Genomic DNA, 57,671 nt, shown 5'->3' with positions numbered 1-57,671 from the left:
GTAGTATTCAGCGTGTCTGAGTTTCCTTTTCTTCTCCATAAGACGGTAGTCGCCTCCTTAAAGAAAGCGAGCTAAACCTCTGTTAGTCATACTCGAAGCTCATGGCCGAAAAGAAACTGGGTCACTGGACGGTTAGTCTTATGTTAGACTGGTGGCTATCCCTCCAACTTGATTAGCGTCTTCATCAGTACTGTGCCACCACTTTCACTGCCATAAACCAAGTTATAACTCAGTTAATGTCACTGGGTTTTTCCTTGGACCGCTTCAATGGGTGAGAGCCCTCAGCGTTGGCAGCTTACCGCGTTCCGTATCTCTTATCTGTTCATTTCTGCCCTTAGATGCTTCCTATGAGCCTGTCAAAGACGGCTGGTGCCGATCGTTGCCTGTAACAACGAATGGATTTTCATACCCTAAACTTTTACTCATCCACTTTTGACCCTGCGAACCGCAGTGGCAAGCATTTCTACTTGCGGTACTTATAGACCCGTACAATCGGAAGTTCGTCTACACCTCATGACCGATTATGTCCAAAGGTGAATTCTCATCATAGGCAGTTTTTAGACTCCAAGCACCACTTGATACAACTTTCCCCTCGGAAAGTCTTTCCTCGGCATGATCCGTTAGGGTACCTTCAGCACCTTTTCGGCGGGCTTATAACGTTGGCCACTCCCATGGCTTATCGCTATCCGCTAAGGAGGAGGCCTTTCAAGGCGTTACCCCATCATTCGACCTCTCGGAGATACAGTTCTGCTGACTAAACAGCAGCCTGAATTTTATCCCGGTGCAAGCCTTATATTATGGCTGGCCCAGGCTGTATCAGGAACGCGTCGCACTTAAGGAGTACTCAAGATTCAAGGATTACCTACTACATCATCACTGTGGCATTAGGTAACCTCGATTCCTCCAACCCTTTACTCGGGCAATGTCTGTAACCGTCTAGATCGTCTTCGTTCACGTATCTCTTTTTGTACGGCTAGCCAGGTGCTGTCCCGGTAGCGATCCCTGTCTTCTTCTGCACAGAAGAAATCCATCGACTCGCTGCAATTAGCACTCCCAAATGCTTCGCAATCATAGCAGTAGGAGGTAATAAACCGATGTGCCTCACGAACATCAATCACCCAAAATGACTGGAGTGATGCTCTACCTACAAAAAGAAGTCCATTCCTGTCCGATGTTTGAATCTGTTCTCTCCTAATGGCCAAGACACTGATCGTGTCTTCGCGTACGGATGATTCAAAATCAGGATACAGTTGAATGGACTCCTTTGTACCGTCTACTATTCTTTTGGAAAAGATCGTATTCTTTCGTTTCCCATCCATCGGAATATAGTAGTGCTCATGCACGCTGTGAATGATCTTCTGAAACGTTCCTTTCTTCTTCCCAACACTGTTCGAATGAACAACAATGGGCTTCACTGGTCTTCACCTCCTTACTTGATTAGGTCTTCTCAACGCAAAAACCCGCAGGAAGACATGATGGAATAAACCATCTTGCCGACCTGCGGGTCTATTTCACGTTCTCCGAGGACTCTCGGAATTACATACGACATTCAAAAAAGGAAAAGATAAACAATCATCTTACCCTCTTATCATACCTGTCCTCTTCGGAAATTTAAAGAGGTAACCTACAGATTTTCTTAATCGCACGACGTTAGTGAAGTCCGGATTACTATCCTTTCCCACTTTAGCCTCTTCATTCTCTATTGTCCAAACTGTTAAGCAGCACTATCCTCATCTGATCTGTCTTCTTCGTTTTGAGCTGAGTCACTGATACCTAGCATATATTTCACTGCTTTTTGGGCCTGACTTGATGCCTGAAAGATCAGCTTAGGATCACTCTTTAATTGTCGTAACCATCCACCGATATACGCTGCACTATTTACAATAGTGGAATTGTCGATGCCACATTGGGCGCATAACATCGTTGCTCCAATTTCAGCGACGAGTTCCTCTTTTGAGTAGATCTCACTTCCAAACTTTGTATTGGTAGTGATACCTGAGCGCTTGAGACGGTTCCAATGCCCTGTACTATGGATCTGTTCATGGAAAACAGTACAATAATACTCCTCAAGGTTTTGATAATCTTCCATCGGGGGAACGTTTATCACGTCACGTGAGGGGTAATAGACCGCTCTTCCTGAAGCGAAATGAATAGGGGGACCATCGATATACCCTCGAATGATTTCTTCAGCTTCTGAAATCGGATCGTGCTCATGCAGAACCTCTTCTCTCCTGCTTTCTAGGCCGGTACACTGCGTATTGATCTCATACACATACGATAACTGTTTATACCAAACGTAGCGTTGGTCTTCTCCATCTTCTTCGCAATCACCGGCATCAGTGCCATTCTTAACGCGTGATTTTTTGTAAAATACAACGAGGGAAGCTTTCTCGTCTTTCTTTACTCTTCCGCCCGCTTCTTTCACTTGTAAAAACGTTGCATATTCACCAGGAGGCAAAAGCAGCGTATTAATTCCTTGATAGGGTTTTTGTGTAACCCAGTTAACAGCAGGTGAGTTTGTCCATGGTTTACGCCAAGGAACCACACCCTTTTGCAATTCAGCAATAATTCGATCGGTAACTTTCTTGTAAATGGTATCAGACATAGTAAATGCTCCTTTCATAATAAAAAAGAACCATGACATAATGTCTGGTTCTTTTCATGATTTGTCCGTATTCAGATGTAAGTACTTCCATTGTGTTTCGCATGAGCTTTAATAACCCAAATTCACCAAGATGACCATGTTTCGTCAGAACCTCATTCGTTCCGAAACGAGCGATTTGACGCTTCGTCTTCTTAATAACTCAATTTGTAAAAACAACTTCATCAAGCCTTGATTTCTGTCGACTCTGCAAATGCTTTCTGGCATTTTGAACAAGTCAAATCTGTTTGCTTTCCTGAGAATGTTCGAATCTGGTTATGCTTCGATCCACAAAAGGTTTTTCCGGAGTTCGAGTCTGAGACCACATGTACAACACCAGACTTTGTCTTCACTAATCTAAGAATACTCAAATTACCCACCCCTTCAAGTCCATGATTCCAACAAAAAAAGCCCGTCAACAAGGGAATGACATAGTGAAACGCCATCTCCTAGCCAACAGGCTCATACAACATACCTCCAAAAAAGAAGGAAACAAAGGATCCAATTAGGATCTCGAAATAAAACAAAAAAGAAAATACTACCAACTAATTCTATTCTATCACAAAGAATGAGATTTTGAACAAGATTCTCCCCCGCTTTCATTATTACAAGTTAGGTGAGTGAAATAAAACGCGAACTATCTGTGCGAACATTTGTTTGAAATGGTATAATATAGTGTATAAAGCGACCCATAAAGGGGGAGTTATTTTGGAAAACAAAGAGAAAGACTATCCTACCTGGGAGCTTGGCGGACTGATCAAAAAAGCTGAAGTGATCACCTACATCCTTTCTGTCATTGAAAAAGATCTGCCTGTTACAGGAATGGAAATCGTACGATTGGCTAAAGAAATAAACTGGTCGATAAGTGTAACACATGTATATAAGATCCTAAAAAAACTAGAGATACATGATCCCGATCGTGAGCGTTATCCGATTCTCAGCTCAAGGTGGCTGGATGACGGTTGTAGAGAAAGACTTTATGATATTGTCCCTTCCACCGGCCCTGCCTTTTTACGTCATGCTCATCAGACGATGGTAGATCGTTGTATACAAGTCCAACACTTGATTCGAAACGTTGAGAACCACATACGTCAGGATTCTTCCGTAGGCCCCGCTCCTCTACTTGACTCATTTGAATTGTTGTCTGTCCGCGATCTATACCGATTGAGCATCCTGTCCTACTCACAATCGGGAATGAGCATTAAAAATCAAATCAAAACACAAGTATTAGATTTACGCATTAACAAAGCACATTACCGCTTGCAAGCAGCATGGTTGTCGAGTAATGGATATCAAGATTCCGTTACTGAGAGATTGACGACGGCTGGAGAAGAGCATCTTCTACAACTAAAATCAGACATTTTAGCTCAAATACCTCATGCAAAACAACGCGTGCAAGACCTTTTGGATTACCCGAGTACGTACCAAAGAGCTCGCATGCGTAAACAGTTCCAAGAGACTTTCTCAGGATAGTAGTTGATGGAAGCGATGGAGATCGCCTATACTGAATGTATAGAACTTTTTCCATTTTTTCGCTTTTTATCTGTCCCTTGAGACAGTTTTCTTGATCAGTTGATCAAAACATGTATGGGCCAGGAGGCTCGATGTTCCTTCTTATTTATGAAGGATACGTCTGCCCTCCTGGTCTTTTTTGTTTTTTGTTGTTCTCAAAAGACACAAAAAAATCAAATCGATTGGAGGGAAAACCATGTGTGATGTATGTAAAAACAAATCTGAATCGTGGATTAAAAAACAAGAGAGATCTCTTCCAGCTGCTGAGCAGTCCTTGGAGGAGTTCCGAGAGAAATTTGAAATACGCCAGGCAACCTTATCAATTCTAACTCATGCACAAGAGAGACAAGTGTACCGTAGCTTTTCTTTAGGGCAAATACGAGAAGCAGTCATGAATGGTTATCCCATTCAGAGGAGCTTTCACACTGCTATCCGAGAATGCCGTATCGTTATTATGTTCCGGTACAAAACGGCCCCACGTACCTATCGCCCCATGCATTGCGTTGTCAGATACTTTCAGGATAACCCAAAGCATTGGGAGGTTGTTACGGTCTACGACCCGCGATCACAAGCTTGGAAGTGGGATTCAACGTTCTGTCAACGTGTTTGCTTCTGTAAGGAAGTAAAATGAATTTTTGTCGTGCAATAATTACTTGGATTTGGTATGATACGGTCATGTTACGAAGTGGAGGGAGCCTAACTATGGCAAGAGTTGGAAGGCCCGTTTCAAACAACCCACGATGCATGACCATACCAGAGACTCGTGTTACGAAGGGAGAATACTGGATGGTTCAATTGAAAGCTGCTCAATATGGAATTCCCGTTGCAGATCTCATCCGGGACGCCGTAGATCAATATACAGTAACTACACCCCGGGTTCAGGAATGTATATCTATTCATGAGGGTAACCGCTGCGATGGACAACTTATGCCCACAACCGTTACTCAGGTGGTTGACTTTGACATCGATGATCATACGCACAGCATTAAAGTGTTGGAGGTTCCTGCTCAGGAATGTACTGCTTGTCATTCTGTAAGAGAAGATGTAGAGTTGGGGGCTACAATCGAAGAATGCGTTAGTGATCTCGTTGAGGCGATCATTAACAATCCGAAAATGACTCTCCCTCATTCTGTTACCTACGGAGAGCTCCTTTCCGGAAAAATGTTCTTTCAACGCCCCTCCTAGGAAGCGGCCACATTATTATTTGACTCAAAAAGGTGCAAAACCGGGTTCTTTTAGCCCGTGCTTTGCACCTTTTTACTTGTATAACGTTGATTGCAGATTCTGGTTCTATCTATGCTTTCATTTTCCTAGTAAAAACAGTAAGATGTGAATATATCGTTTTGAAAGGATGAACCAGCTACATGAATAAAACAGATCTAGTAGCACGAGTAGCAGAGACTGCCGAGCTTACAAAAAAAGATGCAGCAAATGCAGTAGACGCGATCCTTGATACAATCGCCCAATCCCTTCAAGCCGGTGAAAAGGTATCTCTGATTGGTTTTGGTAACTTTGAAGTTCGTGAGAGGGCAGCTCGCAAAGGACGTAACCCACAAACGGGAGAAGAGATCGAGATCGCTGCTAGTAAGCTCCCTGCCTTTAAACCAGGAAAAGAATTGAAAGACATCGTAAAATAGTCTTTTAATACATAGAAAAAGCGCCCTTGTTTTTATCTAGAGATAATTGAATAAAACAATGTAAACAAAAGGGTCGGTACATATTACACATGAGTATTATGTACCTAACTTTTGAGGTGCAAAAACAAAAAGTATACACAAAAAGGCGTGTGAACTGACAACAGTTCGAACACGCCTTTTTTTTACAAGGCTCTGTTAAATTTTAATGTTGATTTTTTGGGTAAAAATGAAGGAAGCCCGTCTCTATGAGTTTCCTTAATCTGATACTTTAAAAAAGACCATATTTAGTGAGGTAATACTACCGCTATAATGCCGAAAACCATTGCTACTATAATCCAGAAGGTAAATTTTTTTGAAAATCTCCTATCCCATTTTTTAACAAAGTCATCGGATAAACTTCTATCATCATTTATTGCATCTTTAAATTCTTTCTTGAAATTAAAAGTCTGTATCAGTAATACCATTAATATGATTATCGAGGCTAAACCAAAGACGACTTTTAACCAACCCATAATTATCAATCCTTAACGTATAATTGTGTTCATTATTTTACATTTCCCATCTTAACAATTACTAATCTAATCCAAACTGTTTATTTAGCGGAACAGAACTATACATTGAATTTTGACAGCCGTAAACTGTCATATGTGTCAGTCATTTCAAATACAAATGATGTCGGTAGAAATTCCTTGATATGCTGTTTAGTGCTTTCGTTACTACGACTATCGACAAATAAAAACCAAGCAAGGTAATTGTCGAGATACTTAGAAGCCACACCTTTAAAACGGTCTATCCACTGTTTTAAACGGGAATGGAGACCATTGACATTTTGGATGTGATACAAGCCCTTAATAACGTGTTTACCACCGTCAGATTTAATACGGTAATGTTCTAAACCTTTATCTTTCGCATAGGTTTTGTAGGCCCTCCAAGCATCGGTTACAATCACGTTTTCATTGGATAGTTTAGAACTAATCAAAGCATCAACTTTCGGTTTTACAATACGCCCCATACAGGCAACTTTGGAGACAGTTGCTTTAGTTCGGTCTCTGGCAACGAGAACACAAACCTGTTCGTGGCTGATTCCTCTGTGCTTGGCTTTCCCGCCACGTTTACGAGGTTTACGGTCAGCGATGCCACGTTGTCCTTTTTGAGAGTATAGGAAATAAGTCTCGTCAATTTCAACGATACCTTCAAAATGTTCAACATCCATTTGTTTTAAGGCGTTTAACAGTTTGTGTCTCCAATAAAAAAGTGTAACCCAAGTAACCCCTACGATTTCAGCCGATTTTCGCAGGGAATATCCTTTGAACATACAATCAACGAATGTAATCCATTCGTTGCCTTTTCGAGTACGGTACAAGACAGTGTTGGTTGTATCAGTAAAAGTCTTGATACAACATTTACAGCGATAGCATTGCCGACCATTATATTTTCCGAAACGAACAACGTGTTCCGATGAACAATAAGGACACTCAAATCCTTCCTTAAAGCGAGTTTCTCTCATTTCATTGATTAAACGACCACCAGCGGAGGAAGAAGGTTCAACATAGCGTTTAACCCATTGGTAAACTTGTTCTTTTTTTGTATGTGGTAATTTGTCGATATACTTTAACAAGTTGCTAAACGCTTTGCTCACCTTGACAACCCCCACGAACACTTGTTCTTATGTTGATTATTTCAAGAATTCAGGGAGGTATCTCATTCCTAGTTCGCTGCTTTGCTTCCTATCAGTTCAGCAGCAACCTTTGCCAACTTCTTATCTTTATTGATGTTTCGGACATAATGAGGGTCGTCCCAATATCGATAAATGACTCGTGGCTCGCGCTCAAGGATTAGTGTAGCACGCTGGTAGCCGCTTTGTTGAAAAGAATGGATGATTTCAATTAGATCATTTCGATCCAGTAGTAAAACGCCATTCACCCCTGCTAACGTCTCACAGGAGTCAGTGAACGTTGCTGATGTAATCACGATAGCTTTCTTTGCCTGGTAGTAATTGCGAGCTGTGTATACTTGTTGGACGGCATCGAGGCTCACTGGCAATTCAGGATGGTATCTTTTTGCCTGAATAATATTTCGAATCCCTGTTGAATCCGTAAAGACGATATCTGCCCCGAAATCTCTGCTGTTTCCCGTTTTGTACGCATCTGGATACCCCAGCTCAATTAGAAGTAGGTTTAGGTATTGTTCAAAGTCGGTCCCTTCCATTGTATCGATATCCTCGATTTGAACACTTTTCAAATCGGTGTAATCAATTCCCTTATAGATAGGGACCGCCATTCTCTGTTTCCTCAGGAGATGAATTGAAATCAGGATGACTAGTATAAAAAGTATGCCTAAGCCGAGCGCGATGTATATCAAACTTTTCACTCCCACGTTACTCTATGTCTGTCGTCTTCAAAAATTTATGTATTACTACTAACTTAGCTTCCCTGCAAAGAAATCAACAAAGAGCTTGTTTCTTTCTTTTTCCCATTCCTTTTTGAGTTCCTTACCTGGATATACGTTTTCTACCAGCTCATCCTCAACAACAATAGGAAGATTAGTCGCGTCCACTTCCACTAAGAATGGAGGAATCGTGTAGACGGAAATCTTATCCCGGTATCTTTGTTTGTAAACAACGATTCGATCCCCTTCTTGCTTAACAGCTGTTATATGTGAGAACTCTGGTGCCTCGGTCTTAATAACGACGTATTTTTTATTCTCGTAATCCAAAACGGATTTGCCTTGATCAAATTGCTTCTGTAATTCCACGGGCATACCAGTTATCCCCTTGATGTCGTATCGGATATGTTTGACCGCAGCCTCAGTTTTTTGAAGAAAAGGGATCTCCCCTCCGGAAAACACAAATACTGCGAACGCGACAATGAGTACACCCAACAACGTATATCCAGGAGACTCAATTATTCTTCCTTTTTTCATGGCACTACCTCCTTATCGCCAGTAGCCTCTATAAGACCATTCTTCTTCCTCATCCGATTTGGTTTCTTCTTCTTTTTTTAGCTGAATCTTAAACTGAAAAAAATCATTTAGTTGCTTTGCAATTTTTCGTTCAGCAGACTTTTGATAGGTTCTGACGGTTTCCTTACCTTTAAGGCCCATTTGAGTTGCCACATGTTCTAAAGTATGTACTTCGCCATTGAGCCCCCATCTGGACTCCAACACGAATATTTCCTTCTGTCGAGGTAGTAAGGGAAGTAAGGAATTCGCGATTTGGTGAAAACGTTGATACTCCGCCGAATCTCTATCTTTGACAAGTTTGCTCAAAGGGGCTTGTTTATGTAATTTGGGAACATGATTAGGGCTATACGTTGAATCGATCATGTCGAGAAAGAATATAGCGTCCTCTTTTGAAAGATTGATCATGAAGGTCCCTCCCCTTTCTGATGAAGATTCAGAGTCTGAGTGTTTTATTTCTCTAAACTCCTTCTTCGCTTGCTTCCAACTTCCAAATACTCTTTCAATTTCCTCTAACGTTGGATTTGCTGGATTTTCATTCTGCCACTCCGAATACGACTGGGCTGTTAGCTTGCCTTTGTCTCTTTTGGCCAGGTTTAGGGCAAGACGGCAATCAGCCTCGTGTATTGGGGGTTTTTCCATACGCTGCTTACGGTGCCTTTGAACCCTCTGCACAACATTTAGACGATCGTGTTCCTCTTTACAGTCTGAACATAGCATGAGAAAACCTCGCTTTCTATTCATCCTCAATCGAGCATGGGAACACAAGAATTCAGTTCGGCATACGTCGCAATAAGTGATGCTCACCACCGGTTTATGGGGATCACAAGCTTCATTTAGAGCATCTACAAGGTGATGTAACTCAATACCATTCTGTTGTAAGTGAGATAGGATAGATTGTAGCCTGATGTTCAAGAGTCCTTTCCTCCGTCAATATAATCTGCCCGTTTCAAAGCGGTTGATTTCGTACGCATGTCAATGGCTAATACTCACTCTGAACTTTTCCCATGCTTCCTCTTCAGAATTAGCCCTAACCTCAACGCTTACATCTGGATGCAGTTTATTGGTAAACTCATACGTTTTAGATGTCATAGTTGCGAAAATTATTTTAACCGTCCATAAATCACTCAATATGCCCACACTCCTATTCAATTAAGAAAGGGTTGCCACGCTATTCACTATAGTACTCCTCGCCATGAAGGATTTACCAATTCTTCGAATTACTCTAAATATATATCATTCTATGTAACGACACAAGTTGCGTTAACAAAAAAGATCAATAAATTACACGAGAATAGACAAAAAAACAGTAGCCATGGATGTCAAATCATATCCAAGACTACCGATGAAATAGATATCGAATTCTTTTATCCCATTAATAATGTAGCCAAATTGTACTTTCCACTTAGAGCATGCACCTATGCTTTCGTATTCCTTAAGGGAGTAATTGCCGAAATGCTTACTCAATAGGCCGTCTGACACGAACTGATGAAAGGCTGCTACTTAGGTAGCTTAAATCTGTCGTGACCTATTATAAAGTGGACAACAGCTCCGAAAACTGCGTTCGGAACAGGTCCGCGCGACGCGGATGAATGAGATGGCCCGTCGTCGCTAGGCCCAGCCTAAGGCACGCCTCTTTTGCAGTATTGCCCACGGTTACGATCCGTGCACAAGGAAAGAGGTCTACGACTGCAGATAGAATAGGCTTTCCCCACTCGATCTCCGCATCCAGCGGCGTCCGATTTCTGCCGTTTTCGTCTCGGGGATGAAGTGGGAACACGTTCCACATCGCAGGCAGCTTGGGCAACGTTTCTATCGCACCCCATATGACGGTCGCCGACCGTTCCGACCGATCCCCCTCAATGGCAAATCTGGCTCCTGGGATTTTGCTGGCCAGTCGTCCGCTACGGATGATCCGCTCCGAGGTAAACGGGATGCCAGTTCTCACGCATCCATCCAGACCTGTGGCCTCGCCGATCATCAAGACGTCTGGCTTAAGCCAAAACAGTGCGCGAAAGTATTGAATCAAATTCAGTTGCTTAGCGTCGGATTCCGCATAAAAGTTGACTACGTTCAGAAAATCACGTTTGGTGAGAAGCTTATCGAGGATTGCCTGGATCTTCTGTTCAAAGAAAGCTTCCTCCTCCACTTCCGGATGCAGCCAGGAGTCTCCGTTTAGTGAGTAGCCCTCGCCTTTTGTGCGCACCTGACGTTTTTTCGGAAAATGATTCTTCTCTCCCATGACCATCTCTCCTTTCATATTGAGATTATGCGGGAGAGTATGTTGAAAGTCGAATCGGGAAAGAAGCAATCTCTCCTATCCCGTTCCTATTGGGATCTTCCGATTGCTTCAAATCTCTTCTTGTATCGCCCTTATCATTGGTAATACTTTCGAGTCGCTTATTGATGCTTTTCACCAACTCTCATTCTTCGTAGCAAGGTTGTAACGCATCAATAATTGACGTAAATTTTTGTCAGTGCGTATCGAAGCAACGTCGCTGCTACCGGACGAGTAAATGGCCGATCATGATACGTCCAAGTCGTGACTGCGCGATACATCTCGCTAGTTTTGTTAGCATTGGAGTTGTAGACGGTAATTAATTGATTTACAAAATCGACGACGTCTTGGCGACTGTCCCATATCCATTCGTCGCCGGGAAAAAGGTCGATCGTATAATCCATAAACAGGATTTGATCGGCGATCGTCAGAGGAGGGTCCCCTTTTTCGGCGTAATTGGCAAGATCGTTCCAATACTGTGCGTCCGGTTCATTTATCCATTGGCGAACCATTTTCCTTATTTTTTCATATGCGTCGGAAGGAAATTGTGAAGGCCCTACTTCCTCATCGTTCATGGCATCACGTATTACAGTATAAAGAAATGCGACGGAAGCGGGGATGAGGGTCGTTGCCGTAAACAACGCGGTCGCAAACCCGCCGATTGCCGTCCATTTTTCCCAGTTCCATGACTTTTTTTCCGGGGTTGAGTTCGCTTGTATGGCATGATGGGCTTCTTCGTTATGTTGATCCAAACGATTCAATTCGGAATTGGGCTCTTCACCGGAATAACCGATCGAGGATGAGGAACTTGATCCGCTCTGAACAGCGTCCATCGCTGAGGGGTCACCAAAATCCTGGAGCTCAATCTCTTCCAGCGATTTTCTAAGATCCTTTGCTGCTTCCTCATTTTTGCTGGCAAAGGACTTCTCATCCTCTCGAAGTTCGTCTTCTGATTGTTCTAACTCCTCTTTCCGTTGCTCTTCTTCACCCGGGACATCCGATAGCTCTTTTTCTTTATCTTTCTCCTGTGGCATGTTAGGGCGACCTCCTTCTCAACGATTATCTTTCCAGGTTGTTTCACTGACTTTTGGAATGGCAACGCATTGGGTGATGGACTCGCCGGATGGTTTTTCGATCCGCCTGTAAACGCGATAGCGATCGGCCAATTTCAGCGGGTCTTCAGGTATATCGATCAATGTGGGATGCGCTTTTCCTGCGAGGGTTACTGGATCGGTCCAAGGCCCGATTCCTGAAGGTCCCTTGTTATTGACAAACTCTATAGCGTAACTGAGTCTTGCGCCGTCAATCCATGGTTCGGCTCCTGTCGTTCCGCTCCATTTGTCATCCGCGATTTTCGGAGCTTTGGACGGGGGCTGTGGCGGTTGTTGGGATTTCCATCCATCCAATATTCCCTTCCAAGCTCTCGCGACTTTCAGCCCCTTCTCGAATTTACTGGAATACTCTTTTCGAATATCGTCAATGAGCTTTTGTCGGTTTGCATTTGCTCGGTCTTTGTGCTCGACCGTGTGAGAACCGCTGCAGCAGTCGCCACCTTCTTGGGTGTCCGGGACAAAATGGGTGAGATCGCTATCACGCTTCAAGTTATCTTTAAATGTCCAACCCCAATTATCTACCCAATGGCATTGAGCGATGGTTCCTCCATATCCACTACATTCCTGATGCCTGTTATTGTACCGGTAAACCTCCGTGATTTGGGCAAGTCTATCGGCTAACGTTTTCTCCGTGTAGGATTCGACTCTCTGGATAAATCCTAAGATAGAGCCTCCGTCGGGGAGTTTCCCCCCGGCAATCTGACTTTCCAGCAAAGCGAAGTCAAATAACCAAAGGGATTGGTATTTTATAAACTTGGTGTCATCATGCTGGTCATAATGGGAAGCAAGCTGTGCTTCAAACAGAAGAATCATTTTACGGGCTAGTAGGTAAAGTCCAATCGCGCTGACATACAGATCAAAAACTCCGTCTTTATCCAAGTGATCTTCCAAGCTATACACGGCGTCGTGTAAGTTCTCACCCGCAGGACTCACCACTTTTTGCAAATCATCAAGAAGTTTTTTCAATGGGTCCACATAACTGTCCCCGTTTTTCATAAGTTTAAGCTCGGATAGCGCAATCAAATTCGCCTGAAGCCAATCTGTAAATCGTTTCAGCATTTCAACCGACTTGTTGATTTCCTCTTGGACCATGAAGTCCTCAAGTCGTTTAACTGCGATATCAATCATTTGTTTGACCGCATCGGATTTCGAGTTCTCAGAAGGGAATAGAAAATCAAAGGCTGTGATACCGCCGTCTATGACTGGCCCCCAAGGCATCGGAAGTACCCAAGCCAATGTGGCTGTTATCTGTTCACCTACTTTGATAATGTCAGAGCCACTCGCGGAATAGATGGTCTCGTCTAGCTCAGCGGTTAAATTATTTTTCGCTTTGGGGAAAGACAATCGGGGAGTGCCGCTATTTACATGAACTATGACATGCTTCAACACGAACATAACAACAGCTTGGTTAGTTTCACGGATGTAAACGATAGTACCTGGAGAGATATTGTCATAAGCTTCGCTTATCATTGCTATTTTTGAAGATTGGAATGTTTCGGATGGAAGTAGAGGAAAAGTGGAATCCAAAAGCGATTTCAATTGTTCTTCCAACTGGAGTAGGTTTTTCTGGACATCTGGGTCATACTTTGACAATACTTGACCGGAATCTTGGAGAGAGAATGGGATATTGAGCAATGGAACATAATGGGAGCACCATTCTTCTATTTCCGGTGAGAGCTCGCTCAAGGTAGCTTCGTGCCAAAGTTTCATGAAGTCCCGAGCATACCCGACGGAATCCTTGGTCGAAATGGAAACGATAATGGGTAGCGCTTGAAGATGGATAGGAACCTTAACAAGCACGTTGAATTCCTCCCTGTTTTTGATTGGTTGCAGGTCAATCGCATTTTTGTTTCATTCTATCGCATCACCCTTCTGGCTAAGAGAGATTTCGTACACCTGTAATTTCAACTAGATACACCGTTTTCCTTCTTATGTATTTAAAGTTAATAAAATCCATAACCTGTTTTTTTCTGAAGAAACGAATCTCTGCATATCCATCAAGAAAAGAAAAAAGCCCCCTAGCTGCGATCCGCTAGAGAGCAATTCATCAAAACACCAATTCGAACTGGCCATCTGTTTCCGTTAAGGGTAAATGGAACTCCTCCACTTGAGACACCGAAAACAACTTCTTGATCTGTTGACCCACCAAGGCAGCAGAAAGTTCAACTGCAATCGCCTTTGTTGGAAGTCCGTCCATGCCTTCCCCCAATATCTTGTATCCAAGACTTAAAGGAATGTCGGAAGGTATTTCGAACCAATCTGGCAGGTTCATCATCCTCGCTACCTCCGATACGGAGAAAGGACGCCAGAGGTTTGCTTCTTTATCGTGCTGTAGATAGGAGCATGTCCGCGATATTTTAAAGTACTCTTTGGCGAAGCAAGCGACGCGTGAAGAATCAGGTGTAACCAGAGTCAGCTCCGATTTTGCAAAGCCGGTATGGGCATATTTTGCTGCATGAGCACCCTCGAAGTAAGCCATCGTGGACCCCGCTTTCTCTCTCCACGACATGACGGGCTTTTCATCAAGAAAGTCTGCCACTTTGGGACGCTTTCTCACTTTTGGCAGCTGAGGAATTCGAAATGGAACTCTTTCTCTAAATGCCACACAGTATTTCCTTGGCCGTGAAGCAATCCCACCCATATCATAAGGATTCAATTCAAAAGGTACCCAGTACTTGAACGGCGTTAAGAGTTCCTTTATCATTTCAAATCCTCTAGATTGGTAGTACTCTGGAACATTTTCGAACAAGACCGCCTGACAATTACTTTTTAAAATAATCCGGACGATGTGAACACTGAGAGCATGATCCAAACCTGCCTGCCCTTTTCCTAACTTAGAGAAACGTTGGCATGGAGGTGAAACCACAGCTACGTCTGCCTCAGGAATAAAATCCGGAGACACATGTTCTACTCCTCCCCAAAAGAGAAAGGAGTCAGGAAAATTCGCAGCGTACGTACGAATGGGCATTTCTCCCCACTCATACGCCCCGATACTCTCTGTGAGTTATATTTAATATTGTCATAAAAACTGATCGTAAAATATACATTTTATAATAATATCTCGACACATTTTATACTATAAATCAACACTCGACATTAATTTTATAATTATAATTGTCATTTTGGTTAAATACCCCAAAAGCTGACCAATTTCAGAACAAGTGATTTGGCCAAGCATATTACTAGATATTCATTTCTTCCTTAATTATGCTGTACATTTTGCGGTATTTGCTATGGTTAAAAATGTTATAACTTAATCCCATTTTCGAGTAAACTGCTTTCACTGTGACTTTTTCACCTGCCATGATTAGCTTATCGCGAGCAGTTCTTATTAAAGCCATGATAGATTCATTCTTTTTCTGATCTTGATAAATCTTACTTAATCTTATTTGCTCAGAAATCCACTGGTAAAGCAGAGGGAAATTTTTTCTTATGAATTTGCGGGAGCGACCTAAATATTTGTATATATCTTTGGAATAAATTGGTTCCCCCTTTTCATTCATCAATTTAACATATTCACTTGCCGCATCCACTAGCTTAACTTGTTCTTGCTGTAGATTACTCTCTCTTTGGTCCTGATTAATCTCTTTTGCTGTAACATTTATCCCGTGGTACCTAATGGTGCCTTCACTCAAGTCAAGTGTATGAGCAAGTTCCTTAACAGTCACTCCAACATTATTTTGCACCATTTCATCAATGGATAGCTTTGCTTCCCTGTGTCTCTTTGCCTTTTGTACAACCGATTGTTTTCTTTTTGAAGATTCCTTTATCAAAAGAGCCTTAAATTCTCTCGATGCATAATAGTAATAAAAAGTAACTTGGTCCCAATTAAATAACCTACGCGCAACATTATACATATATTGAGCGTTTCTAGCACAATTTTTTATTTCGTCAAAGTTTTCAACAATTAAATTCCTTTGGGATTTTGGCCTGTAAAATGAAACATAGTGGTCAGATAGCAATTCGTGATAAAGAAGATAGCCAAAAATTTCATTTGCCCTATGAACTCCTAATTTTAGTTCCTCTCTTATTTTTTCTCTAGTTAGACCTAATTCTAAGAAATTTAATACCTCACTTATCACTTGTATTTCATTTGCAATATTTCCCCACTGATTAGTATACCTACTAAACCCGTAACGCATAAAACAACTGGAGCATATCCAGGCTGATGAGTATCTGTGTTTATACTTTAAATGATGTCCATCCCCAGATAATTCTATTATCATTTTTCGTGTACCACCGTCAGAACACCAAGGTGTCAAACAAAAACCAGGTTCCTTCTCTTGTATCTGCGCTTGAAATGATTGAATATAACTAGATTGAACCATAATATTTACGAATCTCTCTACAGATAAATGCTCGGTCCGCAATACATGAAATAGATCAGCAATAAATACCTTTTGAAATCGAGTCCTATCACATACTAATCCAGTAAAGTTTCGTACTTTATCACGAGATAGACTTTTCACAGAACTCCATTTTAACTTTGGTTGTTGTCCTTGAGCTACAAATAACAATTTTATTGCTAATGTTTTTTCCTTTGTTAATCCGTCAATCTCCTTCTCTGTAACCAATTCCGTTGTAGGATGCAATATATATCTCCAATTTTCATACTTTTGCAACTGATCCATAATGAAGACTTCATTATTAACTACCTCTTCATTCTCCGTTTTAAGTGCGGTTTGGCAATAGTAGCACTCACAGAAAGCAAGCGATTTTGATATATAGGGTTGCTCTCTTAAGCAATTATTACACAGGGACTTTAGACTGACATGGTGTATATCACATATTTCAATTTCACGGACTTGCCAAATTAACTTAAAAAAACCTTTTTCTTTTAAGCACTTTGGGCAAAATCTCCGCTTTTCCTTTATGATATGATTTTTCATAAAGTAGTTATAAACTTGGGTTACTGATTCATGATTATTAAAGAACTTCTTGATTAATGGATAAAACGTCATATCTTCAATTTGGCTATTTGATGTACACAACAACTTTGCCAATGTAGAAGCGTTTATAACCTCATGTGGAAAAATATCCAACTTATATCCAAATATATTTTGAACTTTAGATTTCGGTCCAGTGTTAACTAATTTCCATATTTCTAGAAAGCTTATTTCATTTCTAACTGCAATTCGACACAAATATGAGGTCAATGATTCTTCCCACTTGGGTTGCGGTCGAATCGTAAGCATTTCCTCCACATCAAGCACTCCTTATCAATAAGCTTATTAGTTTCGTTGGGTAATATATAAAAACCCTTAAAATGTTTATTTTAAAGGTTCAGATAACACATCCCTCCCTTGCTGAATGTATCCTTTCAGCAAGGGGTTGTCGATTCTATAAATTTCCCTCTACATCCAATTAAATAGCAGTGCAGCCTTACCAGGCTGTTGCTGTTCAATTTCTCTAAAAGCACTCCACAGTCTTCATTCTGGTGAATCTTCTGATTTACGGACACACAAATTGAAGACCCCTGAACTAGAAATGTGAGCAACTACTATACCTTCTCGATCACGCTTATGAATATGTTCTCAATGTCATTTAAGTTCTACATCTTCAATCATGCTGATGAGAGCTGTCGGTTTGGGAAAACCAATCATCGTTTTCCCTTCGCTTTCGTAAACCGTTATTTAGCATGGCAAAAAGTAGCCGACTAATTCGTTTCTACTAAGTACTCTGGCTGCTTCAAATGGATTGCATACTTCAAGAACGCGATAAGGCATTTTGTAGCTCTCGATCCCCTTCTTCAGCAGTTTTGCTGTAAGGTCAAACTGCCAGAGGATGCCGAAATTATGCTCTTTTAGATTTTTCTCGAGCAATGTGATTACTTCATCGATTGATTTGTCAGTTGTCACCGTGTAATGAAAATCCATATCCATCCACCTCAACGATATCATTCACAATGGATGTCAAGGTTACTCCTCTGCACTTTTGATTTCCACCTCAAAGATTCCAAACAATGCTAATGTTTTTTCAAGCACCCTCCGCATCTTTTCAAATTGGCCTTCACTAACTTTTTCTGTCATCGTGATAAATATCTCCCCTCTTGACCCTGTAAATCGAACAAGATCCAGTCTAGAATCTTGCGGGAAAGGATTTTCGTAGCCTAGCCGCATTGTTTGTAACAGTAATTGAATGGCGGTAATTCCTGGGGCTTTGACAGAAGTTAGATTTTGATATTCGATTTGTACGGGAACTGGCTCATTATTCCGAATCAAGTAAATGGTATAATGCTCTGCCGAAGGATTGCTTTCCTCACATGCTACACGAGATGCGTCCTGTACTGAAATATCTTGAATGATCACTTTTACCTCTTCTGTTTCATGGAACCCTTCCAGGCGGTATAGTTCTTACCCACTTATGGAGAGGAACAAGAGCGTTGGATTGTTCTTGACTCGAAAATCATTGGTACGTTTCGCATCGAGCTCGACATAAACTGTTTCCGTCTCCAACTCTGGGAAAGAACTACGTATTTCTTGTAAAACCTCTCCCATAGACCTTCCCATCGGACAAGCTGTTAGCGTAAGCAAGATAATCTTTTTCACAGTTTCACTCAATGTAACTGAGCCTCCTTTTGGCAAACAGGTATTGTAAACCAAAAGGTATGTATATCTTCATTTGATTGAAACCCAACTTTCCCACCATGAAGCTCAACAATTTCCTTTACAATGGCCAATCCAAGACCTGCTCCTCCGGTTTCGCGATTACGGGATGGGTCAATCCGATAGAATCGCTCAAACAAAAATTCTGCATGTTCAGCCGTAATTGGTCTTCCTTGATTGGTTACAAATACCTGATATTGATCCTTCTCCCTCTTCCCTTCCACTCGAATCCATCCAGCGGCATTATGTTCAATTGCGTTTTTTAAAACATTTATCAAAGCTTGTGTAATACCATCCTCAGCTCCTTCAATTTGCTGATCCTGAAGATGACAGGAATAGCTTATCCCTCTATTTTGTAACTCCAGTTCAAAGGTTTTCAAAGCATTTACAATGACCTTTTCCATAGAAAGCGGTGTCAACTTTTTTCCTGACTGCCTCTTGCCTTCCCAAATATTCAACTCGTGGATTTGTTCGACCAAACGGGCGATCCGCATTGTTTCATCGTGTAGAGAAGAATACAGATCGGGGGTTCCTTTCAATATCCCTCCGCTTAGCGCTTCTAGATATCCAATCACATTGGTGAGCGGAGTTCGCAATTCGTGGGCCAGATCGCCAAGCATTTTCGTTCGTAATGCCTCACCGCGTCTCATTTTGTCTACTAAGTATTGAAAGTCGCCTGTCAACTGTCCTACTTCGTCTTGTGTTTTGGAGTGAAGTGGTTCAGGATATCGTCCACTCGCTAACATCCGTGCTGACTTGCTCAGTTGCTTGATCGGATAAAGAACTTTCTTCACGATCGCATAGTGGAGAAAGCCGGAAACACAAATCGCCAGTATGCTTGTTCCCAATAAGTAATAATGCATCGTCTCGCTGAATTCCAATTTCTTTTCCTGATCGATGGCATCCAACTGATTCACGAGATAACATGCAAAGTCTTTTACGGATACGGCCGCAAGCCAGATTGCGATACCCAAGACAAGTGCATTGACGGCGATCATCTTCCAAAGAATGTTAATACGAAACAAACCGATACCCCATTCCTCGAATGGTTTCGATCAATTCACCTTTGCCATCCCATTTCAGCTTCTCTCTAAGCTTGCCGATGTGGACATCGATGGTTCGATCGATAACGACTTTCTCTTGATTCGGGTACAACTCATGAATGAGTTGCTCCCTCGATAGGACCTGGTTGGGATGCTGCATGAGAAAATACAATAGTTTGCACTCATGCTGTGTTAACGAGATCGGTTGACCACGATAATGCACTTCAGCTCGATGAGGTTTTAACGTGATCCCCCGATAAGTGATTTTGCTGCATCGCTGGGCAGTTCTTCGCAATACCGTTTCGACTCTGGTGACGAGTTCTTTCGGACTGAATGGCTTTGTCACATAATCGTCAGCGCCCATCTCCAAGCCTTTGATCCGGTCCTTTTCCTCTACTTTTGCAGTAAGCATGATGATGGGAATATCGGCTTTGAGGTCTTCGCGTATCCAACTGCATACCTGTTCCCCGCTAATCTTGGGAAGCATTAAATCCAGAATGACAAAACAGGGGTCGTATCGCATGAACTTGTTTTGAGCGTCTTCACCGTCCTGGGCTTCCCACACTTCATACCCTTCATTCTCCAGATACACTTTTACCAGCTTTCTGATCTTTTCGTCGTCTTCCACAATGAGAATGGATTTTCCTTTGTTGTTCATCTCTTGCCTCCCCAGATTTAATCAATGGAAGACATCAGTTTATCCATCATTTCTTTATCCATGGGACCTATGATTTTTTCTTGAATGACGCCTTTTGAATCGATAATATAGCTTGTCGGAATGGAAACAACCTGATATGTGTCGGCAACCTTGTTGTCCACATCGAGAACGACAGGGAAGCTGAGACCGAACTCTTTAATAAAGGCGGATACTTTTTCTTTGTTATCGGATTGTGTAAGATTTACCGCAAGAACGGCAATATTATCTTCCTTTTGCTCCTCGTAGAAAGCCTGCATATCCGGCATTTCGGCTCTGCATGGGGGACACCAGGTTGCCCATAGATTGACAATTAGCTTTTTCCCTCTGAAGTCAGATAGTTTCATTTTCGTGCCATCCAGTGTTCGCAGCTCGAAATCCGGAGCTATGTTCCCTTTTTTGATGCCCACTGTGGCTTCTTTCTGTTTTTCTCCTTGCTCGCCCCCTGTGGACATACCAGAGTTTGCCGGCGAATGACTAATATCGTAAATCCCCCATGCAATCAGAGCGAGCATTGCCATTATCGCAAGTATGTTTTTCATTGAACAGTCCCCCTAAAAGGAAAATGGAGTAAATGCGGCAAGCCATGCGCTGATTTTTTGAAATTGACCGGTGAACAACAATAATCCCAACGATAGTAAGATCCAACCATTGATTTTATTAAGTAACGGTAGAAACGCATTGATTTTTTTTACGATGGAAATGGAGTAGGTAACAGCGATTGAAATCATCAGAAAAGGGATGCCCAATCCAAGGGAGTAGATCAGCAGCATAAACATTCCCTGATACATCGTTTGAGAAGCGCCAGCGAGCAGCAATATCGAAGACAATGCTAGTCCAACACAGGGGGTCCAACCCGCCCCAAACGCAATTCCCATTAGAAACGGTCTCCACTTATTTTCTAAGTTGCCTCCGGATACATCCAAACGTTTCTCGGACATCAGCAGACGAATGTTCAAAAATCCGATCATTTGCATTCCGAAGAGAATAATCAGTAACCCGCTAATTTTTTCGATGATGGCTCGATTATCCGTCAAGAGTTGCCCAATCATGCTAGCGGAAGCTCCCATCAGCACAAAAACGATACTGAATCCCGTGATAAATCCGACTGATCGTTGCATGACTACTTTACTGGTCACATACATTCTATTGTCTTTCACACTAGATCCGGTTAAATTCGCCACATATGCCGGAAGCAAAGGAAAAATGCATGGTGAAAAAAAGGATAGAAGCCCAGCAGCAAATGCAAACAGTACCGACATGTTTTCCAATACAATGCCCCCTTCGTATGAGATCAATTTATAGTTGGAATGTTAAGTTTCTTTAAAGTACTTCAATTTTTCCAAAATGAGGTCTGCCAGCAAACAAGAAATGCCAAGCAGCAAATATAGCAGCTGCTCCTTGGAAAGACCTATCATGTATGCCGCTGAATCCTTGAAAAACAGGACAAAAATCTGGCCTATGTTAAACCATAACAACAATTGAATCCATCCATTTCTTCGGGTGTTGTAGGAAATACTGTTATGAATCCACAGATAGCAGACACCAGAAAGAATGGATTGGAGCAGATGATAAAGATCGTTTTCCTCATATAGAACCAGATGCTGGACATGAAAGGTTCCCCATGCCGCCAGCAAACCAATTGAGGTCAGGTAAATAACTTTGTTTAGTGGAATCTGTCGCTTTCTTAGCTGAACCCACACATAAAGTGCCGCTCCCACTCCAGCAAGCACCATCCCTCTGCTTCCACCGGAAAAATAAAGAATGGAAAGCGGATTCTCTACTGCCTTTAAGGGGTGAAAAAGCACATAACTAAATTTCCATAATACGAAGGCAAGCAGAGCCATGCCGCTTACAATTTCTGTGATTGCTTGGATTTGATCTTTATTGTCTTTGCCACGTAGTCGAATAACCAGATATCCTACCAGACCCGACAACACGTAAATGAGGACGCTGGTTTTCACTTGAAATGGACCTAATTGAATTACATCAACCATTTTTTCCCTCCTAACCTGTTCGCAGTATAGGCATCATTTGTAAAGAATGAATAAAGAAAGCCTATTCTTTAGAAAGGATAGGCTTCATGTTCGTGCTAATTCTATATCGGCATTCATTGACTACGATTTTTTTGGACAATGAGAATGTAATGGGATTCGGTAGGATAGTCTCGTGTTATGACTTCAAACCCTTCTTTTTTCATCTGCTCTTCCAATTCATCAGAGGCAATCCGGTGATGTAATGGCGGCCCCTGTTCTGTTGTTTTCTTTCCCCATTCCAAACAGAAGCTGGTGCCACCGGGCATTAACACCCTATGGGTCTCTTGGAGCCCCTTCGCTAATGTTTCAACTTCGTGGAGAACAAGTGATGTAATCACATTTCGCACAGCTTCATTTGGCAAAGGTATGTCTTCGATTATGCCTTCTACATACGTCACATTCTCCAGGCCCTCTCTTTGCACCTTTTCTTGTAATAAAGACAAAATTTGAGGTTCCATGTCTAAAGCATAGACGGTTCCGCTTGTTAAGTGAGCAGTAGGAATCGTGAAAGAACTTTCGTTGAAAATCCAATCTTATTACTTTTGTATCTTTCCCTTCCAGGACATAATTCCACCTTGAAGATTTATCAGGTTGGAATATCCCCTTTTTGCCAAAACACGAGCAGCCTGTTTGCTCCTCATGCCACTCTGGCAATAGAGATATAGGGGTTTGTCTTTTGGAAGGGCATTAATACGTGCTGATAATTGGGAAAGGGGTACATTGACCGCCCCTGGAATGAAGCCATTTTTATATTCATTTGGTTCCCGTACGTCCATAATATATTTAGGGGTACGCTGATCTAGCTCATCTTTAAATTGTTGCGCGCTTATATTCTTTAGTCCCTTTACTGGTGCTAATCTCGAAAACAAAAAATAAGCAATCAAAGCAAACAAGATAATTTGAATAATCGATGTGAAGTCCAAAAAGTCTCCTCCTTAATTCTTTATCTGCTTTTTACCAGAAGTTCAACAGCTTCTGTTACCAGCTTAGAGGTGTCCCCACCTTTGCTTTGTTCCTCCTCTAGGCATTTCACCAAATTAACTGCTACGATGACTGCTATCGCTTTATCTGCAGCACTTCTTACGGCTGATAATTGAGCAACCACATCTTTGCAATCTTTTTGTTCTTCCATCATCCGGAGAATTCCCTTCACTTGGCCCTCTAATCGTCTCAAACGTTTTTTTACATCATCGGTATATTCCATTGTTTCCTTCCTCCATTCGTTCATTTCTTAAGTTATACAGCAATTCCGTTCAACGTTTTGCAAAACCATAGGTTAAATCATGTCCATTTAAATGAACAAGTTTACCTTCGCATGATTCGCATCACCGAGGTAGGCGGCAACACCTGCATATTCAAGGCCGTCAAGCAATTCTTCTTTTTGTAGCCCCAATAAATCCATCGTCATTGTACATGCCACCAATTTAACTCCCTGCTCCTGTGCCAATTCAATTAGTTGGGGTAAGGTCAAAGCATTATGTTTTTTTATAACGTGTTTAATCATTTGTTTCCCCATTCCCCCAAAATTCATTTTGGAAAGGGCTAACTTATCTGCCCCCCGAGGCATCATCCAACCAAACATCTTCTCCAATCGCCCTTTTTTTACATTTACATCTTGATCCTTTCGAAAGGCATTAAGTCCCCAAAACGTTGCAAAAATGGTTACCTCATGATCATAAGCCGCAGCTCCGTTTGCGATAATAAAGGCTGCCATGGCTTTATCATAATCACCGCTAAATAATACGATTGTTGTTTTTTCTTTCATGTTTTCCATTGAAATACCTCTCCCTGTTCGTGGTTGTCATAAATTTTGATTCAATAGTTATTAACATGATTAATCTTATTTTTTACCCATACCCCTATAGGTATACTATCTGTAAGTGACTTGTTTGTCAAGTGCGGCAGTTAGTTTATAGCTGCCACTTAACACCTGGTTTCATATTGAGATGCAGGCAATCATAAATAAAACAGCGTAGGTTAGGATGAAACTAATCTTACGCTGCCTTTTCTATCTATAAATTATTTTCTGTTGTGATTTTAGTATCTGCACATCAACTTTATTTTTGTTCTACGGATCGAAATTGAAGATAAGTTCCTGCTACTAAAGATAATAAGATAATCCCCACAGAAGTCCATTGGGCTGCAGTCCAGTGAAACAAATATCTAGGGGAATCCCCACGAAGCATTTCTAACAAAAATCTCCCAATGTTATAAAAGATATTGTAAGCAAGGAAAAGAAAACCCTGTTTTAATTTCTTCCGAAGCAAAATCATAAGCAAAGCAAAAATGAGTATGTCCATTTGTCCTTCCCATACTTCGGCCGGCCACAGAGGTTGATCTCCGAAAGTAGCTCTGGCATTTGTACCTTCTGGATACAAAATACCAAAATTACTGCCTGTTGGGTCTCCAAAAGCATCCCCATTCATCAGGTTTGCATCACGACCGATACTTTGAGCAAGTATCAGTCCTGGCGCACATAAATCGGCCAGTTCCCAAAATGAAAGACCATGCTTTCTTACATACCATATCCCGACCAAAATGGCACCAACGATTCCTCCCTGAATAGACAGTCCGCCGTGCCATATCGCGATGATCTCTTCAGGGTGTTTGGAATAAAACTCCCACTCGAAGAAGAAAACGGTCCAGAATCTTGAACCAATAATAGCCCCGATCATCATAGGTACAATCAGATTCATCAGATGATCTGCTAAATGTTCTTTCTTTTGCAGTTTTGCTAAGGTGATCGTAACGCCAACACCTAGGATAATCGCTAATACAAACAAAAGACTGTAGGAGCGGATGGGAAAAGAACCTATGTATGTAATATATTGATGCAATACAATCACACTTCTTTCATAAGTTAGTAATTCAAAAGAATCATATCTTGCCTTAGCGGTATATTACTACGAATGTTCTAAGCGGTAAAATCAAATTCTGCAATACTCCATAAATCGATAGTTAATCGAGCAATCGTTTCAAAGAAAACAACGACAGACCAGAAAATGAGCTAACATCCTAGTCTGCCGCTGCCTTATGTCACTACTCAAACATCATACTCTTACATTCTCATTGTTTCAAAGTTCATACCCACTCTTTCCTTTTCGAGTGTGGGAAAATAAGTGTTAGTTTTAATCGGCAGCTCTTGCATCTGCTTTTGTTTGGTGTACAGTACCATGAGGATGTTCAGGAGGCGCATAGATTACATAAACTTTGAGTGGTGTATTGCCCATATTGGTTATATTGTGCCACTTTCCGGCAGGGATCATGATGGCATAATCATCAATTGCCATTTGTTGAAAATCTAATCGCTCCCTGCTGTCACCCATTTGTACAAGCGCTTGACCTTCTTCAATCCTTATGAATTGATCGGTGTTAGGATGGACTTCTAAACCGATGTCATCTCCAACATTAATACTCATTAAGGTTACTTGGAAATGTTTACCTGTCCATAATGCTGTGCGAAATGTATTGTTTTGTTTCGAGGCTTGCTCGATATTTACTACAAATGGTCTTGGTCCATAATCTGTTAATGGAATATTCCCATGACTGGAACTCCAATTATGATAATTTATATGGTAATAATAGGGGTGCCAGTGGTGATGACCCCAATTGTTGGGATTCCAGCTGATTTGCATTGGATAGTACGAATGGTAGGTACAACATGACTCACGATACATATACATTCTCCTCTCATGATTTCGTTGTTTGCCTTTTATCCTTTTTATCCTATGCGGTTGCCTACATGAAGGATTGCAAAATGGTTAATAATAGGCAAATGCCTGTGCTTAGCGCTTCAAAGGAATATGGTTAGGCACTCGCATAAAAAACCAAGCAATCCATCAATCGGATTGCTTGGTTTTTCCTAAATCCTAGTTAAGACCTTTATAAAATTGAGGTCCATATTTTTATCGCTGTCATGGCAATCAATACGACTAAGCCGTAACGAAGCACTTTCACGTTTATTTTGGAACTTATACGAGAGCCGATTGGTGCACCAATTACACTCCCTATGACAGTAAATAAAGTAGGGAACAAGGGAATATGCCCGGCCGTGATTTTACCGAGAACCCCTCCAATTGCAGAAATAAAGACAATCGCTAAGGAAGAAGCGATGGTTACTCTAGTTGGGATTTTAAGCAGTGTCAGCATGATTGGAATTAAAATAAATGCCCCTCCTGCTCCCACGATTCCGGATACGATACCTACTAGAAAGGCAGAAACGACAGCGATGGCCTTATTAAAATGAATCTCATCTTGATTTGTGTCGTGTCTGCCCTTACTCGGTAACAGCATGAGCACAACTGCAATAATTGCCAAGATTCCATAAACGAGGTTAATCGTGTCGCCAGACAAATACTTGGAACTCACACCACCGACAATGCTGCCTATCAAAATACTTGCCCCCATATAAATCACGAGGCTTTTGTGAATGAACGATCCATTTGATAATCGATTTTTCTTTTTATAGGAAAGTACACCAGCCAACGAAGCAAAAAAAACTTGGAACATACTGATCGCAGAAACTTCTTGTGCCGAAAAATCAGCCACACCCAATATCGAGGGTACGAACAATAAAAGCGGATAGTTAATAATGGCTCCGCCAATCCCCAATAAGCCGGAAAAAAACGAACCGATAAGCCCTAGGACCAGCATCACTAGACCAAGGAACAACAATTCCATCATATCCTCCTTATGACTTGTGCCATGCACACCAAACAAAAACTGGATCTATTCGAATCGCGAAAAGATGGATATAATAATGCCAAGTAATTAAATCGGAAAAGGCAGGTATCAATCATGTTATCTTTCTTGAGGAATTTGCTTTCCGAGTTTTGTCCTAAATGCAATCAACCACTGCAAGCTTCACATGCAGACATATGTTGTATAAAAGCTTGCCCCGATGGGCATTTCAAAGAAGAAACCTATTGCCATCTTGGTGTGCGAGTCATTCATTATGACTTGAAATAAGCGAACACCTTATACGTGTTCGCTTATTGTTTGTCCCTTACTGCTTTTTGACGTAGAACGTAAATACACCATTCTCTTCTACATAATGAACGAGCTCATGGTTGGTCTGTTTGACCCACGCCTGAAAATCATTCACAGACCCTTTATCGGTTGAAACAACTTCCATGATTTGTCCTGGTTCCAAATTGTCCAGGGCTTTCTTTGCTTTTACGATCGGCATCGGGCATGCCATTCCTTTTGTGTCCACTGTGATATCTGCTTGCATGTAAATCAACTCCTTCTCCTCTTATTGGTCATGAACAGCACAACGATTAGGGCCAATCTCCATCTCTCGTTGCTCTTCTTCCGACGGATTGATTTTTCCCATATTGGTTTGACGGATCTCTTGGTAAGCATTCGGTTGAGGAGGCAAGTTTTCCGTTACGGTTCTACGGAACTCAGCCTCGTCCGTAATGTTCAAACCCGGATTGTCCTGATACAAGTCTCCCAGTCGAGCGGCTACCTTGCCGCCTTCGCCCAACTCTGTCACTTTTCCGAAGTGGGCCGGAAGCACAATCAGATCGTTGGAGAGTTCCTTAAAGCGTGTATAAAGCGTAGTGCGAAGATCTCCTACCCAATCCTCTGCTTTCCCCGCAAGATCCGGACGTCCAATGGATGTGATAAACAAAATATCTCCGGTAAGCAGGTATTGATCATCCACGATCAAAGACGTGCTTCCGATCGTATGCCCAGGGGAGTATACAGGTTGGATGTTAATTTTCGATTTTCCGACTTCAATTTCTTTCCCATCCTCTAGGGACTCATAAGAAAAGGTCACTTCCGTTGCGTCTTTTGGTGGAAGCCAATAGGTTGCTCCCTCTTTTGCCGCCAGCTGCCTTCCCCCAGAAATGTGGTCGGCATGAAGATGTGTATCGATGGTATGGGCAATTTTCACATTTTTTTCTCTGGCGAATTGCTCAAAAACGTCTGTCATCCTCAAGGTATCAACCACAGCGGCTTCTCCATTTGAGAGTACCATATAGGATAGGCACCCTTTTCCGATTCGCACAAACTGATAGAGCGAACCCCCGTCTTTCAAGTCACCGACCTTCACAGGCTCCAAGTGCTCACTCCAAGCTTTCATTCCACCTTCGAGGTAACTGACATTTGTTCTGCCAGCTTCCACAATCTGTTCGGCGACAAATACAGATGACCCTTCCTTCGCGCAAACCACAAGTAACGGTTTGTTTTCAGGGATCTTATCCAGAGCTGAATCTACGCCATCAATCAGGTCAAAATACGGAATATTGATGATCTCAATGCCCTTGCCTTCAATTTTCCAATCACTAAATTCAGTTTCATTTCGCACGTCAAGAATAAACAGTTCCTTGTGATGGAAGACAATCCGTGCCAGCTCATGTGAAGTCATTTTTGTTAGACCAGTTGTCGCATTCATGAATGTTTCGATCCTCCTATTAGAACGTAAGCGAAATATTGGCGTCTTTTGCAAAATCAAGGAACGTAACCGCGCCTCCCACGTCAATGCCCTCGATAAAGTCTTCCCTTTTCAAATTCATAACGTCCATGGTCATCTGGCAAGCGATGATTTTGACTCCCATTTGCTGGGCCATGTCGACTAACTCAGGTATCGAGGGCACATTGGCATTTTTAAAGCCTTCTGCGAAATGCTCTCTGCCAGCTGGCATCGGCAGCTGTTGATATGCTTGTTTGTGAATCAGATTAAGACCCTCGAACGTAAAGAAGATGGCTACTTCCGCATCTGTTGCAGCAGAGGCCGTTGCGATATTAAATACCTTGTAAGCGTCAAATAATCCACCGTTGCTTGCGATGATTGCTACTTTTGTTGCCATTTGTATACCCTCCATCTTATTTATTGGTTATTTTCGGTGGCGCCTGTCCAACCGGACATACCAGGCAATACATTTTTCACTTTTGTAAAGCCTTTCTCAGCTAAAAGCTGACATGCCATATCACTTCGAGTCCCCGTACGGCAAATCACGTGGATCTCTTCATCCGTATTTAGCTCATTGATGCGTTCCTCTAACTCGCCCAATGGGATCGATTTTGCTCCTGGCACACGTTGGAATGCATATTCTGCTGGTTCGCGGACGTCTAAAATGGTTATCTTCTCATTCGCATTGATCTTTGCTTGCAGCTCATCGTTCGAGATGGTGTGAGGGAATTTATTTTCCTCTTTGGCCTCGCTTGGACTTGCCTTGCGAAGGTAATGCTTTAGTACATCCCCTTCTTCTACGGTTCCCAAGTATTGATGCCCGGTATTTTTGGCCCAACCTTGCATGTCCGCCAGCGAGCCTTTATCTGTAGCCTGTACTTCAATGACCTGACCTGATTGCATTTCCTCAATTGCTTTTTTCGTTTTCACAATCGGCATTGGACATGCCAAGCCTTTGCAATCCAAGGTTTTATCCGCTTTAATGGATGATGGTGAAGTCATGTTTACATACCTCCATAGTTTCTCTTACATGTAGGTTTCCAATGCTGCGTTTCGATTGCAGCTCAAAATCTGGAATTTATAGAACCTTGTTTGAGTGTGAGTTTTAAAATAACCATTCAACTCATTGTCCATAAGTATTTCCAAACTGTTGTGTTAAGATTAGTAATTGAGTTATAAAATACATATACTAGTATAGGTATTTATCTGGCCAAAATTAGGTAATTTCATTGCAAATAGCACTGGAGAAATTTGTACTGTCCCTTGCTTCGACCATGTCGTAGAAACCAATTACCATAAACCCCTTTCTTCTCAGGTACAACATGACGTAATTTCGGCTAACTATACTCTCAGCGACTACAATCACTTTTTTGGCGGTTATTTCATATATATACCTTTGCAAATAGGCATGCGGTATATTGATCGCCCCAATGGTGATTTGTATGAAACATTGTAGTCTCTTGCATCAATGACTACGTTATCCGAAGGGAGATTTTGAAGGGAAGTGATTTCAGGGATTCCCCTCAATAGATAACCTCTGCGGATATAGAAAATCAAAATCAAAAGGAGTACACTCATAGCAGTAGTTTCTATCGTCACTTTCAACCCTCTCTTCCTCTTCCGGAGTTCCATCATTCGGTTATGATCCTCTCTCGACTTCTCCAGGCCACTGCATCATTCCACCCACCATATTAACCACTTTATAACCCTTTTCCGCTAAAAATTCACATGCCTGGCCACTGCGGTTACCACTTCTACATACCACAACCGTCTCCGTGTTCGGGTCAATTTCAACGAGGCGATTCTGGATGGATCCTAATGGGATATGTTTTGCATTTGGGATATGTCCAGATACCCATTCCTCCGGTTCACGCACATCAATGATCACTACCTTTTCCTGACTTTCAAGGCGTTTGTTCAATTCAATCGGCAAGATTGTTTTCACTTCATTGTTCATGTCAATTGCCTCCTTGATCTAGTGGGATCCCTTTTTAATCCAAAACTTGAACACGCCATTCTCTTCTTGCTCTTGAACCATTTCATTTCCTGTTGTTTTCACCCAAGCCGCCATATCATTTCTGGATCCTTTATCCGTCGCATGGACCTCCAAAATCTCTCCTGTCTGGAGCTCGTTGATCGCCTTGTTTGTTTTGACTATCGGCATCGGACAAGCCAGTCCTTTCGCATCTACGATCCTATTGCTTTTCATGATTCATTACCTCCAAGTTAGTGTATGTTAATTATGCCTCTGTCATTATGCAAAGTGATGGACTGCACAGCGATTTGGTCCAATTTCGAGTTCTTGCTGCCGGTCTGGAGTAGCTTCCTCCACGCCTCGGTTAATGGCAACGATTTCCTCAAAGTTTGGAGGGGTCTCAGAATGAGCCGATGCCGCTACCGAGTCAATAAAATCACTTTTGTTTTTGTTTCTCATCAGCTCGTTCTTTTCCCGAATATCACCAAGTGCTGCACCAATATATCCTTCTTGATTCAGTTCATCATCCAGGTTTGCATAGTGGGCGGGCAAAACAATCACATCATCTGCCATTTGAGATACCTTGTCATAGACGGTTTCATACAGATCCTCTGCCCACTCGCGAACTTTGCCCCCAAGATCCGGACGGCCCAATCCTCCTACAAAAATCGTATCACCAGAAAACAGAAGCTTATCATTAACCAGGAAAGAGACGCTTCCCGGTGTATGTCCTGGAGTTTTTACAGCCAACACTTGCATGTCGACTAGTTCAAACTGAATGTGCTCGTGATCTTCCAATGCTTTAAAGTCAAAGACCGCCCCTTCACTTTTCATCAAATAATAAGAAGCGCCAGTAGCATCAGCGAGGACATTCCCGCCCGAGATATGATCGGCATGCAGGTGAGAATCAACGATATGCTTGATCGTGACACCTTCATTTTGAGCGACCTTCTGATACAAATCCGTGAAGCGAGAAGGATCAACAACAAGCGCTTCTTTGCCTGACAGTACCATATAGGATAGGCACCCTTTTCCTACGCGGATAAACTGATACACTTTTACTTGTTGATCTTCGTATACAATTACTTGTTCTAAGTGTTCACTCCATGCCTTCATGCCACCATGCAAATAATGGACATTTTCTCTTCCTGCCTCAACGATTTGCTCGGCCACAAACTTCGAAGAACCTTCCTTCGCACATACCACAAGAAGCTTTTTGCCTACTGGGATTTGTGATAATGCCTGTTCAACCCCATCGATTAAGTCAAAATAAGGAATATTCAAGAGTTCAACGTTTTCCCCTTCGATTTTCCAATTTTGAAAATCGCTTTCGTTTCGTACGTCCAAAATGAATAATTCTTCTTTGTTTTTTAGTGTTTTAGCTACTTGCTCTGCCGTCATTACGTTTAACATGTTGAATTCCTCCTTAATGCGAAGTTGATTAATACATATACACCTATGGGTATATAACTAAGCAAAAAAATCGTTTTATACATATACCCCTATGCGTATTATAGGTATCTGAATTCTATATGTCAATAGTACTCTTTTAGAGTATTTTACCCTCTCCAACATTGGAGAAAGCCATTAATTATTATTGTGGGATTCTTATTGCATGCCCATCTAGGTATACTTGGAAATTTCCCAAGTTCTTTTTTATCCTCGTTAATTAGTCCAAAGATTCCATCATCAACTCTTTGACGTTTTTATTATGTGCACGCACTCTTTTTTCAATATATACTGTTAGTTCCGGGGTGTTTCGCCATAATAAATTTCGACTTTTTTGAAGATCTTTATATAACTGACTAGAAAACACTTTGTTTTGCTCGCGTTTTCTCAGATACTCATCCACGAAACCATAAATGTTCTCTTTCTCCATTAAGACTCGCTTTTCGAATTGGCACCTTTTCATCCTGCTTATGTATGGACAACATCCCCAATTTCGAATGGTATTGACACTAACCTTTAATTGTTCAGCTACCAAATTTACCGTGATTGTAGTTTCCTGATCAAACATCTCTTGTACAACCTGTTTCACTCTATCGATATTTAGTTCTGCATTGTTCCTCTTTGGGCGATTTCTCGTTTGCATCAGTAACTCTTTCATTACTGTTTTATGAAAACGGTAGACCAAAAAATGCCCGTAACTATTCCAACATTCCCATTTACGAATGCTATTTAACGGTATGTTTTTCCTTATTGCGGATATAAAATACTTCAATTGTTTAGCATTTATCTGAATTGTTGTGAATGCTAATCTAATTCTTGACCACCCAGTGGTACATCGCTCATAAAAAAGTTGACCACCTGAGCACCTCTTTCCTGTATCTTGAAGTTGCTGAGACAACAAGATATAGGAGGAAAGGACATGCTTCAGATGGCTAATTATGAGTTTATCAGGAAACAACACATTCTGCTAGGGAAGCCGATTCGGCAAATTTCTCGCGAAACTGGCTATTCCCGTCAAGTCATACGAAAAGCCTTAAAATCAACGGAGATCCCTGTGTACCAGCTGTCGAAACCGAAACCCAAACCAGTCATTGATTCCGTGCAGCCCATCATCCTGGAATGGCTGCGTCAAGATGAACAGGCTCCTCCCAAGCAGCGTCATACTGCCACTCGTATCTACCAGAGACTTGTCGACGAATACGGATTCACCGGCGGTGAATCTACGGTCCGACGTTACGTCAGACAACTACGCGTTTCTCCTCCAAAAGCGTTTGTCCCCCTCGAATTCCCGCCAGGGAAATTTGCTCAATTTGACTGGGGCGAGGTTACTGTTCTTTATCAGGGTATGCAGGTAAAAGTTCAAGTCTTTTGTATGCGTTGTACTTACAGCAGAAAGATTTTCGTCAAAACATTCTTTCATCAAAAGCAAGAAGCTCTCCTTCAAGGGCATGTCGATGCCTTTGAGTTTTTCGGTGCTGTTCCTCAGACCGTTACGTACGACAATCTGACAACTGTCGTAAAGAAGGTGTTGGAAGGTAAAAACCGCGAGGAACAAGAGCGATTTGTCCAGCTCCGTGCTCACTACCTGTTCGAAAGTCATTTCTGTGATCCGGGAAAAGGGCACCAAAAAGGTCAAGTCGAAAATCTCGTAAGGTTCGTCCAAAAGCAGTTCTTTACCCCAGTTCCAAGTGTCTCTTCACTGGAGGAATTAAATCATTTCCTCCTTGAGAAATGTATCTCTTACGAGACAACTACCATTCCGAGATCATCCTTGACCGTTGGAGCAGCGTTTGTGCAAGAGCAGCAGATCATGCTCCCATTGCCTCCACAACCACTGGATTGTTGCCGTGTCGTCTCTGTAAAAAGCAATACCTTGTCTATGATTCACTTTGAGAAAAATGCCTATTCTGTTCCCGTTTCATACGCATCTACCGAGCTTACTTGTAAGGTGTTTGCCGAACGGATCGAGGTATACCATGGAAACAAATTGATTGCTGAGCATGAGAGATGTTTGGAAAGCGGCAAAGAGCTTTTGCAATATGATCACTACCTGGATTTGCTTCTTACTCGACCAGGTGCGGTTTTGTATGCTAGACCTTTGCATCAAGCGGGGTTACCTCCAATTTACCAACAGTTCTTGGACAAGTGCCGTAACCGACCGGGAGGGATGAGGGAGTTTGTTAGACTTCTGCTTCTACATCGTGAATTCGATACTTCTCTCGTCGAGGAAGCACTAGAGGAAGCTTGTCAAAAAGGGATGTTACAATATGATGCCGTAAGGCAATTATTGTTTCAGCGTACGCTTCCGGAACATCGTGTCCCCCAACTTACGTTGGCTGAGGACAGTTCTATTCCGCGTATTCAGGTAAAATCCCCCGACCTAAGCCAGTACAATCGTTTGTTACAGAAAAGGAGTGTGGTTCATTGAGTACGACATTCTTGCTCGAAACCTACGCGAAACGCCTTCGCTTACCCGCCATTAAGCGTGTCTATAAGGAAATTGCCCATGATGCTGCCGAACGACAAATTCCCTACGAGGAGTTCCTCTTGGCCCTCTTGGAACAGGAGGTGCAACAACGAGATGCTAACCAAATCGCAAGTCGTATCAAGCACGCCAAGTTTCCGTCAGTGAAAACGCTCGATCAATATGAATTTTCAGCAGTCCCATCTCTTAATAAGCCCAAGTTGCTTCAACTGGCTCGTTGTGAGTACATCGAGAAGGCGGAAAACATCATGTTTATCGGAAACTCCGGCACCGGAAAAACTCATCTTTCCATTGCACTTGGCAAGGAAGCCTGCCATTACGGCTATTCTGTCCAGTTTTGGACTGCAGCCAAAATATGCAACGAACTTATGGAAGCTCAGTCCCAAAAACGCATCCTCCAGCTAGAGAAACAATGGTTGAAAACAGATTTGATCATTTTAGATGAGGTCGGGTTTGTCCCTCTTAGTCGGACCGGGGCAGAGTTATTATTTCAATTTTGTGCAGCTCGTTATGAAAAAGGGAGTATGATAATCACCAGCAATCTAGAATTTGCCGATTGGACACAAATTTTTAAGGATGAGCAAATGACGTCAGCCCTAGTTGATCGTCTTACCCACCGAGCCCATATCTTTGCGATGAATGGAGATAGTTATCGCTTTAAACAAAGCATTCAAAGATCGTGATCATGAAAAAGTTACCCACCCAACGGGTGGATTCATTTTGTCCTGGTGGTCAATTTTTTGATGAGCACGGTGGTCAACTTTTTGATTGACATTCACAAATTGTTTTCGTTTCATATTCACAAAACTTTATACCCCTTGTGTAAAAATAGGTTATACACCTTTTTAACTTATCTATGGACAATCCGGTCTTTTCTAAAAGAGACGTGAAATTTTCCCCTTCACAAAAGTTCTTTTTCAATAAACCGTAAGCATTTATAAAGTATGTTCGCTCCTCTAATTCCCCACGAGCATTGATTGCATACTCACACCCACATTCTAAACAAGCCAAATAATAAGACAAGATCTGACCATTCTTTTTTCTTTTATATGAAGTGCCAGTTTGCACTAGTTCACCTTCAACACCAAAGTTCACACACCATGGTGCTTGACATGATTGCATCTCTTTTTTTGATTGGGGCGAAGTGAAAACGGAGTCAATAAATGGCTGTGGTAACTCCATATTTAGAAAATCACCAATGTCATATTTATATTTCCAAAGGACATCGAGAGTATAAGAAATATGCAACGTACGTTTTTGCTTTAAAGAGTCTCTCGCGTACTGTAATAGCGTAGGAATTTGACCGAATCCTTGCATATCAGACGTAGCTTGAATTTTATCGAAAATGACTTGTTTATTATTTATTAGATATAGTATGCGAAGAGCAATATCTCGCGGGGAAATTTTATAATTGGAATGATTGAGGAGTTGGTTCCAAGATTGCCACCACCAACTCTGTTGATCCCAATCAACATCACTTTCTCTTGGAGAATCCAAGACTATACATAATTCTAAATCGCAATGAGGACACTTATCATGCACATAAACATCACGGTACTTAATCCGCTTAGCACAATGAGGGCACTTATCATGTAACAGTCTGCGATGAGACATGCATGTATCAATCCCCTTGATTCGCCAAAGCAACCGATGATAAGGTTTATCCTTTAAACAATCCGGACAAAAATGAAGTGTGTCCCGAAGCATGCCTGAGGTGAATCGTGCTCGTTCAATTTCCGTTCCTACTACAAAACTCTGCAATAAATTATAAAGTGTGAGTGACAGCAGTTCACCTGGATCCATACGAATACCCTTTGATAGTTTTTCTATGTTAATAACGTTTAAAGGGCAAAAATCTAATAGTGTGACATCGTCGTTCTGAGCGTAATGATTTCGTTCAGTTTTCAAGTTGTTCCAAAAGGACAAGAAATTCATTCCGTTTGCTTTTGAGATACGTCTTAAAAAACTCGAAAGTGATTCACCATCAAAGGGACGCAAGCGTACCGTAAAAATACTATTATGCATCATATTCACTCCAAAAAAGGATTTATTCTAATAATTAACCTTTTTTGGAACACATATACCATTTTATTAATTTCAGTTATAAGTGATATGGTCTACCGTCGTATCATAAAGTAACGGTAATAAAGTCATTTCTGCCTACCATTGATTACTTAGAATTCCTCTTATGCATAAGTTTTAGTGGGGCAAGGAGCGTTGGGGAATTCTTTTGGCATCAGCACATTGACCAAATGATCAAAGTACCTAAAAAAAGATATATCAAATTCAACAAGCTTATATTTCCATTCGTTAATATCAATTTCTCGCTTTGTTAATGTTTTAAAACTTTGCCCATTCACACTTCCCATTAAATGAGGCCTCTGTTTTCCAAGGCCCTTAAAATGAAACATTCCCCGATGTTTAAGATGGTTGTATGTTTCCCTTATTTGTTGTGTAGTTGGGTTTCCATAGATAAAATCATCCTTGAATTTTCTATGTTTAAACTTTTTTAAAAGAGTTAATTGAAATCTAAGCTCCTGGTATTTACACTCTTCAAGTAGTTTCTCATAGTAACCTTCATCTTCTATCGGAAGAAAATCATTTACAACGTAGAATAACCAAACAACTTGCCATGAGAGATCGATGCAATAATTGTAACAAGCCAATGCGTATAAATAAAAATGAGCTCTTGCGTATGTTTTATGGAAATTATCATTTTCACCGATCATGTGACCAAAGTCCTCGTTTTCGATGTAATATAACGAGGAACGTGCAAAGCAAAAAGTGTGGTATACCTCAGAAATTTTTTGACCGGCTATAACAATATTAGGATCAAAGTTCGCGTTATGGCCATCATGAGGTTGATAGTCGAGCCAATGGTGAACATCATATTTTGGAATATCTCACCAATTTCCCTAATTATACCCCCTTTATCCTTACATTGTTCTTCAAGATGATGGAAGAAACCTGTACAATATCTCACATTTTTAAATTAGTAACAAACGAAGTAAACCCGACCAGAGATACCGGCCGGGTTAAAAATACGTTGAGCTATCAAACCGTTCGTATAATGAGGTCAACCAGTTTTATTGGTTGACCTCGTTTGTTTAAGGAATCGTACCATTATTATCAAAGGAAAGTAGCTACCATTAAGAATATTTAAACAGGTTTGTTAGATAATAGTCATCATATGACTCCACTCATGATAACGCTACCTTTTTCTTGTTTATTACCCTATCTTCCTTACTCAACATTTTTTCAAACTCAGCATCATCCATATCACTGCCAAATGTGATTTGCTTCGCTTTGACCAAAATATCAATCGTAAGGTTGGCCTTTGATAAATCGTTAAACCCTTCGTCTAATACTCCTTGAATTTTAAACGCTTCAATTAACAATGTATGAACCCTCTCCACAATTCCCTTCGTCCATAAATGCAATAGTTGAGGGTATCCTGTTTCCATATTACCTAGGCCAATTGGAGCTGGAAGATCGACTTGTCCCTCGATAGCCGTTAAAAAATTGCAAAACTCCTCGTTACATGTTTCAAATCGAAGTAACTTTCTCAAGCTAAACCTTCTATAGTACTGAAAACTTGATTTCTGCAGTTCTTCTGTATCTGGTGTCCCCACACAGACGATAGAAATCCCAGCCTCATTGGACACATGTTTCAATGCCTCCATACTGTCTGAGGACTTTACATATTTTGTGTTTTTAATGTAACTCATTTCATCAAGAATCAGCATCTCAACTTTTTGGTGTTTTAATAAAGTAAACACCCTCCGCTTTACATCACCAATTCTGGGAACTCCCGTAATTGGTGGAGCTCCTAAAGCCTTAATGATGGTCTGGTAAAATTCCAATATTGTAAAAGGGTTGGGCAACTCCATAAACACCACAGGTTTGATATCATATTCCGTTCCTTCCTCGTCTACATGAATGTACCCTGGATTATGTTCCACGTACTTTTTTAACATCTCGGACTTTCCAACACCCGATTGACCGACAATAAAAAGATGCCGAGGTGCTGATTTCTTTTTACTTCGATGAAACCGGATAGAGTCCAAGGTTGCCCAGATCTCCTCTACCTTTGGATGAAGTACATAAAGATTGATAATACGATTGGCTAATTCTTCACATGGATTCATTGCATTTTTCCCACTTTCTTTTAAAACCGTTTTGAAAGATTTTATTTGTAAAGTAACTACTCTTAAATCACTTTATTTGCCTGCTTCTCTTTTCTGTTCTTGGTACCTGATAAATGCAATTAAATCGCTTTCCATTGGTACATGTTTACCTTCTTTTGTCTCTTTAGGTGATGTTAAGTTGACTTCAAAATTCATCCTCATAGCTGCTGCTCGAGCTTTTCGGCCTTTTTTGTAAAGCTCCTCCGTCCTTTCTCGTAGCCGCATTTTTGCTTCCATAATCATTTGTGTACCTGGTACACGCTTACTTTTTAGTTCAGCTTCTTCACCAAGAATCTCTCTGATTTTCTTGTAAGTGTATAGATTAACATTTTCCAATTGCTCAGCTGATGGCTGCACTGCGAGCACTTCTTCATATTCTGTTGAATCAGGAAGTTGGATATAGATCTTTGATATGTCGTCGATATCGTACTTTACTTTATATCTTTTGGTCGTGCTTATGAGGTTAGATAGTTTATCTGATTTATAAAACACGTTATTTAACCGAATACCATCTCGCGTATACCTCTTTATAATCGTAGGTAATAACTCAATCTTTAATGTTTCTTCTTCGCTATCATCGATAAAATCCGGATAACCAACTTGTTTAAGACCATCGATGTAACGTGTAATCGGCCGATTGGCATCCAGAGGTAAGCCTCTGTGGACATCCATGTGATACTCGTCTGTAATGTACCGTGTCAGCAATTCAATAACATTTCCCAACGTTAATTTTGCATCCTCTTCTGGGTTGTATTCTCCCAGTTGGGTTACATTACTTTTTCTTGTACCATCCCAACCATGGATTATAGATGTATTCAATGTTCCGAAAAGCCTTTCAATTGTTCCTCCATAACGAGGGGTTCTAACGGGACGGTACCTAACATTTGCTTTCAACGTTTCATTAATCATGCGTTTTACAGCTGTACTTTTAAAATCTGGTCCATTATCTAAATGGAAGATCTTTGGAATGCCAAACACGTTCCACTCATTGATTAACCCATACTTAGCCTTAACATTCTTAAACAGGATTCCATGTTGTATCGCTTTTCTTACCACGTTTGCAGAAGGCGGTTCAAATGAAATGTACATGCACCAGACCATTCGACTAAACACATCTATTCCGAGTGTGATCCAAGGTCTTCCAATGACTAAACCACTTTTGTCATCAATAACATCTACATCGAGTTGGGTGTGATCAATTTCGACGATATGTAGAGGGTATAGTGCTTCTTCATTTGAAAAACCTCTTAATACTGGATCGTACTTTTGCGATGCCTTCTTCCCTTCTTGCATTCTCTCTTTGATTTTGGGATCAATCCGATTAATCAATTTATTGATTGTAATATAAGGAGGTGGGTCAATTTCTTCCTTGGCACATTTAATTTCAATGGATCGATAAATAGCAGTTATACTTGGCTTTTTTGTTGTGAGATACTCCTGTTCAATAATAGCTTTAATTATTGAAATATATTTTTCGTCCAAGCGAACTTGTAATACATCCAAGACCCACTGCGGATCCTTTGGATGACAAATTTCCAAAGCTTTGTTATCTTTCCGGTGAATGTAGCCTGTTCCAGCCTTTGTTACTAACCCCTCTTCACCTTTTTGCTCCATTTCTCGTTCGGCTGCCCTATAGGAAGATAGATATCTTTTTATAGTTCTTCCGGAGATTCCGACCTTTTTGGATATTCGATCTACAATATCTTTTTGGGTAATGTCGTAAACCGTTTCATTCTCCAGTAAAAGTTCTCGATGATACTCCATGAATTCGTACACAGCCCTAACATCGCCACTTTTTATATCATCCAATACAACAAGTGGCCTAATAATCTCCATTCGCTCTGAGACTTTTTGTCTTAACGGTTCAGAGTGTGTTTGGCAAAATAAAAGTACACGCTTTGGCAACCGAAAAGTGCAGACTATTTCCGAAAATGAAAAAAGCCTTGCCAGCTAACTAAACAACCCTCTACTCTTCTATTTGCGGAACAGATAGGAGAGGGATGAAAGGAATGCTGGCAATGGCTCAACAACACTATATCAAATACTTACGAGATGTAAAAGATCAATCCATCTCCCATATTGCAGAACAACTTGGTGTTAGCTGGAGAACGGCAAAGAAATATGCAGACTGTTCGGATTGGAACAAAGCAGAGCCTCCTCTTCGAGGAAAATTCCCTATCATGGAAGCTTACCGTGAGCAAGTGGATACCTGGCTTATAGAAGATCAAACCCGCCCCAAAAAACAACGCCATACAGCAAAACGTATCTATGATCGTCTTGTTTCCGAATTTGACTTTGCAGGATCAGACCGCACCGTACGGTACTATGTTGCCAAACGGAAATCAGAACTGCAAATCGAAAAATCGGAGCCTTATGTTCGTTTAGAACATCCAGGGGGAGAAGCCCAGGCGGACTTTGGAACATTTCAAGCAATCATCGGTGGTGAACTGGTGGAGCGGAAAATGCTGATCCTCTCCTACCCCTACAGCAATGCTGCATTTGTCTTTGTTACTCCGAAGGAGAACACCGAGTGTTTCTTGGAAGGGTTACGGCAGTTATTTGAAATGAGTGGTGGAGTACCTAATCGAATTTGGTTTGATAATCTTTCAGCAGCTGTTGTATCTATTGGAACCGATGGAAAGAGAAAACTTACAGACGAATTTCAACGATTTGCTCTCCATTATCGCTTTCAGCCTGTCTTTTGCAACCCAGCTCAAGGGAACGAAAAAGGACATGTTGAGAACAAAGTAGGCTATGCTCGAAGAAATTGGTGTGTCCCATTACCTGTAGCGAATGATTTGGAACAACTACAGAAAATCATCAATCAGCAAGCTCTCGAGGATTTGAGAAGATCCCATTATTCGAAGGGAATCTTACAGCAAGACCTTTGGGAGCAAGAGAAAATCAAACTTCTGAAACTCCCTCTCGTACCTTATGAAGCTTTCCGTTTAGAATCCGTAAAAGCCAATGGATATGGTGAGGTTCTCATTGATCAAAAGACAATAAAGATTCCTTCTATTCGTTCTCACGAACGAGTATGGGTGAAGTATTGGTGGAACAAGGTAGATGTACTGAATGACAGCTATGAAGTGCTGATTACACTGCCAAGAGGGTATATGGATGAATCGGTCCCAGTTGATCTACAAACTCTGTTACAACCGCTTTATAGTAAGCCAAAAGCTCTCGACTACAGTTCTGTCCTTGCTTTCCTTCCCAGTCAAACAAAGGCTTTTCTGCAATCTGTGGAAGGGAAAAGTCGCAAAGCAAGAATCGGCTGGATGATTCGGATGTTAAAAACATATCAAGTTGAAGAGATTGAAAGATGTCTTACTCAAGAAAATCACAATGACGCAAGTCAATTGGAGCATGTCCTGTACCGTTTACGTCATCCAGAAATCATCCCGACACCTATGAAAGACAGTCGTACACCATCTGCTTTCGTTGGATATCAGCCAGATCTAACAAGATATGATCAACTTCAACGGACAGAGGTGCGAAAATGAAGGAAGAATTACGCCAGCTCTGCAAGCAGATGAGATTAGCCCATGTAATGAATACCTATGAACAAGTCCCATTTGAACACCCTACTCAATTCCTTCACGCTGTACTATCAGCGGAACGGAGTTCCCGTGAGCAGGGAAAAATCCGACGATTGTTGCAGAAAGCCAGATTTACACAGATAAAGACCTTTGAAGGGTACTCTTTCGAGTCGATTTCGTTACCTGATAGCGTAACAATTGAGGAGTTGAAGGGAGCATCATTTGTAACACGCAAGGAAAATGCCATATTGCTTGGTCCCGTAGGGACAGGAAAGACACATCTGGCAACGGCAATTGGTGTAGAGGTGTGTAAACAGGGGAAAAACGTGAGGTTTTATCGGGTGGCAGAGTTGGTTTCCATATTGCAAACCAAGTTTCAAGCTGGCAACCTTCCACGATTTCAGAAGGAATTACTGGACACTGATGTATTGATTTTAGATGAGTTAGGCTTTGTTCCGTTTCACAAGGACGGTGCTGATCTGCTTTTTCATCTAATCTCAGAATGTTATGAACGGATCAGTATAATTGTGACCTCGAATTTGGAGTTTAGCCAATGGAATACGGTTTTCGGAGATAACCGCCTCACCGCTGCCTTGATCGACCGTCTTGTACATCACGCTCATATCGTAGCTTTCACAGGGGAGAGCTATCGCCTTCGGCATGCTCTTTCCCACCGTTAAAATTATGAAAATTTAGCCTGGCAAGGCTATGCACAAAATGGTTGCCGAACTCTGCATTTTTTACTTGCCAAATACAGTTCAGAGAGTGAGTCTAAAACTGAGTAAAATTTTTTAATATTTTGCTCGGCCTTTTTTTTAACATTGATTTTCCAGGTATAAATGTAGGGTTACTAATCAAATTTATGTACTCGAACGTTAGAACCTCATTGTCACTTTCTCTTTTAATGATGACATTTGGGGGATCAACAGAAATCACAGTAAACTTTTTTCCGTAAAGTAGTAACTCAGAATTAACTTTCAATTGTTGAAGTTTCATTGGTCACTCTCTCCTCAATCAATATGTTTGAAAATTGATTTATAAAGGGGATATTAGTAACTTCGCTGTACTCGGTTATTCTTTCGTGCAGACTGATGCTAAAAACACCGGTAGCGATCAAGTGATATATGATTGGGAGGATAAACAAGGGGTCAATTCGAAGAGAAAAATCATAGGCTAGATCAACGATTGAGGATTTTCCAAGTTGATTGATCCTTCTTACTAATTCAGGAATCCATAGATCTGCGTTCTTTCGTTTTTTAATGAAGCCTTCTAAAAATTTGATGTTTGTTTGAATTACTTTGGGAAGTACTTTAGGGTAAGTAACCGAGTAATGCCAACCCTGATCCATAGCGTACTTCCTACAAAGAACGTTGCATTTTTCATATGTGGCTGTAGTAACCGCTTCCTTCTCCTTTATTTGGTAAAGCAAAGGAACAAAGCCATTTCTAAATACGAGAACATCAGGGACGTGTGACCATGTTTTTTTGTTTCCCTGCTTGTCCATAAAAGGAACCAAAATGTTAATTGGCTGGACATAGTATCTAATAACGGAAGTATCCAGCTCCAAGATAAAGTAAAATAAATATTCATTCATTGAATGATATTCGACTACCCTATTCATTTTATTACTATGAAAAGAACCGATAATATGTGGCATCTGCCAACTAATCTTATTGTCAACTCTTCTTTTAGGAGCATAAGTTTTGTCCTCTTGTTCCCAATCCCTATCGTTCCAAATCACATTATTCCCCCTGTTTAAAAAGTACGTATTATGACAAAACATAATATATCTATGAATATTTATTATAGTGTATATTGACATTTTCCCCAAAAATGTATTAATCAAACCCAACTACTTGAAATAACTAAAAAGACCTGATATGACAACGATTTGTCATATCAGGTCTTAAAGAGATTTGTCACTTTTACTTATAATATGGTGACAATAATAAGTATAATCAGTGACAACATTAGATATAAATCACACTCTCATACAGGCCCGTATCAACCATTGCTGCACTGCCTGTCCCACCACCAGAAAACACAGATAGGAGACGAAGCTTACGCAGTGAATCGCTGCTGAACGAGGGCTTGATGTACTCCACAATATCGAATGACACTTCTTTGCGGACAATCAGCTTTCCCTGGTAAACCAAAATATTTATTTTGGCCCCAGCTGGAATGATTTGAACGGTTTCATTCGTAATATCAATTACCGGCTCAGGTACCTCCATTCCCTTCCTTGTTCGTTTGCTCACCGTATGCGTTGATTCTGCTTCCTTGCAGCGCTCGATGATGATCACACCAAACTCGGTATGACCAGACACTTTAATGGGATCACCGACGCGAAGCTGCGCTTTCCGAAGAATTGGTCCTTCTCCCCAGAATCTGCTCTCAAGCGAAGGATCATGGATTTCTGGAATAAGTGCTTTCTTTCTTGGTTTGGATTTCTTCATCATGCGAGTATTGCGTACCATCATCAATTCAGCTTCTCTCTTTGTAAGAGCACTCATAATCCGAACACCTCCTTTAAGGAGGCGCAAGTCAACTCTGGTTTTTTTCCAGAGTGGCCAATCTCTTTGCAATCAATTTTGAGAGCAGCTGCTATACTCTCCGTTAAGGCAGGACTAGGAAGCAACACTCCCGATTCCAGTAAATCTATATTACCGATTGATGTTTGGGTTGCTTGGGCAAGCCTTTTCCGACTCATTCCCCTTCCCAAACGATAGTTCTTCAACTTCCTCGCAAACGAAAAATGTTCTTTATTCTTCATCCTTCATTACACCGCCTTGGTCAATTGTTTTACCTATATGGTTCATTAGAGAAGCAAGACAAGTGACACATACCTTCTGCTTGGTGTCACCTGATCCAGATACCAGGAACGCGACAGGATAGCTCATGCAATCGCTGGTACCAACATCACATCTTTGCTCCCTATGGAAAATTTTCACTTGAAGCCTCTGCTTGATATCCACGTTCATCCCTCCATCATGATCCGGTTACACGTAATAGCCGTTCTAATCGGAGAAGCCGTTGTTGCAGCTCCCTATAGTCCGAATACAAGGGATAGCTATCACCATACTCACCGTATAGATGCTCGACGCTTCCATACAGAAATGCTCGCTTCTCATTCGAATTGATGATGGGTACAAATTGCGGAAATCGCTCCAATACGATTGATTCAAACATGGCGTTATACCAGTTTTGAACAGTCCTCAGGTCCACCGCCTCCACATCACTCGGATGGAATACCGTAAATTCGAAGATGAAATTATGGGCGTAGTGGCGATTTCTTCGTAACAGTTTCCAAGCATGTTGTGCTTGAATAAGGGACTGTCGACCAATCACTCGATACAAAAGAATTACCCCGACTTGCTCAAGCATTTCAGCAATGGTCAATTGACTCAACCTCCTATTGGGTGGAGGAAAACAAGAAAGCAAGCACCTTTAACGACGGCGCTTGCTTTTCTAATTAATAGGGAATATTCTTGGTTGGATTTTTCGATGATTAAGAAGCAAATCATCGATTCCTTTCCCCTCCTTCTGGTCCCATGCAGAAAGAAACACTTTCTTTCCTGCATGTACTAACTCTCTTGCTATCCCTTCGATGGCCATACCGATATCTTCGTAATCCTCACCAGTGTTATAATTCTTTTTCTTTTGCACCAAAGCATCCGAGTCCAGATAGATGACACACTCTTCCGCATTAAGAGCCAGAGCACCTTCTACGGCAACTCTCCAATTCCGATAGGTGGGAGTCATCCACGAACGGTTTACTCGTTTCGTTAGGAGTCTCCTTTCCCCCGGATCACACCGTACGTGAGGTAGAGTAGGTAGCCAGCGAGTTACCACCCGTGGATGGCACTTTTCCAACTACCCCTCCCAGAACGGAGCGTGCAAGTTTCCTTTGCACTCCGCTCGCCAGTAATTATCAGTCAGCGATTTTCTTTCCGTGATATTATATTGACCTGAGTGGATTGACAGATGACACTTGTTACATGCCGCAAGTGTTTTTCTGTTCATTGCAATCATTCGTTTCATCCATTCGGGCTTTTCTTTTCTACCGCTTCGAGTTAGGTCTTTCAATTTTCGGATGTGGTGGATCTCAATATTTTCTTTGGAGCCACAAAGTTCACAAGTATTATTGAGAAGTCTCTTCACCAATTGGCTTCTCTTTAAGAAGATACTGCCAGTCAGAGATGTATCCTCAATCCGAATAGCGTCTTGATAACCTAACCTGATGCCTCCAAAGTAAGCTTCTAAAGGTTTCTTTCCTTCTCGCTCGACCGTAACCAATAGCACTTTATACGTTCCATCCTTAGTTTCTCGGTATTTACTGTATTTAGAAAATACCTTATTGACGGTCGTTTTGTGCTTATTGGCCAGTGTGTGAGCAAGTGAAAGCTCCATTATCCGCTTTAAACTCGCAAGTTTGTGTGCGTTATATGCCAAGAGATAGTATTGAGCAAAGCCACGAAACTCGGATTGATACTGACTAATGATGTCATAATCATCATTGATCGTTCGTTCTTTCCGATGTGTAGCCCTGCCTTTTGACATATATTCCTTAGCTTTGTTCTTAATCTTTTCATTTGGAATGCTTAATCCAATTGAGCCATTGATATTACGCTGACCTCGATGATCGTGTTTAGCGTCAGAATGCAGAACATGAATATCATATCCAAGGAATCTGGCTTTCTCATTCCTTGCGTGGGTGATCAAGGTCTTTTCTTCACTCAGCGATAGTTTCAAATTGGTGCTAAGGAATTCGCAAACCTGATGTTTTACCATAGCTGCGTCTTCCTTACTTCCAGATATCCCAATTAACCAGTCGTCGGCATAACGTACATAGTACAATCGCTTGAACTGAGGATCATTAGGGTCCTTGGAAGGCATCCTTTGAAAATTCTTTCTGGTGATTTTGACCATTGACCAGTCCTTTTGCCGCTGGAACTTACGAATTAAGTTCTTGACTGAGACGTATTCTTTGTTCTCAGCACGTTTAACACCAATCGTAAATCTCGGCATTAGCGTGGTTTCAATGAATTGGTCTAAAAGATCCATGTAGATGTTCGAGAGCAAAGGGCTAAGGATACCGCCTTGCGGTGCGCCACTCATAGTAACGTTATATTTCCAATCTTCCATGTACCCGCTTTTCAGTAGGTTCGAAATCAATCGGAGAAAACGATTATCATGAATTTTCTGCCCCATTATCTGGGTGAGAATGTCATGATTAATACTGCCGAAGCAGTCACTGATGTCTCCTTCGATGAACCATTTTACGCTTTTCCAGCCATCTTTAACACGAATAGCTTCAAGAGCGGACTGACAACCACGGTTTTTACGAAACCCATGCGATTTATCGCTGAATTGAGGATCATAGTAGGCGTCAAGGATAAGTCGAATAACTTCTTGTAAAAGCTTATCCGACCACGAAGGCATACCGAGCGGGCGCAACTTCCCATTTTTCTTTGGAATATAGACTCTTCTGACTGGTGTCCACTTGTACGTTTCCGTCTGAAGTTTTTCGACTATATCATCGATCTTTTTTAATGACATTCCATCAACAGTGTCGTCGTTTACTCCTTTAGTCATCGCACCAACGTTAGCGTAAATGTTATGATACGCAATCAGATAGAGTTCCTTATTAAAGAGCATTCGATATACTCTTTCAAGCGGTAGACCTCTTTTCCCTCGATCGCTGATGATATTCAATACTTTTTCGGCAGTCTGCATTTCGCATACCTCCAAGAATTGATATCGTAATTACCTGTTTCCCTTCCCCTACTCAGAATAGAGTCAATGGCACACGTTATAGTCCATTTGTGCAGCATCCATTACAGACCTACATTGGGTACTACGGAAACTCCGTTCCCTTAGGAGTCTCCTCCCTTAGAGAATCCCATGTTCTCCCTGACCGAAACATTAGCGCAACTTAGGTTCTTCACTCATCACCTTGATTGAGTTCATTACTCAACGTCCCACGATCTTGGATTTCCTCAAATGAAAATCTTATTTGAGTATATCGGGGGCAGGGAGTATTTAAGCTGTGTATCCCTGAATGTGAGGTTCCATTACTGGTGATTGAAGTTCAAGCAGTTTAGCCTTAACCATATTGCGCAGAACTTGCAGAGCCATAATATAACAGCTTTCCATCATCCTCTGCTTTACTTCCATGCTCTTGTCCCCTCGCTCTTTCGAGTCCAGGTAAGGAAGTTGTTCTCAAAGCATTTCCAAGAGCTTTGATCCGATCATCGGACAATTCCAGGTCAGAAATGACATGGCGCACATTTTCACCTCATACGGCGTTCCATCCTACTTCACAAGTTGATTAGTTGAGCTGTTCCCTAAACTTCACTAGTTTGTTCCAGACCTTCGACCCTAAGTAACTCCAATCTAATCCATCATGTATTCGCTGATGACATGTCGTATGGACTGATGCGAGATTTGGGATTTTGTTTATTGCTTGTATAGGTAGTTTCGTGTTGATGTGATGAATTTGCACATCAAACGTCGGGAGGGATTCTCCACATACCCTACATTTGCCTCTGTCGCGATTGAAGGCGAAAGGTCTATTGAGGTAATATTCAAAGTTATACAACTCGAGTGCTCTACCTTTAAGTACTCGTTCGCCGATCACCCAAGATTGTTGAAGCCCAAGTAATTCATCCGCTCTGTCCAGTAAGGACTTTCTGGAACTCCTCTTTGCATATAGTTCCCTACCTTTACTAGTAAATGGTGTTTCATCTTGGTTCTTCATCTTTGGCGCTTTGAATACCGCGAATGCAATGTTTGTAATCCCAATCATCATCTCTCTGTATTCAATAGAGGGAATTTTAGTTGTGTACCTGGAATGGACAGATAGAAGGTTTGCAGTCTTATTTGCTGGTACCCATCTCCCGCCTCGTTCCCTTAGCGATTTATAGGCAGCATAGTTTAGACGATTTGCAAACTTAGCTAGTTCCACGTGGACCCAAGTACACATATCGTAGTATTGGATAATACCCCTAATCTTAGAATTAATCTTGTTGACTTCATGTATAGTGTGTTCAATTTCACTACTATACCCGTATCGTATTTTTCTGATTAGCTGGTGTATTTCCTTTACCTTGGGTTGGAGTCTTTCGAGGTTAGGTCTGGTACGAGTAATAGTGCCTTTTCTAGCACTTTTCCTCTTAATCGCTTTAAAGTCGACGCCGACGAATTTGATAGGTTTCGAGCACACGTTGGTAATTAGAGTTTTATCCCTTGATAACGTGAGCTTGAGTTTATCGCCTAGAAATTTATCGATCCTATCCTTCCATTTGACAGCGTTTTTCTTACTGTTAGTGATTAGTACCCAGTCATCGGCATATCTAACGAGAAAGGCTGGTTTGAGGATACCATCATCTCTCAGAGCTCTCAGTCTTGAATTCTGTTGAGAGTAGTGATGTCTGGTCTCCTTCTCTTCCCATTCCCTGATAATCCATTGATCGAAGGTGTCCAAATATGCATTAGCGAGGAGTGGGCTGATAATTCCACCTTGGGGTGTGCCAACGTCATTGGATTGACACTCATGCATTACCCCTGCTTTTAGCATGGCCTTTATGATCATCAGCACCCTTCGGTCTTTGATTCCCATGTGCCATAGTTTCTTTATCAACACAGAGTGATCAACGTTATCAAAGAATTTGCTAATATCACCTTCGACGACCCAATGGTATCCCGTGTCGTGTACAAGATTTGTAATTCTCGCGATAGCCATAGAAGCGTCTCTGTACTTCCTGAACCCATATGAGTGTGCGAAGAACTGTGCCTCTAAAATCGGCTCAATAACCAATCTTACACATTCCTGAATTACCCTATCGACTATAGTTGGTATCCCTAAAGGTCGCTTTTCCGTTTTTCCCGGTTTATCAATGTATTGTCTTTTGACTGGTTTCGGGCAGTAGCGTTTTAGTGATTCTCTAACTAGTTCGATGATATGAGGGTAATCATGCTGTAAGATGTTCTCCTGCATCATTTCGCCGTCGCTTCCTGGTGTGTTACTCCCACGGTTAGCTTTCAGGGTATGGATAGCCTTCGTTATGACCACTTCTGACTGAATAATCTCGAGGAGACCTTTGAAAGAGGGGGATTGCTTTCTCTCTTTAGCTTCCTTTGATTTCCTATACATTTCATCTAACAGTTCTCTTAGCGATTTGTCAGTTAGGTTCGGGTAGTCGAATTCTTGATCCATCGGCATCACCTCCTTTAATGAGGGATTGCCATATGGCTTTAGTCAGGTATGCTCAACGGCTTCCTCGACAAGCTAGCAACTTATCGACTTGTTTATCATAGGACTATGCCCCTTCGCTCCGCAGACGTTACTCTGCTTCAACACTACTACGGGCTGCTGCCCTCCAGATTCGACAGTCATTTCCTACTGTCTAGTGGTATCTGCCCTTTACCCGCATTGACACCCACTTCTGAAGTTCCACTGTTCCTTATACCTTAGCTTTACATGACACCTTAGCTCTCCTCTTTGACCCGCCGACCATCCTTTTGCCCGTGGTTGAAGGACGCAGGACACTGTACCTTTCGGGGGTTCAGTGAAGTAAATGCAAGCAACAATACATTTACCTCGATCGGACCCACTTAATGTGGGCGTGAGACTTCGTATTCATCTCACTGGTTTTTACGAGCCGTACAAACGAGGATTCCTGGTAAGTAAGCATAGTGTCTTTATAGCCCCCCGACTACTTCGCTAGCATCACAGCATCGCTTTTCGCCGATCTTCACCGAGCTTCATACCCCTGTACGGTAAAAGTTACAGAAGCATGTCGGAGTCTTAGGGTAAGATTGTCAACCTTCAATCCTAAGCAGGTACTTCCCCTGCCAATTTAGGTATAAAGTTAGGACATTTACATGTGTCCCCTCGTTTTTGTTGTCTATTACTAGACAGGTTGTACGAGAACGGTGCGCACATTGCTTAAGCCTGGTGTGCAAGAAAAAGGGATATTGAGGATTTCGGCTGCGATATCACCTTTGAGCGGGCCTTCTGTAATGCCGACGCGTTTGACACCTACGGGCGATATCTTCTTTTTCAGAAATGATGTGGGTACGGCGATATGATAACTTGCTTTAACACCTGCTCCCTTTGGGAGGTCTGGCGAAGCAAGCCACAAATACTTGTTAAGTGGTTTAACTTTCACCGTGCCAATCTGCTTTCCATTTGACGAAACAGGAATGTTCGTCGGCTCTGTAATCGTAACCTTATTGAAAGGTTTACCATCCCAATTGAGGGTGAGAACCATCGTTTGATAATCCAGATGGGCCGTTAGCAACTTGTGTTCTTGATTCTTCTCATCAACGCACGTGACTTTCCATCTGGGTTTGTCTACGCGGTGTTGAAAGCCGGTGATTTCCATCTTTTCGTTACGCACCGGGATCAGAAACCCACCGGATCCCTTCATAGTCCAATATGTTTGGTCTTTTTGTTTGGATGTAGCCTCATAAAAGCCTGGAATCCCTTCTAACGTAGGCAACTCCTTTGCTAATGCAGCAGCGACACGAGAAGGTTTCTCGGGGAAACTACGGTACCCTTTTGCAAGGATCGTCTCTGTAGGTAGCTGACGCACCGAGCGGAGATGCTCCAAATGCTCTGGTGATAAATTCGTATGCTTAAGCAGGAGCTGGTTTGCTTTCTTAATCAAATTTATATCTTTCTCCGGCTCTTTTGGCACGATCGGTCGCTGGGGAGTCCTTGGTGTACGAGATGAAGGCTGTGCTTGAATAGCTTCGGCCCCATTATCGTAAACGATAGGTTCATTCATAATTCCACAAATTAATTCAATTGCGGATACATATTTGGTAGAGTCACCTTTAAAATGAGGCCCCCATTGATACTGAATCATAAAATCAATGGAACCCTTCCCTCCGACACCACAGCCGTGGCACTTGAAGAAGTTTCCGCGGGTATTGATATTAAAGGAAGGGGTCGACTCGGTATGAAATGGGCAAATGATCTGAATGTTACTTCCAGTCTTCCTTGGTACCATTAGTATCCTTTCGATGAGATCTAGGATAGGAAGGTACTTTGCATAATTTACGGTTTCATCACTGATTCTTTTCTTAGTCGCTTGCATGGTAATCCCTCCAATTGTAGGTTAAGCAACCGAGCATCCGTACTTCTGCTCATCTAATGGTGGAAAAGCAGTAACCACAATATACTCATTGCTCGTTTGACCAATGATAATCACAATTTGTTGATCGGATGAGTCTCTGCCAAGGATGACGCCTTTACCAGTATCATGTCTCACGATCTGATTGGATTCATCAGACCAGCCAATGCACTTGCCGGTAATGAGGCAGCTGACAATATCCCGCTTGGAATAATAACGACCTTGTTCGTAAAAGTGATCCGAGAGTACAATCGGTTTTTCTGACCCGGGAGCAAGAGAGCTCAAGACATTGCTTAGCCACTCGTTTCGCTTCCGATTCCAATCTCTTGCATTCATAACTAGTCCTCCTTTGGTTTTTTGACAACGCAAAAAGCCCGCAGAGAAGGTAGGGTTAGAATACAAAAAACCTACCAGCCTGCGGGCTGAATCAACATGACCAGATATTTCTGGGGTACAGAACCTTACATCGGTTCATCAAAAAAATAATAGAGAAGTGAATTACACTCCTCTATTATACTAAGTAAGCGTACCGATTGGAACACTTACCCAGCGACCTTTTTTATTCTGCCGTACTAAAGTCATAGACTGCCATCTGTCTTGTTGAGCTAATAATAAGCACTACTCACGCCAAACAGTAGGAGCTAGCCAATGGAGTGGGTGTTTTTCCCACGTTTTACTTAACTGAGAGGTTTTCTTACTTTTCCTTGTTAATCCATCCACTTATTCGTTATTTTCTCCAAATCCCCTTTGAGGGTCATTTCCTCCATCCACAGATTGACCCAATTGCCGAAGACAAAGTCCCCGCGAGGCATTAAAATTCCCATTTGGCTCTTTGTAAACGTTTGGTCAGTCAACGGGGCGTAAAGCCGTTGGTCCTCTTTCGCATACGATTTCGCTTCAATGCTGTCGGTGATCATTACATCAACTTCTCCAGTGGCCACTTTTCCGGGAATCTCCAGAATCTTCTCGAATACGATGATCTGCGCGTTTTTCAAGTTTGCTCTGACAAATTTTTCGTTTGTACCTCCTGGATTTACCCCAATTTTCACGTTTGGCTTGTCGATATCAGCCAAGCTTTTATATTTATCCTTGTCAGCCATTCGAATCAGCGGAGATTTTCCAAAATTGATATACGGACGGGAGAGCTGAGCTTTTTTTGCGCGCTCAAGGGTGCGGGTGATGCCTCCCATGGCAATGTCATACTTGTCTGCCAGCAGATCATCCATCAGTGTGGGCCATGTCGTCTTGACAAAGACTACTTTGACACCCAGATCTTCCGCCAGTTTTTTCGCCATATCGATATCGTGTCCTTCATACTCGCCTGTTGTCGGATTCAAGTATGAAAAAGGTTTGTAATCTCCCGTCGTCCCCACACGGATGTAGCCATTTTTCAGAATCGCATCGAGTCGGGATTCAACTTGCCCATACACTTCTGGACCTTTCTTTGTTTCCGCAGACATGGCATTAGTGCCGGAAACGAGCAAGCCGACAAGCATGATGAAAGACAGCGCAATGGTTAACCAATTATTACCGATGCGTTTCATGATACCAACCCCTTATTGCTTCTTTATTTTTTAAACATTCAGATAGATTCTCTTCTTTTTCTGTAATTCCTTCACAAAAAATCTGAAAAACCTGGTATGTCGCCGAGTAACATTTATGAAAGCCTTAGACCCTCGCCGATCAGATGGTAGCCAAATGTTGAAGAGAACACGATAATAAAGTGTTTCTGTAGTTCTTTATAACAAAACATAAGAACTACATGTAAATCGCATATGTACTTAAATATCAAAAAAGGTCCTGACTGACTCTTTTTACATAGGCTATCAATTTTGTAAGCAAAATATTTCAAAAAGTAAACACAACCTCAGTGGGTTTTCCATACATTTCCTGATATATGATAATATGGGGTACAAATTAGGAGGTGTCTATATGGCGGAGTTTTTTATTCACCCAGATCGTTCAACTCTGCACGGTTCTTTTTCAAAAGAGTTCACTCCAATAGTATCAATCAATTCGGGTGACACTGTTCGCTTTGAGACTATTGACGCCGGGTGGAATGCTGGTCCATTTCAATTCGACGGTGTAAGAGAGAAATTCTGCGAAAGAGATCATCCACAAGACAGCGGCCATGCCTTGATCGGACCAATCTATATTAATGGAGCAAGAGAAGGAAAAACCTTGGCTATTCGTATAAACGATATTAAGACCGGCAATTGGGGCTGGAGTACCGGAGGTGGATTTCCGAATACTATTAACAAAAGATTGGGTCTTCACGAGGGACCAGAGTATGTTTTGATGTGGGAGTTAGATGCTTCTAACAATCTAGGGATTAATAACAAAGGACATAAAATACGGCTCAAGCCCTTCATGGGTATTATGGGCATGCCTCCAAATGAGGAAGGGATACACTCCACTTACCCTCCAAGGTTCTGTGGAGGGAATATTGATTGTAAAGAACTTGTACCTGGCAGTATTTTATACTTACCGATAGCAGTAGAAGGTGGCCTTTTTTCTGTTGGTGACGGTCATGCTGTTCAAGGTGATGGAGAGGTATCCAGTCCAGCTCTCGAATGCCCAATGCAGTTAGTCGATTTAACCTTCACAGTCATTGATCAATGTTTATCGTTCCCAAGAGCAGAAACTCCCCTTAAGAGAATTACCTTTGGATTCCATGAAGATGTACATGAGGCTGCGATGATTGCCTTAGAGGGAATGCTTGATTGGATGCAGGAATTGTATAATTTTGAGCGAAAAGAAGCGTTAAATTTGTCAAGCCTTCTTGTTGATTTGCATATAACGCAGCTAGTCAATGGTGTAAACGGGGTACATGCCTTATTATCCAAAGAGGCCATACTATAGAAAATAAGATAAAAGAATCTTATTAAGCAAAACTGCTTTATTTCTCTAAGACCAACAGTAAGAAATCAAAAAGTAAAAGAGGAATAACCCTATAGCATCCTTGATATGTATTAGTAAGAATACCTAAGAAGGATGTTGCGGATGCTTACCGGAGAACAGTTTGCCCGTTATCTACTGGAGAAAGAAGGATTCAGTCATTATCTCGTGAAACAAGGAAGGTTAAACTCTCAATTTAGATATTCCAAAGGGAAAGTCCCAACCATTTTTCTCCTGAAACAACATCAGGATCACAAGGAAGAATCCCTGTTGGTGGCAGCTCATGAAGTGGGACATGCTCTTGATTTGATCGACAAAGGAAGATATGACAGTGTTCGATATTACTTCTATGGCTATATACTTTCTAATCTAATCACGTTTTTTACTCCAATTTTTTTCCTTCCTGTTCTAATCTTCGGGATAGCAAGTTGCATGGCCTATATTAAAACAGAATCGGCAGCCGATGCACACAAACGGAACTTAGTAAAAAAATATCTACGGGACGCATATCATCAGTACGATGATTCACGGTCGCCAGACGAGGTTGTACAGTTAGCTGAGAACCGATTGAAAACCGATCGGAAGCAAACCTATCGAATCGCGATTTTATATTTTATTGTATTCCCTTTAATCGTTCATACATCCGCTTTTAGCTTCTGGGTTGATCTCGTAATATAAAGAGATTATTTTATAATTTTCCTAAATTAGTCCTTTCCAAAATTACCGGAAAATGGTCCCATCTTCATCATCAAGTCTATAATTCCTCCTTGCTGGTGTCCTGCCCAGTTAGTTTAATAATGAAAATCAACAATTAATGATAACAGAACCATAAAAAAAGAAGCCACTCCTTTAAGGTAAAGGAATGGCTTCTTCATTCATTCAAAACTGGATCTGCATGATTACCAAGAGTGTGTGGATAAGTCCTCGACCGATTAGTATTCGTCAGCTCCACGTGTTGCCACGCTTCCACACCGAACCTATCAACCTCATCGTCTATGAGGGGTCTTACCAGCTTGCGCTGTGGGAAGTCTCATCTTGGAGGGGGCTTCACGCTTAGATGCTTTCAGCGCTTATCCCGTCCGCACATAGCTACCCAGCTGTGCCACTGGCGTGACAACTGGTGCACCAGCGGTGCGTCCATCCCGGTCCTCTCGTACTAAGGACAGCTCTCCTCAAACTTCCTACGCCCGCGACAGATAGGGACCGAACTGTCTCACGACGTTCTGAACCCAGCTCGCGTACCGCTTTAATGGGCGAACAGCCCAACCCTTGGGACCTACTTCAGCCCCAGGATGCGATGAGCCGACATCGAGGTGCCAAACCTCCCCGTCGATGTGGACTCTTGGGGGAGATAAGCCTGTTATCCCCAGGGTAGCTTTTATCCGTTGAGCGATGGCCCTTCCATGCGGAACCACCGGATCACTAAGCCCGACTTTCGTCCCTGCTCGACTTGTAGGTCTCGCAGTCAAGCTCCCTTCTGCCTTTACACTCTACGAATGATTTCCGACCATTCTGAGGGAACCTTTGGGCGCCTCCGTTACCTTTTGGGAGGCGACCGCCCCAGTCAAACTGCCCACCTGGCATGGTCCTCTCGCCCGATAAGGGCGACGAGTTAGAAACTCCGTACATCAAGGGTGGTATCCCACCGACAGCTCCACAGAGGCTGGCGCCCCTGCTTCTCAGCTTCCCACCTATCCTGTACATGATGCACAAAGTTCCAATACCAGGCTACAGTAAAGCTCCATGGGGTCTTTCCGTCTTGTCGCGGGTAACCTGCATCTTCACAGGTATTATGATTTCACCGGGTCTCTTGCCGAGACAGCGCCCAAGTCGTTACGCCTTTCGTGCGGGTCGGAACTTACCCGACAAGGAATTTCGCTACCTTAGGACCGTTATAGTTACGGCCGCCGTTTACTGGGGCTTCGGTTCAAAGCTTCGCTTGCGCTAACCCATCCCCTTAACCTTCCAGCACCGGGCAGGCGTCAGCCCCTATACTTCGCCTTGCGGCTTCGCAGAGACCTGTGTTTTTGCTAAACAGTCGCTTGGGCCTTTTCACTGC

At 41.9% G+C, this 57,671-nt stretch carries 60 protein-coding genes, 1 rRNA gene and 1 pseudogene (2 of these 62 only partly in view); 9 read left to right on the top strand and 53 right to left on the bottom strand.

The features are described 5' to 3' along the window. The 3 genes from ltrA (ACLIN2_RS32220) to ACLIN2_RS32210 all read right to left on the bottom strand — a co-directional run. On the bottom strand, positions 1–39 hold the 5' end (the start) of the coding sequence (ltrA, locus tag ACLIN2_RS32220) for a group II intron reverse transcriptase/maturase (RefSeq protein WP_411504743.1). 1,827 nt of this gene lie to the left of the window's left edge; 39 of the gene's 1,866 nt are visible here — the first part of the coding sequence; its start codon is at positions 37–39; its stop codon lies beyond the left edge, outside the window. An 872-nt stretch (positions 40–911) separates the two neighbouring features. Further along, positions 912–1,415: a hypothetical protein gene (locus ACLIN2_RS32215; RefSeq protein WP_411504742.1), complete on the bottom strand. Its 504-nt coding sequence runs from the start codon at positions 1,413–1,415 to the stop codon at positions 912–914. 299 nt (positions 1,416–1,714) lie between these two features. Continuing rightward, a complete protein-coding gene (locus ACLIN2_RS32210) occupies positions 1,715–2,605 on the bottom strand; it encodes an ArdC family protein (protein WP_411504741.1) in 891 nt (296 codons plus the stop codon). A 744-nt stretch (positions 2,606–3,349) separates the two neighbouring features. On the opposite strand from ACLIN2_RS32210, the gene ACLIN2_RS32205 reads away from it, so the two are divergent. The 3 genes from ACLIN2_RS32205 (at position 3,350) to ACLIN2_RS32195 (ending at position 5,790) form a co-directional block, all read left to right on the top strand. Next, positions 3,350–4,114 (top strand): hypothetical protein, encoded by a 765-nt coding sequence (locus ACLIN2_RS32205; RefSeq protein WP_411504740.1) that lies wholly within the window; start codon positions 3,350–3,352, stop codon positions 4,112–4,114. 825 nt (positions 4,115–4,939) lie between these two features. After that, a complete protein-coding gene (locus ACLIN2_RS32200; RefSeq protein ID WP_411504739.1) occupies positions 4,940–5,338 on the top strand; it encodes a hypothetical protein in 399 nt (132 codons plus the stop codon). Positions 5,339–5,517: 179 nt separating this feature from the next. After that, positions 5,518–5,790, top strand: coding sequence for an HU family DNA-binding protein (locus ACLIN2_RS32195; protein ID WP_141296023.1), 273 nt, complete (start codon positions 5,518–5,520; stop codon positions 5,788–5,790). A 284-nt stretch (positions 5,791–6,074) separates the two neighbouring features. On the opposite strand, the gene ACLIN2_RS32190 is transcribed toward ACLIN2_RS32195, so the two are convergent. The 33 genes and pseudogenes from ACLIN2_RS32190 to ACLIN2_RS32030 all read right to left on the bottom strand — a co-directional run bounded on the left by ACLIN2_RS32190 (position 6,075) and on the right by ACLIN2_RS32030 (position 33,004). Continuing rightward, positions 6,075–6,302, bottom strand: coding sequence for a hypothetical protein (locus ACLIN2_RS32190; protein ID WP_411504738.1), 228 nt, complete (start codon positions 6,300–6,302; stop codon positions 6,075–6,077). Positions 6,303–6,400: 98 nt separating this feature from the next. Further along, positions 6,401–7,429: an IS1595 family transposase gene (locus ACLIN2_RS32185; protein WP_411504737.1), complete on the bottom strand. Its 1,029-nt coding sequence runs from the start codon at positions 7,427–7,429 to the stop codon at positions 6,401–6,403. 68 nt (positions 7,430–7,497) lie between these two features. Further along, positions 7,498–8,070 carry a restriction endonuclease gene (locus tag ACLIN2_RS32180; protein WP_411504736.1) on the bottom strand — a complete coding sequence of 191 codons (573 nt, stop codon included), beginning with the start codon at positions 8,068–8,070 and terminating at the stop codon, positions 7,498–7,500. A gap of 138 nt (positions 8,071–8,208) precedes the next feature. Then, positions 8,209–8,712, bottom strand: coding sequence for a hypothetical protein (locus ACLIN2_RS32175; protein ID WP_411504735.1), 504 nt, complete (start codon positions 8,710–8,712; stop codon positions 8,209–8,211). A gap of 12 nt (positions 8,713–8,724) precedes the next feature. After that, a complete protein-coding gene (locus tag ACLIN2_RS32170; protein WP_411504734.1) occupies positions 8,725–9,663 on the bottom strand; it encodes a hypothetical protein in 939 nt (312 codons plus the stop codon). A gap of 616 nt (positions 9,664–10,279) precedes the next feature. Continuing rightward, positions 10,280–10,990: a uracil-DNA glycosylase gene (locus tag ACLIN2_RS32165; protein ID WP_411504733.1), complete on the bottom strand. Its 711-nt coding sequence runs from the start codon at positions 10,988–10,990 to the stop codon at positions 10,280–10,282. Positions 10,991–11,199: 209 nt separating this feature from the next. Beyond that, positions 11,200–12,060 carry a hypothetical protein gene (locus ACLIN2_RS32160; RefSeq protein WP_411504732.1) on the bottom strand — a complete coding sequence of 287 codons (861 nt, stop codon included), beginning with the start codon at positions 12,058–12,060 and terminating at the stop codon, positions 11,200–11,202. Between the two features lie 18 nt (positions 12,061–12,078). Beyond that, complete coding sequence (locus tag ACLIN2_RS32155; RefSeq protein WP_411504731.1) at positions 12,079–13,938, bottom strand: hypothetical protein; 1,860 nt, start codon at positions 13,936–13,938, stop codon at positions 12,079–12,081. Between the two features lie 247 nt (positions 13,939–14,185). Further along, entirely contained in the window at positions 14,186–15,106 is a 921-nt protein-coding gene (locus ACLIN2_RS32150; RefSeq protein WP_411504730.1) for a DNA cytosine methyltransferase, read from the bottom strand. 214 nt (positions 15,107–15,320) lie between these two features. Next, a complete protein-coding gene (locus ACLIN2_RS32145; protein WP_246071116.1) occupies positions 15,321–17,333 on the bottom strand; it encodes a TniQ family protein in 2,013 nt (670 codons plus the stop codon). Between the two features lie 345 nt (positions 17,334–17,678). Next, positions 17,679–18,014: pseudogene (locus ACLIN2_RS32140) on the bottom strand (DUF302 domain-containing protein). 42 nt (positions 18,015–18,056) lie between these two features. Continuing rightward, positions 18,057–18,446, bottom strand: coding sequence for a hypothetical protein (locus ACLIN2_RS32135; protein ID WP_122961081.1), 390 nt, complete (start codon positions 18,444–18,446; stop codon positions 18,057–18,059). 45 nt (positions 18,447–18,491) lie between these two features. Next, the gene (locus ACLIN2_RS32130) at positions 18,492–18,698 is read right to left on the bottom strand and encodes a hypothetical protein (protein WP_122961082.1); all 207 of its coding nucleotides are present in this window, start codon (positions 18,696–18,698) and stop codon (positions 18,492–18,494) included. Then, positions 18,695–19,489 carry a sensor histidine kinase gene (locus ACLIN2_RS32125; RefSeq protein ID WP_411504968.1) on the bottom strand — a complete coding sequence of 265 codons (795 nt, stop codon included), beginning with the start codon at positions 19,487–19,489 and terminating at the stop codon, positions 18,695–18,697. Before ACLIN2_RS32125 ends, ACLIN2_RS32130 begins: the two co-directional genes overlap by 4 nt. Positions 19,490–19,754: 265 nt before the next feature. Next, the gene (locus ACLIN2_RS32120; protein ID WP_122961084.1) at positions 19,755–20,444 is read right to left on the bottom strand and encodes a response regulator; all 690 of its coding nucleotides are present in this window, start codon (positions 20,442–20,444) and stop codon (positions 19,755–19,757) included. Positions 20,445–20,461: 17 nt separating this feature from the next. After that, a complete protein-coding gene (locus ACLIN2_RS32115; protein WP_122961085.1) occupies positions 20,462–21,022 on the bottom strand; it encodes a peroxiredoxin family protein in 561 nt (186 codons plus the stop codon). A 12-nt stretch (positions 21,023–21,034) separates the two neighbouring features. Continuing rightward, on the bottom strand, positions 21,035–21,751 hold the full coding sequence (locus ACLIN2_RS32110; RefSeq protein WP_174769325.1) for a cytochrome c biogenesis CcdA family protein: 717 nt from the start codon (positions 21,749–21,751) through the stop codon (positions 21,035–21,037). A 42-nt stretch (positions 21,752–21,793) separates the two neighbouring features. After that, complete coding sequence (locus ACLIN2_RS32105) at positions 21,794–22,477, bottom strand: hypothetical protein (protein WP_122961086.1); 684 nt, start codon at positions 22,475–22,477, stop codon at positions 21,794–21,796. A 113-nt stretch (positions 22,478–22,590) separates the two neighbouring features. After that, entirely contained in the window at positions 22,591–22,974 is a 384-nt protein-coding gene (locus tag ACLIN2_RS32100; protein ID WP_122961087.1) for a class I SAM-dependent methyltransferase, read from the bottom strand. A 78-nt stretch (positions 22,975–23,052) separates the two neighbouring features. Next, the gene (locus ACLIN2_RS32095) at positions 23,053–23,439 is read right to left on the bottom strand and encodes a rhodanese-like domain-containing protein (protein WP_122961088.1); all 387 of its coding nucleotides are present in this window, start codon (positions 23,437–23,439) and stop codon (positions 23,053–23,055) included. A 20-nt stretch (positions 23,440–23,459) separates the two neighbouring features. After that, the gene (locus ACLIN2_RS32090; RefSeq protein WP_122961089.1) at positions 23,460–23,720 is read right to left on the bottom strand and encodes a metal-sensitive transcriptional regulator; all 261 of its coding nucleotides are present in this window, start codon (positions 23,718–23,720) and stop codon (positions 23,460–23,462) included. A gap of 87 nt (positions 23,721–23,807) precedes the next feature. Beyond that, the gene (locus ACLIN2_RS32085) at positions 23,808–24,290 is read right to left on the bottom strand and encodes a DsrE/DsrF/DrsH-like family protein (RefSeq protein WP_122961090.1); all 483 of its coding nucleotides are present in this window, start codon (positions 24,288–24,290) and stop codon (positions 23,808–23,810) included. A gap of 283 nt (positions 24,291–24,573) precedes the next feature. Continuing rightward, positions 24,574–25,353, bottom strand: coding sequence for a prolipoprotein diacylglyceryl transferase (gene lgt / locus ACLIN2_RS32080; RefSeq protein ID WP_122961091.1), 780 nt, complete (start codon positions 25,351–25,353; stop codon positions 24,574–24,576). A gap of 291 nt (positions 25,354–25,644) precedes the next feature. Next, on the bottom strand, positions 25,645–26,193 hold the full coding sequence (locus tag ACLIN2_RS32075; RefSeq protein WP_122961092.1) for a cupin domain-containing protein: 549 nt from the start codon (positions 26,191–26,193) through the stop codon (positions 25,645–25,647). A 205-nt stretch (positions 26,194–26,398) separates the two neighbouring features. Continuing rightward, positions 26,399–27,196, bottom strand: coding sequence for a sulfite exporter TauE/SafE family protein (locus ACLIN2_RS32070; RefSeq protein WP_122961093.1), 798 nt, complete (start codon positions 27,194–27,196; stop codon positions 26,399–26,401). Positions 27,197–27,521: 325 nt separating this feature from the next. Beyond that, a complete protein-coding gene (locus ACLIN2_RS32065) occupies positions 27,522–27,749 on the bottom strand; it encodes a sulfurtransferase TusA family protein (protein ID WP_122961094.1) in 228 nt (75 codons plus the stop codon). Between the two features lie 21 nt (positions 27,750–27,770). Further along, on the bottom strand, positions 27,771–28,892 hold the full coding sequence (locus ACLIN2_RS32060) for an MBL fold metallo-hydrolase (RefSeq protein WP_373863372.1): 1,122 nt from the start codon (positions 28,890–28,892) through the stop codon (positions 27,771–27,773). A gap of 46 nt (positions 28,893–28,938) precedes the next feature. Next, the gene (locus ACLIN2_RS32055; protein WP_122961096.1) at positions 28,939–29,334 is read right to left on the bottom strand and encodes a DsrE/DsrF/DrsH-like family protein; all 396 of its coding nucleotides are present in this window, start codon (positions 29,332–29,334) and stop codon (positions 28,939–28,941) included. Between the two features lie 20 nt (positions 29,335–29,354). Next, a complete protein-coding gene (locus ACLIN2_RS32050; protein ID WP_122961097.1) occupies positions 29,355–29,939 on the bottom strand; it encodes a sulfurtransferase TusA family protein in 585 nt (194 codons plus the stop codon). Between the two features lie 637 nt (positions 29,940–30,576). Then, positions 30,577–30,894 (bottom strand): rhodanese-like domain-containing protein, encoded by a 318-nt coding sequence (locus tag ACLIN2_RS32045; RefSeq protein WP_122961099.1) that lies wholly within the window; start codon positions 30,892–30,894, stop codon positions 30,577–30,579. Between the two features lie 18 nt (positions 30,895–30,912). After that, entirely contained in the window at positions 30,913–31,146 is a 234-nt protein-coding gene (locus ACLIN2_RS32040) for a sulfurtransferase TusA family protein (RefSeq protein ID WP_122961100.1), read from the bottom strand. 45 nt (positions 31,147–31,191) lie between these two features. Continuing rightward, a complete protein-coding gene (locus ACLIN2_RS32035) occupies positions 31,192–32,325 on the bottom strand; it encodes an MBL fold metallo-hydrolase (protein ID WP_122961101.1) in 1,134 nt (377 codons plus the stop codon). A 256-nt stretch (positions 32,326–32,581) separates the two neighbouring features. After that, a complete protein-coding gene (locus tag ACLIN2_RS32030; protein ID WP_411504729.1) occupies positions 32,582–33,004 on the bottom strand; it encodes a hypothetical protein in 423 nt (140 codons plus the stop codon). A 276-nt stretch (positions 33,005–33,280) separates the two neighbouring features. Here ACLIN2_RS32030 and istA (ACLIN2_RS32025) point away from each other — a divergent pair, with 276 nt between their 5' ends. Together istA (ACLIN2_RS32025) and istB (ACLIN2_RS32020) are read left to right on the top strand one after the other, a co-directional pair. Next, complete coding sequence (gene istA, locus ACLIN2_RS32025; protein ID WP_411504638.1) at positions 33,281–34,789, top strand: IS21 family transposase; 1,509 nt, start codon at positions 33,281–33,283, stop codon at positions 34,787–34,789. Continuing rightward, entirely contained in the window at positions 34,786–35,529 is a 744-nt protein-coding gene (gene istB, locus ACLIN2_RS32020) for an IS21-like element helper ATPase IstB (protein ID WP_411504637.1), read from the top strand. Before istA (ACLIN2_RS32025) ends, istB (ACLIN2_RS32020) begins: the two co-directional genes overlap by 4 nt. A 73-nt stretch (positions 35,530–35,602) precedes the next feature. Here istB (ACLIN2_RS32020) and ACLIN2_RS32015 read toward each other — a convergent pair whose 3' ends face one another. The 4 genes from ACLIN2_RS32015 to ACLIN2_RS32000 all read right to left on the bottom strand — a co-directional run bounded on the left by ACLIN2_RS32015 (position 35,603) and on the right by ACLIN2_RS32000 (position 40,869). Continuing rightward, entirely contained in the window at positions 35,603–36,871 is a 1,269-nt protein-coding gene (locus ACLIN2_RS32015) for a TniQ family protein (RefSeq protein WP_411504728.1), read from the bottom strand. 161 nt (positions 36,872–37,032) lie between these two features. Beyond that, entirely contained in the window at positions 37,033–37,575 is a 543-nt protein-coding gene (locus ACLIN2_RS32010; RefSeq protein WP_122961103.1) for a hypothetical protein, read from the bottom strand. 471 nt (positions 37,576–38,046) lie between these two features. Then, positions 38,047–38,994 (bottom strand): TniB family NTP-binding protein, encoded by a 948-nt coding sequence (locus ACLIN2_RS32005; protein ID WP_122961104.1) that lies wholly within the window; start codon positions 38,992–38,994, stop codon positions 38,047–38,049. A 72-nt stretch (positions 38,995–39,066) separates the two neighbouring features. Next, a complete protein-coding gene (locus ACLIN2_RS32000) occupies positions 39,067–40,869 on the bottom strand; it encodes a Mu transposase C-terminal domain-containing protein (RefSeq protein ID WP_122961105.1) in 1,803 nt (600 codons plus the stop codon). Positions 40,870–41,042: 173 nt separating this feature from the next. Between ACLIN2_RS32000 and istA (ACLIN2_RS31995) the strand changes: the two genes are divergently transcribed. Continuing rightward, positions 41,043–42,536, top strand: a complete 1,494-nt coding sequence (gene istA / locus ACLIN2_RS31995) for an IS21 family transposase (RefSeq protein WP_411504727.1) — start codon at positions 41,043–41,045, stop codon at positions 42,534–42,536. Further along, on the top strand, positions 42,533–43,252 hold the full coding sequence (gene istB, locus ACLIN2_RS31990; protein WP_411504726.1) for an IS21-like element helper ATPase IstB: 720 nt from the start codon (positions 42,533–42,535) through the stop codon (positions 43,250–43,252). Before istA (ACLIN2_RS31995) ends, istB (ACLIN2_RS31990) begins: the two co-directional genes overlap by 4 nt. Positions 43,253–43,542: 290 nt before the next feature. Here the strand turns inward: istB (ACLIN2_RS31990) and ACLIN2_RS31985 are convergent, their stop codons facing one another. From ACLIN2_RS31985 to ACLIN2_RS31930, 12 genes are all read right to left on the bottom strand, one after another. Further along, a complete protein-coding gene (locus ACLIN2_RS31985) occupies positions 43,543–44,313 on the bottom strand; it encodes a TnsA endonuclease N-terminal domain-containing protein (protein WP_170184502.1) in 771 nt (256 codons plus the stop codon). A 229-nt stretch (positions 44,314–44,542) separates the two neighbouring features. Further along, positions 44,543–45,085 carry a hypothetical protein gene (locus tag ACLIN2_RS31980; protein WP_411504725.1) on the bottom strand — a complete coding sequence of 181 codons (543 nt, stop codon included), beginning with the start codon at positions 45,083–45,085 and terminating at the stop codon, positions 44,543–44,545. Beyond that, positions 45,082–45,282: a hypothetical protein gene (locus tag ACLIN2_RS31975; protein WP_411504967.1), complete on the bottom strand. Its 201-nt coding sequence runs from the start codon at positions 45,280–45,282 to the stop codon at positions 45,082–45,084. Before ACLIN2_RS31975 ends, ACLIN2_RS31980 begins: the two co-directional genes overlap by 4 nt. A gap of 52 nt (positions 45,283–45,334) precedes the next feature. Beyond that, positions 45,335–45,547, bottom strand: coding sequence for a hypothetical protein (locus tag ACLIN2_RS31970; RefSeq protein WP_411504724.1), 213 nt, complete (start codon positions 45,545–45,547; stop codon positions 45,335–45,337). A gap of 13 nt (positions 45,548–45,560) precedes the next feature. Then, on the bottom strand, positions 45,561–45,971 hold the full coding sequence (locus ACLIN2_RS31965; protein WP_411504723.1) for a hypothetical protein: 411 nt from the start codon (positions 45,969–45,971) through the stop codon (positions 45,561–45,563). 69 nt (positions 45,972–46,040) lie between these two features. Then, positions 46,041–46,334: a DUF3854 domain-containing protein gene (locus ACLIN2_RS31960; protein ID WP_411504722.1), complete on the bottom strand. Its 294-nt coding sequence runs from the start codon at positions 46,332–46,334 to the stop codon at positions 46,041–46,043. Positions 46,335–46,445: 111 nt separating this feature from the next. Further along, positions 46,446–48,308 carry a reverse transcriptase/maturase family protein gene (locus ACLIN2_RS31955; protein WP_411504721.1) on the bottom strand — a complete coding sequence of 621 codons (1,863 nt, stop codon included), beginning with the start codon at positions 48,306–48,308 and terminating at the stop codon, positions 46,446–46,448. Between the two features lie 306 nt (positions 48,309–48,614). Next, positions 48,615–48,749, bottom strand: a complete 135-nt coding sequence (locus tag ACLIN2_RS31950) for a hypothetical protein (RefSeq protein WP_411504720.1) — start codon at positions 48,747–48,749, stop codon at positions 48,615–48,617. Positions 48,750–48,903: 154 nt separating this feature from the next. Beyond that, positions 48,904–50,790, bottom strand: coding sequence for a group II intron reverse transcriptase/maturase (gene ltrA / locus ACLIN2_RS31945; protein ID WP_411504719.1), 1,887 nt, complete (start codon positions 50,788–50,790; stop codon positions 48,904–48,906). A gap of 697 nt (positions 50,791–51,487) precedes the next feature. Next, positions 51,488–52,678, bottom strand: coding sequence for a CHC2 zinc finger domain-containing protein (locus tag ACLIN2_RS31940; RefSeq protein ID WP_411504718.1), 1,191 nt, complete (start codon positions 52,676–52,678; stop codon positions 51,488–51,490). A gap of 21 nt (positions 52,679–52,699) precedes the next feature. Further along, complete coding sequence (locus tag ACLIN2_RS31935) at positions 52,700–53,050, bottom strand: hypothetical protein (RefSeq protein ID WP_411504717.1); 351 nt, start codon at positions 53,048–53,050, stop codon at positions 52,700–52,702. A gap of 371 nt (positions 53,051–53,421) precedes the next feature. Further along, positions 53,422–54,258 carry a transporter substrate-binding domain-containing protein gene (locus ACLIN2_RS31930; protein WP_411504716.1) on the bottom strand — a complete coding sequence of 279 codons (837 nt, stop codon included), beginning with the start codon at positions 54,256–54,258 and terminating at the stop codon, positions 53,422–53,424. Positions 54,259–54,646: 388 nt separating this feature from the next. Here ACLIN2_RS31930 and ACLIN2_RS31925 point away from each other — a divergent pair, with 388 nt between their 5' ends. Together ACLIN2_RS31925 and ACLIN2_RS31920 are read left to right on the top strand one after the other, a co-directional pair. Continuing rightward, positions 54,647–55,576 carry an acetamidase/formamidase family protein gene (locus ACLIN2_RS31925; protein WP_411504715.1) on the top strand — a complete coding sequence of 310 codons (930 nt, stop codon included), beginning with the start codon at positions 54,647–54,649 and terminating at the stop codon, positions 55,574–55,576. 141 nt (positions 55,577–55,717) lie between these two features. Next, positions 55,718–56,290, top strand: a complete 573-nt coding sequence (locus ACLIN2_RS31920; protein WP_411504714.1) for a hypothetical protein — start codon at positions 55,718–55,720, stop codon at positions 56,288–56,290. A 234-nt stretch (positions 56,291–56,524) separates the two neighbouring features. On the opposite strand, the gene ACLIN2_RS31915 is transcribed toward ACLIN2_RS31920, so the two are convergent. Continuing rightward, positions 56,525–57,671, bottom strand: a 23S ribosomal RNA gene (locus tag ACLIN2_RS31915) (it continues 1,780 nt past the right edge of the window).

This window comes from Brevibacillus centrosporus (assembly GCF_046622605.1).
GTDB lineage: Bacteria > Bacillota > Bacilli > Brevibacillales > Brevibacillaceae > Brevibacillus > Brevibacillus centrosporus.
The sequence above is the reverse complement of the archived record's forward strand: the minus strand, read 5'-3'. Positions and strand labels throughout refer to the sequence as shown.

Coding starts and splice junctions, on each gene's coding strand:
- ACLIN2_RS32145 (WP_246071116.1), bottom strand. CDS start 17,333: ATGCTTACGATTCGACCGCAACCCAAGTGGGAAGAATCATTGACCTCA.
- ACLIN2_RS32015 (WP_411504728.1), bottom strand. CDS start 36,871: ATGCATAATAGTATTTTTACGGTACGCTTGCGTCCCTTTGATGGTGAA.
- ACLIN2_RS32120 (WP_122961084.1), bottom strand. CDS start 20,444: ATGAACAACAAAGGAAAATCCATTCTCATTGTGGAAGACGACGAAAAG.
- ACLIN2_RS31955 (WP_411504721.1), bottom strand. CDS start 48,308: ATGCAGACTGCCGAAAAAGTATTGAATATCATCAGCGATCGAGGGAAA.
- ACLIN2_RS31975 (WP_411504967.1), bottom strand. CDS start 45,282: ATGAGTCGGAAAAGGCTTGCCCAAGCAACCCAAACATCAATCGGTAAT.
- istA (WP_411504727.1), top strand. CDS start 41,043: ATGCTGGCAATGGCTCAACAACACTATATCAAATACTTACGAGATGTA.
- istB (WP_411504726.1), top strand. CDS start 42,533: ATGAAGGAAGAATTACGCCAGCTCTGCAAGCAGATGAGATTAGCCCAT.
- ACLIN2_RS32100 (WP_122961087.1), bottom strand. CDS start 22,974: ATGGAACCTCAAATTTTGTCTTTATTACAAGAAAAGGTGCAAAGAGAG.
- istA (WP_411504638.1), top strand. CDS start 33,281: ATGCTTCAGATGGCTAATTATGAGTTTATCAGGAAACAACACATTCTG.
- ACLIN2_RS32060 (WP_373863372.1), bottom strand. CDS start 28,892: ATGACTTCACATGAGCTGGCACGGATTGTCTTCCATCACAAGGAACTG.
- ltrA (WP_411504719.1), bottom strand. CDS start 50,790: ATGGATCAAGAATTCGACTACCCGAACCTAACTGACAAATCGCTAAGA.
- ACLIN2_RS32005 (WP_122961104.1), bottom strand. CDS start 38,994: ATGAATCCATGTGAAGAATTAGCCAATCGTATTATCAATCTTTATGTA.
- ACLIN2_RS32050 (WP_122961097.1), bottom strand. CDS start 29,939: ATGACTTCACCATCATCCATTAAAGCGGATAAAACCTTGGATTGCAAA.
- ACLIN2_RS32190 (WP_411504738.1), bottom strand. CDS start 6,302: ATGGGTTGGTTAAAAGTCGTCTTTGGTTTAGCCTCGATAATCATATTA.
- ACLIN2_RS32150 (WP_411504730.1), bottom strand. CDS start 15,106: ATGCCCATTCGTACGTACGCTGCGAATTTTCCTGACTCCTTTCTCTTT.
- ACLIN2_RS32105 (WP_122961086.1), bottom strand. CDS start 22,477: ATGGTTGATGTAATTCAATTAGGTCCATTTCAAGTGAAAACCAGCGTC.
- ACLIN2_RS32180 (WP_411504736.1), bottom strand. CDS start 8,070: ATGGCGGTCCCTATCTATAAGGGAATTGATTACACCGATTTGAAAAGT.
- ACLIN2_RS32010 (WP_122961103.1), bottom strand. CDS start 37,575: ATGATCGGTGAAAATGATAATTTCCATAAAACATACGCAAGAGCTCAT.
- ACLIN2_RS32195 (WP_141296023.1), top strand. CDS start 5,518: ATGAATAAAACAGATCTAGTAGCACGAGTAGCAGAGACTGCCGAGCTT.
- ACLIN2_RS32200 (WP_411504739.1), top strand. CDS start 4,940: ATGGTTCAATTGAAAGCTGCTCAATATGGAATTCCCGTTGCAGATCTC.
- ACLIN2_RS32210 (WP_411504741.1), bottom strand. CDS start 2,605: ATGTCTGATACCATTTACAAGAAAGTTACCGATCGAATTATTGCTGAA.
- ACLIN2_RS31935 (WP_411504717.1), bottom strand. CDS start 53,050: ATGAATGCAAGAGATTGGAATCGGAAGCGAAACGAGTGGCTAAGCAAT.
- ACLIN2_RS31925 (WP_411504715.1), top strand. CDS start 54,647: ATGGCGGAGTTTTTTATTCACCCAGATCGTTCAACTCTGCACGGTTCT.
- ACLIN2_RS32065 (WP_122961094.1), bottom strand. CDS start 27,749: ATGCAAGCAGATATCACAGTGGACACAAAAGGAATGGCATGCCCGATG.
- ACLIN2_RS32070 (WP_122961093.1), bottom strand. CDS start 27,196: ATGGAATTGTTGTTCCTTGGTCTAGTGATGCTGGTCCTAGGGCTTATC.
- ACLIN2_RS32045 (WP_122961099.1), bottom strand. CDS start 30,894: ATGAACAATGAAGTGAAAACAATCTTGCCGATTGAATTGAACAAACGC.
- ACLIN2_RS32055 (WP_122961096.1), bottom strand. CDS start 29,334: ATGGCAACAAAAGTAGCAATCATCGCAAGCAACGGTGGATTATTTGAC.
- ACLIN2_RS32085 (WP_122961090.1), bottom strand. CDS start 24,290: ATGGAAAACATGAAAGAAAAAACAACAATCGTATTATTTAGCGGTGAT.
- ACLIN2_RS32000 (WP_122961105.1), bottom strand. CDS start 40,869: ATGGAGATTATTAGGCCACTTGTTGTATTGGATGATATAAAAAGTGGC.
- ACLIN2_RS32035 (WP_122961101.1), bottom strand. CDS start 32,325: ATGTTAAACGTAATGACGGCAGAGCAAGTAGCTAAAACACTAAAAAAC.
- ACLIN2_RS32030 (WP_411504729.1), bottom strand. CDS start 33,004: ATGCAAACGAGAAATCGCCCAAAGAGGAACAATGCAGAACTAAATATC.
- ACLIN2_RS32115 (WP_122961085.1), bottom strand. CDS start 21,022: ATGAAAAACATACTTGCGATAATGGCAATGCTCGCTCTGATTGCATGG.
- ACLIN2_RS31930 (WP_411504716.1), bottom strand. CDS start 54,258: ATGAAACGCATCGGTAATAATTGGTTAACCATTGCGCTGTCTTTCATC.
- ACLIN2_RS31980 (WP_411504725.1), bottom strand. CDS start 45,085: ATGAGTGCTCTTACAAAGAGAGAAGCTGAATTGATGATGGTACGCAAT.
- ACLIN2_RS32090 (WP_122961089.1), bottom strand. CDS start 23,720: ATGGAATATACCGATGATGTAAAAAAACGTTTGAGACGATTAGAGGGC.
- ACLIN2_RS32125 (WP_411504968.1), bottom strand. CDS start 19,489: ATGTTAGCGAGTGGACGATATCCTGAACCACTTCACTCCAAAACACAA.
- ACLIN2_RS32075 (WP_122961092.1), bottom strand. CDS start 26,193: ATGTATCGTGAGTCATGTTGTACCTACCATTCGTACTATCCAATGCAA.
- ACLIN2_RS31950 (WP_411504720.1), bottom strand. CDS start 48,749: ATGGAAGTAAAGCAGAGGATGATGGAAAGCTGTTATATTATGGCTCTG.
- ACLIN2_RS32160 (WP_411504732.1), bottom strand. CDS start 12,060: ATGCCACAGGAGAAAGATAAAGAAAAAGAGCTATCGGATGTCCCGGGT.
- ACLIN2_RS31940 (WP_411504718.1), bottom strand. CDS start 52,678: ATGCAAGCGACTAAGAAAAGAATCAGTGATGAAACCGTAAATTATGCA.
- ACLIN2_RS31920 (WP_411504714.1), top strand. CDS start 55,718: ATGCTTACCGGAGAACAGTTTGCCCGTTATCTACTGGAGAAAGAAGGA.
- ACLIN2_RS31960 (WP_411504722.1), bottom strand. CDS start 46,334: ATGACTCCCACCTATCGGAATTGGAGAGTTGCCGTAGAAGGTGCTCTG.
- ACLIN2_RS32175 (WP_411504735.1), bottom strand. CDS start 8,712: ATGAAAAAAGGAAGAATAATTGAGTCTCCTGGATATACGTTGTTGGGT.
- ACLIN2_RS32165 (WP_411504733.1), bottom strand. CDS start 10,990: ATGGGAGAGAAGAATCATTTTCCGAAAAAACGTCAGGTGCGCACAAAA.
- ACLIN2_RS32040 (WP_122961100.1), bottom strand. CDS start 31,146: ATGAAAAGCAATAGGATCGTAGATGCGAAAGGACTGGCTTGTCCGATG.